This window comes from Amycolatopsis sp. NPDC049868, from assembly GCF_044461365.1.
Classification (GTDB): Bacteria; Actinomycetota; Actinomycetes; order Mycobacteriales; family Pseudonocardiaceae; genus Amycolatopsis.
Genome location: NZ_JBITKV010000024.1, coordinates 1 through 57,671 on the forward strand (window position 1 = coordinate 1; position 57,671 = coordinate 57,671).

26 protein-coding genes and 2 pseudogenes (1 of these 28 running past the window's edge) are annotated in these 57,671 nt (G+C 65.7%); 16 read left to right on the forward strand and 12 right to left on the reverse strand.

Annotated features, from left to right (window positions below):
* Positions 1-158: 158 nt before the first annotated feature.
* Positions 159-341, reverse strand: coding sequence for a hypothetical protein (locus ACIBTM_RS45435; protein WP_395883315.1), 183 nt, complete (start codon positions 339-341; stop codon positions 159-161).
* 333 nt (positions 342-674) lie between these two features.
* Here ACIBTM_RS45435 and ACIBTM_RS45440 point away from each other — a divergent pair, with 333 nt between their 5' ends.
* Positions 675-26,654: a hypothetical protein gene (locus ACIBTM_RS45440; RefSeq protein ID WP_395883316.1), complete on the forward strand. Its 25,980-nt coding sequence runs from the start codon at positions 675-677 to the stop codon at positions 26,652-26,654.
* Positions 26,655-27,975: 1,321 nt separating this feature from the next.
* On the opposite strand, the gene ACIBTM_RS45445 is transcribed toward ACIBTM_RS45440, so the two are convergent.
* Positions 27,976-28,137: a hypothetical protein gene (locus ACIBTM_RS45445; protein ID WP_395883317.1), complete on the reverse strand. Its 162-nt coding sequence runs from the start codon at positions 28,135-28,137 to the stop codon at positions 27,976-27,978.
* 167 nt (positions 28,138-28,304) lie between these two features.
* Between ACIBTM_RS45445 and ACIBTM_RS45450 the strand changes: the two genes are divergently transcribed.
* The 4 genes from ACIBTM_RS45450 (at position 28,305) to ACIBTM_RS45465 (ending at position 31,193) form a co-directional block, all read left to right on the forward strand.
* The gene (locus ACIBTM_RS45450; protein ID WP_395883318.1) at positions 28,305-28,793 is read left to right on the forward strand and encodes an SsgA family sporulation/cell division regulator; all 489 of its coding nucleotides are present in this window, start codon (positions 28,305-28,307) and stop codon (positions 28,791-28,793) included.
* A gap of 2 nt (positions 28,794-28,795) precedes the next feature.
* A complete protein-coding gene (locus ACIBTM_RS45455) occupies positions 28,796-29,311 on the forward strand; it encodes a hypothetical protein (RefSeq protein WP_395883319.1) in 516 nt (171 codons plus the stop codon).
* 99 nt (positions 29,312-29,410) lie between these two features.
* Complete coding sequence (locus tag ACIBTM_RS45460) at positions 29,411-30,496, forward strand: Gfo/Idh/MocA family oxidoreductase (RefSeq protein WP_395883320.1); 1,086 nt, start codon at positions 29,411-29,413, stop codon at positions 30,494-30,496.
* 100 nt (positions 30,497-30,596) lie between these two features.
* Complete coding sequence (locus ACIBTM_RS45465) at positions 30,597-31,193, forward strand: hypothetical protein (RefSeq protein ID WP_395883321.1); 597 nt, start codon at positions 30,597-30,599, stop codon at positions 31,191-31,193.
* On the opposite strand, the gene ACIBTM_RS45470 is transcribed toward ACIBTM_RS45465, so the two are convergent.
* Complete coding sequence (locus ACIBTM_RS45470; RefSeq protein ID WP_395883322.1) at positions 31,138-32,727, reverse strand: MFS transporter; 1,590 nt, start codon at positions 32,725-32,727, stop codon at positions 31,138-31,140. The two genes, ACIBTM_RS45465 and ACIBTM_RS45470, sit on opposite strands and share 56 nt — an antisense overlap.
* Positions 32,728-32,746: 19 nt before the next feature.
* Entirely contained in the window at positions 32,747-34,378 is a 1,632-nt protein-coding gene (locus ACIBTM_RS45475; RefSeq protein WP_395883323.1) for a CocE/NonD family hydrolase, read from the reverse strand.
* Between the two features lie 824 nt (positions 34,379-35,202).
* On the opposite strand from ACIBTM_RS45475, the gene hutH reads away from it, so the two are divergent.
* From hutH to ACIBTM_RS45505, 6 genes are all read left to right on the forward strand, one after another.
* Positions 35,203-36,666 carry a histidine ammonia-lyase gene (gene hutH / locus ACIBTM_RS45480; RefSeq protein WP_395883343.1) on the forward strand — a complete coding sequence of 488 codons (1,464 nt, stop codon included), beginning with the start codon at positions 35,203-35,205 and terminating at the stop codon, positions 36,664-36,666.
* Between the two features lie 447 nt (positions 36,667-37,113).
* The gene (locus tag ACIBTM_RS45485) at positions 37,114-38,127 is read left to right on the forward strand and encodes an alcohol dehydrogenase catalytic domain-containing protein (protein ID WP_395883344.1); all 1,014 of its coding nucleotides are present in this window, start codon (positions 37,114-37,116) and stop codon (positions 38,125-38,127) included.
* A gap of 594 nt (positions 38,128-38,721) precedes the next feature.
* The gene (locus tag ACIBTM_RS45490; RefSeq protein ID WP_395883324.1) at positions 38,722-39,456 is read left to right on the forward strand and encodes a helix-turn-helix domain-containing protein; all 735 of its coding nucleotides are present in this window, start codon (positions 38,722-38,724) and stop codon (positions 39,454-39,456) included.
* A gap of 24 nt (positions 39,457-39,480) precedes the next feature.
* Complete coding sequence (locus tag ACIBTM_RS45495; protein WP_395883325.1) at positions 39,481-40,035, forward strand: hypothetical protein; 555 nt, start codon at positions 39,481-39,483, stop codon at positions 40,033-40,035.
* Positions 40,028-41,173, forward strand: coding sequence for a DUF6545 domain-containing protein (locus ACIBTM_RS45500; protein WP_395883326.1), 1,146 nt, complete (start codon positions 40,028-40,030; stop codon positions 41,171-41,173). The genes ACIBTM_RS45495 and ACIBTM_RS45500 overlap by 8 nt, the downstream gene beginning before the upstream one ends.
* 286 nt (positions 41,174-41,459) lie before the next feature.
* Positions 41,460-42,167, forward strand: a complete 708-nt coding sequence (locus ACIBTM_RS45505) for a response regulator (RefSeq protein ID WP_395883327.1) — start codon at positions 41,460-41,462, stop codon at positions 42,165-42,167.
* Between the two features lie 94 nt (positions 42,168-42,261).
* On the opposite strand, the gene ACIBTM_RS45510 is transcribed toward ACIBTM_RS45505, so the two are convergent.
* Both ACIBTM_RS45510 and ACIBTM_RS45515 read right to left on the reverse strand, forming a co-directional pair.
* Entirely contained in the window at positions 42,262-43,482 is a 1,221-nt protein-coding gene (locus ACIBTM_RS45510) for a cytochrome P450 (RefSeq protein WP_395883328.1), read from the reverse strand.
* A 485-nt stretch (positions 43,483-43,967) separates the two neighbouring features.
* Positions 43,968-45,172: pseudogene (locus tag ACIBTM_RS45515) on the reverse strand (IS110 family transposase).
* 429 nt (positions 45,173-45,601) lie between these two features.
* Between ACIBTM_RS45515 and ACIBTM_RS45520 the strand changes: the two are divergent.
* Positions 45,602-46,147, forward strand: coding sequence for an FAD-dependent monooxygenase (locus ACIBTM_RS45520; protein WP_395883329.1), 546 nt, complete (start codon positions 45,602-45,604; stop codon positions 46,145-46,147).
* On the opposite strand, the gene ACIBTM_RS45525 is transcribed toward ACIBTM_RS45520, so the two are convergent.
* A protein-coding gene (locus ACIBTM_RS45525; protein ID WP_395883345.1) for an IS5 family transposase occupies positions 46,137-46,924 on the reverse strand; the annotation gives its coding sequence in 2 pieces (ribosomal slippage) (positions 46,137-46,577 and positions 46,580-46,924; 786 coding nt in all). The genes ACIBTM_RS45520 and ACIBTM_RS45525 overlap by 11 nt on opposite strands.
* Positions 46,925-47,106: 182 nt before the next feature.
* Between ACIBTM_RS45525 and ACIBTM_RS45530 the strand changes: the two genes are divergently transcribed.
* Positions 47,107-47,232 (forward strand): hypothetical protein, encoded by a 126-nt coding sequence (locus ACIBTM_RS45530; protein ID WP_395883330.1) that lies wholly within the window; start codon positions 47,107-47,109, stop codon positions 47,230-47,232.
* Positions 47,229-48,056 carry a transposase gene (locus tag ACIBTM_RS45535; RefSeq protein WP_395883331.1) on the forward strand — a complete coding sequence of 276 codons (828 nt, stop codon included), beginning with the start codon at positions 47,229-47,231 and terminating at the stop codon, positions 48,054-48,056. Before ACIBTM_RS45530 ends, ACIBTM_RS45535 begins: the two co-directional genes overlap by 4 nt.
* 681 nt (positions 48,057-48,737) lie before the next feature.
* Here the strand turns inward: ACIBTM_RS45535 and ACIBTM_RS45540 are convergent.
* Both ACIBTM_RS45540 and ACIBTM_RS45545 read right to left on the reverse strand, forming a co-directional pair.
* Positions 48,738-49,544, reverse strand: a complete 807-nt coding sequence (locus tag ACIBTM_RS45540) for an L-tyrosine 3-hydroxylase (RefSeq protein ID WP_395883332.1) — start codon at positions 49,542-49,544, stop codon at positions 48,738-48,740.
* Positions 49,538-50,269 (reverse strand): aromatic amino acid lyase, encoded by a 732-nt coding sequence (locus tag ACIBTM_RS45545; RefSeq protein WP_395883333.1) that lies wholly within the window; start codon positions 50,267-50,269, stop codon positions 49,538-49,540. The genes ACIBTM_RS45540 and ACIBTM_RS45545 overlap by 7 nt, the downstream gene beginning before the upstream one ends.
* A gap of 483 nt (positions 50,270-50,752) precedes the next feature.
* On the opposite strand from ACIBTM_RS45545, the gene ACIBTM_RS45550 reads away from it, so the two are divergent.
* Positions 50,753-52,174, forward strand: coding sequence for a cytochrome P450 (locus ACIBTM_RS45550; RefSeq protein ID WP_395883334.1), 1,422 nt, complete (start codon positions 50,753-50,755; stop codon positions 52,172-52,174).
* A 125-nt stretch (positions 52,175-52,299) separates the two neighbouring features.
* On the opposite strand, the gene ACIBTM_RS45555 is transcribed toward ACIBTM_RS45550, so the two are convergent.
* The 3 genes and pseudogenes from ACIBTM_RS45555 to ilvB form a co-directional block, all read right to left on the reverse strand.
* The gene (locus ACIBTM_RS45555) at positions 52,300-53,304 is read right to left on the reverse strand and encodes a hypothetical protein (RefSeq protein ID WP_395883335.1); all 1,005 of its coding nucleotides are present in this window, start codon (positions 53,302-53,304) and stop codon (positions 52,300-52,302) included.
* A gap of 14 nt (positions 53,305-53,318) precedes the next feature.
* Positions 53,319-54,374, reverse strand: coding sequence for an alcohol dehydrogenase catalytic domain-containing protein (locus ACIBTM_RS45560; protein ID WP_395883336.1), 1,056 nt, complete (start codon positions 54,372-54,374; stop codon positions 53,319-53,321).
* Between the two features lie 343 nt (positions 54,375-54,717).
* Positions 54,718-56,433 (reverse strand): annotated as a pseudogene (gene ilvB / locus ACIBTM_RS45565) (biosynthetic-type acetolactate synthase large subunit); the annotation flags it as partial.
* Between the two features lie 891 nt (positions 56,434-57,324).
* Here ilvB and ACIBTM_RS45570 point away from each other — a divergent pair.
* Positions 57,325-57,671, forward strand: partial view of a DUF6069 family protein gene (locus tag ACIBTM_RS45570; protein WP_395883337.1) — the 5' portion only. Its footprint extends 97 nt past the window's final position; only the first 347 of its 444 coding nucleotides appear in the window; the start codon lies at positions 57,325-57,327; the stop codon falls past the right edge of the window.

A 57,671-nucleotide genomic window follows, 5' to 3' on the forward strand; every position in this document is an offset into this window, starting at 1 on the left:
TGGTGAGTCGGTCGCAGGGTGCGGGGCCGAATTTTGGTGGGGCTTTCAGTGGGTTGCCGGGTGTGGTGGAGAAGCTGCGGTTGAGTGTGGCGGATCTGGGGCGGTTCGGTGTGGGGGGTTCGGGCGGCGGCACCGGTGGGACTGGGGGCGGGGAGAAATCAGTCGCCGGTGAGGAAAAGTCCGGTGACCACACCGGGGACAGTAAGACCGGCGGCGGTGAGGATGCCCGCCGTGGTGACGATGCCCGCGGTGGTGGCGAGGTTCGTGGTGGAGCTTCCCATGGTGAGGATTCCCACGGTGGTGATGTCCACAATGGATCTGCCCGTGGCGGCGGAGTCCACAATGGAGTGTCCCGCGGTGGAGTCTCGTCAGGTGGTGCTGGTGTGGATGATGTGTCGTGGCCGCGGATGGTGTCGTCGGGGCAGGTTGCGGGGGATGGTGTCACCGGTGATGGCGTCTCGGGGGCTGGGACGTCGTCCTCTCGTGCTGTCGTTTCTGACACCACGGTCGCTGCAGGGCCGGGGCGGTTCGCGGTGGTCGATACTCCGCTCGGCACCGGTTTCCAGCACACTACGGCGAACGACACGTCCACGACGACATCGGCTGGGCACACCGGCGGTACTGGTTCCGCTGGGGCCAGTGGTCGGGCAGGAAGTACGAGTGGTTCCGGGGGTGTGGTCGATGGTGGTGTGCGGGTCGGTGGGTCCGGTCTGGTTACTCCTTCGCAGGGTGAGGGGACGGCAGGTCAGGGTGCTGGTGGGGGCAGGGCCTCAGACCAGGCGGGGTCGAGTACCTCTAAGCCGAACATTTCCATGTCGGATACGCGGTCGGATACCGCGGGTGCTGGTGCTACGGAGCGGTCGGTGGCGGGGTTTGTCCCGGCGGCCGAGGGCAGGCCGCAGACGGTCACGACGTCGGCTGGTGCTTCGCTGGGTGAGGATGTGGCGCGCGGTGCGGGGGAGGCGCGCCCGCAGGTCGCGGGGGGTGTTCCAGGGCACTCACGGGCGACTGAAGGGGCTGGTGAGTCGGGGCAGTGGGGTGGGCCTGTGTCGACGTCGGGGTTGCAGAACTCGGCGGAGCAGGTGACTGAGCGTCCGTCGTCGAGGTCGTCTGTGGGGACGGCTGATTCCGGGGTGGCCGGTCTGGGGGATCGGCAGAAGCCGGTGGCCAGTGGTGTGAGCCAGTCGGGTGTTCCGGTGGGGTCTGAGGTGTCGGCGGGGCAGCAGCGGCCGGTGACCAGTGTGCAGCCGACTGCGGCGGAGCAGTTCCTCAAGCCTGCCGCGTCGGTGGCGGGTGCCTCGGATGGTGCGGGTTCTGGGAAGCCGCTGGTGGCGGGTGCGCCGTTGGATTCGCCTGGGAGGCCGGGTTCGGAGTCGTCTGCCGGGCAACAGCGACCGATGCCGGCCACGCAGTCGGTGCCGGTGGAGCGTGGGTTGACGAGTTTCCTCAAGCCGGGTCCGGTGAGTGGTCTTGCCGATGCTGTGCCGTCGGGTGGTGCCGGGCAGTCGGTGGTGGCCGCTGGGGTGGAACGGCCGGTCGGCGCGCCAGTCCTGGAATCGTCGGCGGGTCAGCAGCGGCCGGTGCCCGACGCGCAGCCGGCAGCGGCTACGAGTGGGGCTCCAGAGGCGGTGAAACAGCCGGCTCCGGTGGCGGGAGGCAGCCCCGAGGCCGGGGCGTCGACATCTGTACGGCCATCTTCGGCGCCGGATGTTGCTGCGCGGCCTGAGGTCTCGGTTGCGGACGGCTCTCACCGGGGGCGGGAATCGTCGGTTGTGCCGGGGGAGGGCAAGCCCGGGGCACCGCAGCCACAGCCACAGCCGCAGCGGTCTGGGGTTGGTGACGTGGGTGGTCGTCTGGAGGGTGGTGGGCAGCGGCAGACGGCTGGTCTGGTGGCGGGGAAGCCGGAGGTTGTGCCGCCAGTGGCCGCGGGTGTGCCGGTGGAGTCCGTGAAGTCGTCGTTGCCGCCGGTGGGTGGTAGGCCCGAGGGTGTGTCGCCCGCGGCGCAGGAGGCTCCGGCACCGGGTGTTCCGGCGAAGTCGTCGCAGGCGCAGGGGCCGGCGGTTGTTGGTGGGTCTCCGGATGGTCCGCAGTCGTCGGTTGCCCGGTCGGGGGACAAGCCGGATGTTGTAGTGCCGCCGGTGGGTGGCAAGTCGGAGGGTGTTTCGTCGTCGACACAGACGCCGTCGGCTCCTCCGCCGAAGTTGCCGCAGCCACAGGGGCCGGCGGCTGTAGGTGGGTCTCCGGACGGCCCGCCGACGCCGCCGCAGTCGCGACCGTCGTTGTCGCCGGAGTTGGTGCGTGGGTCGGAGACGCGAGTGCCTGGTGCGGGTGAGTATCGGTCGGCGGGGGCGAGGTTGCCGGTGGTGCCTGCTGTGGACGTGGGGGGTGTTCTCCCGCCGACGCCGCCGTCGCGGCCTGCTGTCGTGTCGGAGAAGGACGGGGTCGAGGGGGATGGTTCGTCTCCGGTGTTGCTGTCTCCGTTGGAGGTCGGCGTGTCGGACCCGGGTTCGGTTATGGGGTCGGGTGGCAGGCCCGGGGTAGGAGGGTCTGTGTGGGCTGGCGGGACGAGTTGGGTACGGGGTGAGGATGGCTGGTTCGTGGCGGGGGGTGAGGGTGCGGTGGCTGGGGGGCGGATTGTTGTGCCTGAGGGATCGCGGGCGGTGGTGGATGGTTCTGGTGAGCTTCAGCTGGTGGTTTTGCCTGATGGGCTTAGTCATGAGCGGGGTTTGGATGGTGCTTGGTCGCGGGGGAGGACCGACGGCGGAGAGCTGATCGTGCGGAAGCTTGATCGGCCGGAGGAGTTGGTGCTGGCGGATGGGTCGGTGGTGAGGTTGGGGCGGGAGAACGAGGTGGTGTGGGATTTGGCCGGGGATCGCCCGGTGGTGTATCGCCAGGTGCGGGCGGAGGGTGGTCGGCGGTTGGCGGTGCCGCGGACGTTCGTGGCTGGTGGTGATAGTGGCTGGGCCGAGACCGGTGATCCAGTGTCGCCGGTGGTGCATGAGGCGTGGCTGGCGGGGGCGAACAGGGGGTTCGAGGCAGCACGGTCGTTGTGGGATATCGCGGCGCGGTCCGGCTCGGGTGTTCCTCAGCACGAGCGGTTGACCGCGATCAGCGCCGGGAAGCTGAAGGAGTTGTTGCGGGGCTCCCGTGATGATGCGGTGGCGGCGATTGTCGAGGCGGCGCGGCGGAAAGACGGGGTGACGTTGCGGTGGACGCAGCTGTCGGCGTCGCATGCGTTCGACGCGGGCCACGATGTGAACATGGCGGCGGGCGAGGGGAAGTCGTGGCTGTTCCTGATGGATTCCGCGAGACGGGCAGTGCGTGATGACGTGGACGCGGTGCAGGCGATCACGACCCGGGAGAATCTGGCCGATCGGGAGTTCGAGCATTACGTCGATGTGCTGAGGTGGCTGGGGATCACGGTGCATCGGACGAATTCGGATTCGTTGCCGCCGGAGCCGGTGCCGGGCCAGCCGACGATCTATGTCACCACGCTTGAGGATGTCGGTTTCACCTATTTGAAGCATGGTTTGGTGCCGGGGCAGCGGAAGAACGGCTCCACGAATATCGATGTCAACATCGATGAGGTCGACGAGGCGATCGTGTATGCGAATCCGCTGTTCGTGATCAGTGATGGTGCGCTGGGGGATGCGCCGTCGGAGGTGGTGGAGGCGGTGCGGGCGGCCGGGCGTTTCCTGCGCGGCCAGTTGGCCGGAGGGGGGCTGTCCGGGGCGGACTTCGGCCGTGTGCCGGGGCGGGAGGGTGAGCCGTCGAGGCTGACCGAGGCCGGCGCGGAGAAGGCCGCGGGGTTGCTGGGGCGGGAGCTGACGGACGGGGAGCGGCACCGCCTGGACATGGCGGCGGACGCGCACTGGGACCTGGGCGAGAATATTCACTACATGATCGACGAGGGCATGGTTTTGATCCTCGATCAGACCACCCATAAGGTGATGCGGGGGCTGGAGAAATCGACGGAGACGGAGAACTCGACGGCGAGCCGCTGGAACGGAGGGCGGGCACAGGCTGTGGAGGAAAAACATGGTCTCCCGATTCGCGATGACGCGGATACCAGTAAGAGTGTCACCGCCAAGCAGCTGTTCGCATTGGACGTGTATGGCCGTGTGGTGGGCGCGTCGGGGACCGCGCTGGGGAAGAGCGAACATTTCGCCGCGCTGGGTTCCTCCCGGGAAGGGCAGGAACGGACGATCGTGGATATCCCACGGTATTACGAGTCCCGGCTGGAAGTGGAGCCCGACCACGTCAGCCCGGACCTGGAGACGAAGCTGGACACGCTCGCCGACGGCATCGAGGCCGAGCTGGCCGCAGGGGGCGGGCAGGCACGCCCGCAATGGGTTGTGACGCACCGTAATGATCTGGTGGAGAAGCTGTCCCAGCGGCTGACGGACCGGGGAGTGCCGCATATGGCGGTGGACGCCCGGTGGCAACTGGACCAGGGAGCGCATCTGGAGGAGGCGTTCAACGCGGTGCTCGCGAAAGCAGGCGCGCTCGGGCAGGTCCTGATCGGCAACATGCAGCTCGGCCGGGGCGTCGACATCACCGTGACGGATGCGGCCAACACGCAAGGCGGCCCCTTGTTACGGCCCACCGCCCGCTCGGCCATCTCCAGCGATATCGACAAGCAGGTCGAGAACCGGGTAGCCCGCAGCGGCAACCCGGGCAGCGTCCGTTACCACATCTCACCCGATGACGACCTGTTCCGGCTCTCCCGCAACGACAAGGTCCAACTCGCGATCATCCGCTACGAACAAGCACTCACCAACCCCACCGAGCACACCGCCGCCATCAAACCCGAACACCAGGAACAGCTACACACCGCGGAAGAAGCACTACGCGACCTTGTCGGCCCCGTCCAGCACGACTCCGCCGCCCGACTCGGTATCCACACCCCCGCAGTCCCCAGCGCCGACTCTGGTGCGGAGAACTCCGGCGTCGGCCCGGGCTCGCAGAGCGATGTGTTCGGGGTGGGGTCTGGTGTGAGGTTCCCGGCTGCTGCTGTGCCTGGTGTTGATTTCGATGAGTTCGATGACGTCCCACCGGGACGTGTCAGTGCCGGCCCTGTATACCGCTACGATTCGCTGGTTCCGGAGCAGGTCTTTGATGCCGGTTTCCTTCCGCCGAGCACGACCGCCGGTGTTCCGTCGCCGGCCGGAGTAGCGGTGTTCACCACGGTGGACCGTGATTTGCCTGCGTTGCCCGAGGAAGCGGGACGGTTCCAGTATGAGGTTCATGCTCCTGGCGGGATCGTCACCGCACCGGCTGTCGGCAGTGAGGGCGCGAACGCGGCGGGGGTGGTGTTTCCTGGTGGTGTTGGGGCGCGGTTCGTTCGTGGTGCGTATGAGATTTCGGGTGGTGATCGTGTCCGGTTCATTCCTAATCCGGGTTTCGCTCCTCATCCGGTGATTCCGGTTGCCACGGTGCGTTTCGATGAGGGTGGTGTTCCTTTTGCCAGCGATGTTTCCGCTGTCACCGATATCGCCGCCCGGGTTGCTTCGATCGCGTTGTGGCGTCAGGGGCAGGGGTTGCCGTTGCCTGCTATCACTGTTACCGGTTACAGCGAGGATGCGTCGGCTGGTTCTGTGGAGGCTGGTCGTACCGATCGACCGCATATCGCTGGCGCGTCGCGTGTGTTCACTGATGCGATCGACGCCGCGTTGGGTCGGTTGGCCGGGACTCATCCGCCTGTGACCGCGAAAGATATGCCGGTCACCTCCATCTTCACTGGGCAGTCGCCGCCGGATCTCGCGACGACGCCATCCACACCGGTGTCCCGTGTTGTCACGGTTTCGGTGGATGCCAATCCTGTTCGCGGGCCGACGGTGACGTTTGCGGATCGGCGGCCGGCGGCGGCGGCGGTGTTGCCGGAGTGGCGTGGTTTGGTCGATGTGGCGAAGGCTCGGTTGGCGGTGTTGAGGGAGAGGGACGAGGCCGCCTATGTCGGGGTGATGAGGCAGGGGTTCGCTGTTGCGGGGGCGTCGGACGCGGTGAGGCCCGGTCGTACTACTGCTGTCTGGCGTGGGCTTTACGATGATTTCGCCGAGGTCGTGGCCGCCGAGCTGCTGGATTCGTGGGATCACGCCACTGGTGACCCTGCTCCGCAGAGCCTTGACGACGCCCGTGAGTTCGCCCGTGGATGGCGGGAACGGCTGGGGATCCCGGGATCGACCGGTGGATTGCCCGGCGGCGCCCCCCGCTCCGACAACAAGCCCCACACCGCTGGCGAATCTTCGCGCTCCGCGGCGGACCCACTGGCCGATCGGGAGCTGCGTGGAACAGGGCCTCCGCAGAACGCGGCCGAGGGCAGCTCGCGTCCGGCCTCGTTCGAAGACGGCCTCGCTGCCGCTCCGGGACTCCGGGAATTCCTGCAGCCGAACGCAGCTCCTGAACGGAGCATCATGGCCGACGTGGATCTCGGAGCGACCGGGAACATCGGCCCTGGATTGTCTGGAGAACCGGGCGGCCGACCGGATCCCGAAGCCGGCGATCCTGCCCTGGCTGCGGAAGAGACCACGGTGGCGCCGCATCCGCGCGGCATCGACGAAGTCCGACCTTGGCTGCGGGAGCACGCGGCATTGGCTCGGCAAAGCTTCACGAAGCTGACCAAAGCCCGCGAAACCGAACTGTCCGCCCAAGCGGCTCAGATCGTGGATCGATATCACCATTCCACCGCCGTAGGACAGCCCGTGATGGACGACGTGACGGCCATGGTCGCCCATCGCCTGCTGCGTGGTGAAAACGCCGGCGCCGACGCCCTGGCGAAGTCCCTCGCGAGGTCGCTGGGAACCGGGCCAGACATGGCCTTCCCCAGCGACGTTCCCTCAGTGGCGACCAGCCACTCGACCGAACCGCCGCCTCTCCCCGCGCGAACCATGAGGAAGCCGGCCTTGCGCGTTCCGGGTTATCTCCTGCGCAGCAAGGGACTCGGCCCCGCTGTTCAGTTCCGCCGGACGGAGGGAGCGGACAAGATCGTCGCCGCGATCCGCGAGCTGGTTCCCGGCGAAGCCGACAAGCAAGACCTGGCCACCGTCCAGCATGAGGTGGAGAACGAATTCGGCTCGTTCCTGACGGAAGGCCGGGTGCTGCGCTTGAACGGTGAGCGGCTTCTCGTCCAGGCCGAACTGGAATTCGCCGAACGTAGCGAGACGCCGGAGTCCGGCAAGGCGAAAGCAGCGCATCGCGACACGGGGCACGATTCCGGCGCCGGGACGTCGAGCGGCCGGAAACCGATGACGCGCTGGGCCTACTTCACCCCGATGGTCCCCGGTCTGTTCAGCATGGGGGTCGTCAACGTGCCGACGGCTCCGGCGTTCGTGCGCGAGCACTCCCACCGATCCGGCTGGGGCTCGCGGACCAGCGTCTCGTTGCCGGAGCACGTCACCGAAGGCACGAACGGCTACCAGGGCATGACTGCCATGCGGGTGCCGGCCAAATTGCGGATCGTGCGCCTCGACAGCGCCGGAGAGCCTACGGGGCCGACCGTCATTCTGGGTTCCCGAGGCCGTGACGCCGATCGGGTCGTGGTTCCGCTGAGTGTGCCGACCGGGCTGCTTTCGGACGGCAGCGTCGTTCCGATGCCTCGGTCGTTGCCGAACGCAGTGGTGGAGGGGGCCGCGGTGCGCACCACCACACCCGGGAGGTACCAGGGCCGGGTGATCCGCCTGCGTCCAGGCCGGTCGCGGGGGATCTTCGAGCAACTGTCCGCGCACCTGGGCAAGCTGGGTAAGGATTCCCAGGAGACGCTGCGCGAATTTGTGAGCTCACGGAACATCACTGATCGGCTCCCGGAAATGGCGGTCAGCCCACGGCAGGCGGAGGCGGGGCAGGGCTGGGTCACCTCCGCCGCGCTCCACCGGGGTGGAAATCCCATCAGGCGGCTGCTGAGCCGCCAGGTCTCGAAGTTGCAGATGCGGGCCGTGGCCAGGCAAGTCGCCTATGTCCAGACCATCGATGACGCACAGTTCCGCGAACACTCCGAGGAATCCAGCACGGTCTCCGCGGTGAACACTTCCGGCCGCGAAATAAGCACGACGATCGCCGGTGGACCGGGGATCGACGTCGGCGTGGTCACGGCGGGCGCCGGCCCCTTCGTGGGTGCCGGTATCGGCAGAAGCCGGGCCCAGGAACACAACCGCGGAACCAAGACCGCGGACGAGCGCACGTACACCGCCCCGGTGGTGCGCTACCGCACGGTTTACGAACTGCAGTTCCGGACGCCGGGACGGTCGCCCGTCACCTTCGCCGACGCGGTCGACGCCTACCACTGGGCCAAGGTCGAGGACGCCGAGCGGGCGGGTCTCAGCGGCGACCGCGGGCAAGGCCCGGTGGACTTCGGTGGTGCAGGGGCTCACGGGACCGCCGAGCCGGTGACCACCGACCGCATCCGGCAGGCCGCCGCCGGGGCGGCGCTGCAACTCGAGGAGGCGAGTGGCCTGCTCAACGACATGCTGCGCGACTCCACGAAAACCCTTCCAGGGCACCATCGCTGGGCCTGGCGCGACGCCGGATTCGTCGCTGGTTTCGACGATCCGAAGCTGGCCCGCGGCCTGTCGGCCAAGGACGAGCGCGAACTCGGCCGGGCGGAGGAGATCCGAGGCGGGATCTCGGCCGAAAATCTGGCCCGGCGCGCGCCGGAGATGCTGGAGGGCCGCCCGCTGATCCTTGACTTGACTCCGGAGCCCGGACGGGGTCACGACTACCACGTCGGCTTCCGGATCAAAGCCGATCTCGATGGTGACCTGGTCGACCTCGGTCCGGTTCCGGGCGCCGGATCCACGAAGACGACCGAATCGGAAAGCAGCGGTAAACGCAGCGTTCGCGACTGGTCACTGGGCGGCGGCATTCTCGGACGAGTGTACGCGGCACTGGCCGGTACAGCGGTTTTCACCAACTACCACAAACTGTTCTACGCCGGCTCGAAATCCACCGTCCGTGAGCGAACCGCCGAACTGGGAGTCGGCGGGGCGCACGGCGGCCAACTCGACGAGGCGGGCGGCGTGCGGCCCGAACCCCTGCATCGTTACGCGGCGAAGGTGCGGCTCGCCGTGTCCGGAACGCATTGGTCGCAGCCCAACGACCTGGTGCGTGGTCTCACCGTCGGGTCACGCGGCAGGCATGCGCCGGAGACACACGAACTCGAGATCGTGGACGAAGCGGCGGCGCGCCAGGGGCGTACTCCGGGCACTGTCACGGTGGACGTCGTCCTTGAGCTTCCCGCTTCGCACGTGGACCCGCGGAAGACCGTGGAACCGGTCAACCGCACCGAACTGCCCGATGTCTCGCTCAATCGTGGTCAAGAGCTGCGGCAGGGCGGCTTGCGGCAGTTGGACGGCATGCCGATCATCTCCCTGCGCGGTCTCGAGCACGTGCGCGAAGCAGTGCGGTCGACACTCGAACGAGCGTCCGACGATCCGATCTGGAGGTTCGAGGACGGGGACAACTCCGGGCTGATCGACGCGGCGGTCTCCGTCGGTGCACTCCGTACCGATCCGCGGGCGTTCAGCCGGCCTACAGCGGTGTCAGGGCTCCGATGGAACCGCCGGCGGGCCGACGAGGAAGCCGTCGCGGCAGTGTCCTATGCGCTGAGGGACCCGAGGGTGGTCACGACCGTCTGGCAACAGCCGGATGGGTCGATCACCGGCGGTACTGCCACGGGCAAGGAGACCGCCGGAACCTGGAAGGTGACCAACACCGGGGAGGTCGCTTTCATCGGCAAGAGCGCGGAAGCGGCGCACAGCCCGGGAACGGTGACCCAGGCGATGGGGCTGCTTCTGCAGGAGATCGCCCTGTGGGTGAGCAGCTTCGGGAAGAAGTCCGGGCAGCGCACGAGCGTGTCCACCAGCCGAGCGCTGAAGGGCGAACCACGCAGGCTGCACCTCGTCGATGCGACCGTGGAGGCCACTGTCGCGGCCGAGACGCTACGCCGGGGCAATCTGGACCGGTGGTCGCTCCGGCGACCGAAACCGGTGGGCCGGGCCGCGGAACGGTTCGAACTGCCCGACGCCGCACGGGTGCTGGTCACCGACGGGCAACTGCACGAGATCAGAGTCAAGCAGGCCGAACAGGACGCCCTCCGTGCCGAAACGGCCGACGGACCTCCCGTGTTGCCGGCGCTCCCCGCGTTCGAAGACCGGGCCGACGGCTGGGACACCGGCACGGATGCGCCGGAGGGACACGACCTCGGTCTGTCGAACTGGGCCGACGGGATCGCCGAGCCGATCGACCTCACTCATCTGATCCCTCGGCTGCACGAGCAGCTCGAGAGGCACTTCGCCCGCGAGCTCACCGACAGCCACCCCGCTATGCCCAAACAGCTGATACAGGACCGTGCCCGCGAGCGGGCCGAGCGTCTGCTCCCCTCCTCCTCGTTGGAGACCGAGCACGACAACCCCGACGAAGTACGCCGTTACCTCTCCAACCTCCAGACATCCCTCGGCGACGTGGCCAACGGCGGCACCGGCACGTCCCTGCGGCTGGAAGACCGGCTCAACGGCCGGACCTATGAGCTGCGGGTCGACGCCCAGCCGATGGGCAGGCCGCGGCCCGGCCGTGTCACGCACGGCGAGCTGGTCAAGGCCACTGCCGCCGTCGTGACGACGAGCAAATCCCGCAGCCTCAAACGAGTTCTTGTCGAAGGCTTGACGCTGCTCACCTCCGCCGTGTCCTTCCGGTCCGAGTCGGCGGTCAAGGACGTCGAAGCCAATCCGGGGACACACGGCGCGCCCTACTCCAACCACGGTTTCGCGCCTGCAGTCGTCTTCGAATGGCTCAGCCAGTTCCGGGAGACGAAACGACAAACCACGACCGAGCACGTGCACACCGAAACGGTGCGTGGCGCGTTGGCGGAACATCATGTCAAGGCCCTGTTCGACGTGCGTATCGAGCGGCATGGGGAACGCATCGCGGCCGCTCCGGAAACACTGACTCTGCGCACCCACTCGCCGATCGAGGACGGAGGGACCTCCCATGCGGACCGGGCACGAGGTCTTGCCGAAGAGCGTCCCCGTACGGAAGCCACCGAGGAGAACATCGCCCGCTGGCGTGCCGCCGATGGGGCGGAGCCACTGCCCGACGACCCGGCGCAGTACCGGGTGATCGATTTCGAAGGGGAAACCTCCGACCTGCTCAAAGCCGCGGAGCGGGCTCTCGCCCACGCCGGTGTCCGGAACCTGGACGTGACGACCCGCGGGATGCTGAGCGACGCGGTGGCACCGAGCAGGCTGAAAGCACTGGCGGGACCACACACCCGCGACGGTCAGGAGCTGGAACTGCCACCGGAACTCGGTGTGCGGATGACCCTGCATGCCATGGTGCCGGGATCCGGCGAGTTGACCGGTGCCAGTGCCCGGATCGAGCTGGGCGGCTCGACGAGTTCGTCCCGCTCCGAACACGTCGAAACCGGTTCCGGTGGCGGCTACGAGGTCGACGCCGCCCCGTATTTCGGCCCTGGGGTGCCTCACCCGCCCGAAGCCGGTTCCGGTGGAGGACAGCAACCCTTCGGCGCGTTGGCGGACTGGGTGATGCCGTTGGAGCCGCGCGGGGCTCGCATGGCCGAGCACGAGCACGCGACCGGCGCGGAATCGGGCGGCGCGGCCTTGCCTGCCGCCGGGAGCACGGACCACAGCCCGATCACCAGCACCTGGGCACACGGCACGCGGTTCCGCCTGGTCGTCGAGCCAGCGTCGACTATCACCGCCAAGCGCGGCGCCGTCGTGGATGTCGACTTCGAGCGCGGCTATGTCATCCGCCATACGGGCCGCGCCGACCGCCTGCCGGAATCTCTTGTCCAGCGCACAAAAGAACTCGCGGAGCGGGACGCCGAATGGGAGATCGCGCGAGGCAGGCTCCGCGCGGCGTATGACGGCGAGCCGGACAGCGAACTGCTCCCGGCGGCCGCGAAGTCGTCCACGTTTCAGGTTGCTCGCGAAGCGGAACGCGCTGCCGCCAACGCCTGGACGCAAGCCAAGAGCGCATACGAAGCCGAGTTGGCCGTCGCGCGGCAGGATCCGGAGCTGGGGGGTGGACGCCCGAGCGCGAGCGTTGTGGTCCACGAGGGCCAGGGGCGGCTGCCGGTTGAACAGCGTGCCCGCCTATTCAGCGTGGCAAAGGACCTGCTCCAGGCTCACGAGGCGGGCGCGCTACCTCGAGTGCGTTACCGGGTCCTCGGTGATGTCCGGGGTGCTCCCGCCCGGCAGTTCTCCGCGGTCGCGCGCGAGTTCGCCACCCTGCTGGAGCTGGCGCAGTCGGCGGTGCCCCGGCACGAGCGGCTCGGGCCGGTCGACCTCGGGCTCGACGTCGCTCCGCGCTTCGTCCGCTCGCCAGGACCGACCACCGTGGAGGTCTGGATCGACTACCGGGAACCGGCAGTCCCGGACAGCCCGGACAATGAGCCGGAGAAGCTCGCGAGCGCGTCAACGACAACGCTGGCCGGTGAGGGTGAGGCGGTAGCCGACAAACCGCAACCCAGTGTGGACCCTGTCCAGGAGCAAACGTCCGGGCGCACCACCGTCGTGCCTGAGAGTCCGAGAGACGAAGGCGACTTCGTCATCGACCTCAGCGATCACTCCGCGCCGCTGGACGCTCCCGTGACCGAACGCACCCAGCGAATCCGGGACTTGCTGCGGCACAACGTGGTCATCGCCGACAGGATCGACGGGACGGCGATTCGCCGGGACGCCCGTGAGGCGCTCGCAGAAGCACGCGTGGAACAAGCACGCATCGACCCGCTCCTGGACGGGCTAGCAGACTCCGCGCTGAAAGACGACTTCAAACTGCTGCCCCATGAAGGCCTGATCCTGCGGGACGGCCAGGGCGGCGAAGCGGTGGAACTCGTCGTCCGGGCGCTACCGGGCGACGACACTTCCGACACCGCGGACAACCAGGTCCGTCCGGGGGAAAAGGACTACGCACACCGCTCGGGCCAGGTCGCCTCCGGCGGTTTCGGCAAGAGTTCGGTCGACGAGTCCGCCGCCCCCCACCGGGAAGGCGGTTTCCAGCAGATGACGAGCCTGCCGCTCGGGACATCCCAAGCGGCGCGGACACTGGACGTCTCTGCCGGCTTCAGAGGCTTCACCGCTCATCCTTCGTGGAAATCCGGAGCAACTCGCGAGCTGGAGACCAACGTCCGATACACCCCTCCGAACGACTGGGGCGACAGCAGGCACGACCTTCGGCATCACGTAGTCGTCCGACGGGTGGCGGAAGCGGAAGTGCACCGTACAGGCAACCAGCCGGGTGGCGCGCAGCTGAGCGCGCCCGAGGTGCTGGCGGACGTGCACCCCGGCGGTGAAGTACCGCACGACGGACCGCGCGGCACCTTCGTGCGGGGTGGGTGGCGGCTGTTCGACGAATTCAAGGCGGTCGTGGACCAGCATCCGGCGTGGCGTGGCGAGGCGGACGTGATCAACTCGCCCCTGCGCGGCGCGTTGCTGGAGGCCAGCCGGAGCGACGGCTTGTCCCGCCTCGGCAACGATCTGGTCGACGGGCGGACGTTGACCACCAAGCTGGAGATCCACAACCTCGCCGGATACCGGCGCACGGCCCTGCTCGAACTCAGGGCCGAGGCGACCGGCGGCCATGATTTCCTCTCCGCGCGACCACCCGCACCAGAACCGGCCCCCGGCAGCAAGGACACCACGCTCGTCGAGCAGGGCCGCGGCTACAAGAACTCGCAGTCGGTCACGTCCGAAACCCGCCAGCCGTTCGACATCAGGGCCGGTCTCGGGGTGGGGTTCGCCTGGAGCCTGCGAGACAAGCCTGATGTCACGCCCGCGGAGCCCAGTTTCGGCTTCGGGGACCGCCTCGATTTCCGCTTGGACGGCATCGGGTTCGGCTTCAACAACAACGAGCGAACCGTCAAGCAGACCGAAGAAGTCACCGCGACCACCATGAAGAGCGCGTCCGGCAGGCTGCACGGCCACGTCCGTGACCTGTCCTACGAAATCACGGTCCGTTTCGACGACAACCGCGAGGCCACCGGCACCCTCGATGAGCCGGAAGGCGCCACGACCTGGACCATGGCGCGTGAGCCGACGACCGCCGGGCCGGAGCCCGACCCCGGCACCGCACCGTTCTCGCCGTCGAAGATCCTCGGCGCCGCCGAAACAAGGTTCCCGGCCGCCGAGCGGCTGCTGGCCGGGTTACGCGCGAAGCTGCCCGACGGTGTGCTGACCGCCGGCGACGGCACGTTCACCTCCAACGTGAAGGCCGCCGACAACGAAGTCGCGTTGCGCTACTACATGTCGGACCGCGGTCTCACCTCCCATGCGGCCGGCCTGAACGCGGAGGGGATGTCGTTCTTGCTCGTGCGCGACACCTACCCGGTGACTCAGCGGCCGGACGACCTGGTCCGCGTGGTGGTTCAGGCCGTGCCACGAACCGGACCGCGTGAGCAGAGGGACCAGCCCGGCGGAGTGGCAGCCGTTCCGCACGACGTCGAGCTGGAGGGCAAACTGGAGGCCACCGGCAAGATCGAGCACAGCGATACGTCCAGGGTCGCCGGCCGGGCAGGCGCGAGCAGTAGCGTCCGGCCGGGACTCGGTGCCGGGGAAATCGCCCGCACCGCGGAATTCACCGGCGGGTTCAACCGTTCGTTCAGCGATCGTGAGCACAAGCTGGAATCCTCTTCCAACCGGTCCAGAGGACAGGGCTGGCGGACGGACGGCGTCAGCGAGTACCGCCTTGAGATCGACTATCGCGTGACCCTGAGCGGCCGCGGGCTCAGCGAGACCTTCGTCGTCGAAGGAGGTGAGGCTGTTACGGCGAGGGCCGGGGTGACGAGGCTCACCGAACCCCCGACGGACGGCAACACCGAATACGAACCAGTGGCGCATCCCGTCCCGGAGCGGCCCGGCGATTGGTCACCCGGCGAACTACCCGACCACTTCGCCGTGCACGGGCTGGATCTGCCGCCAGGGGCAGCGCGTGTCGTCACCGACGAACTGTTCGGCGGGTTCCGCGACGACGCCCAGCTCGCCGAACAACGCGTGCACGACTCCTTGAACCCGGACGAAGTCGCAGTACGCCTCGATGAAGTCGTCACCGGCACCTACTGGCACCAGGCGCACCGCTATGGTCGTGGCGAAGGAGATTTCGTCGGCTTCGAAAACCACGTCGGCGACTACGGACTCGCGCTGGCGCTGAGCAATCCGCGGGTCTCCGGCCCGCCTACGAACGTCAAACTTCCTTTCGCCGGCAAGGCATCCGGAAAGATCGCGCATTCCGTCCGGCAGGGCAGCACCGGATACGTGTATGCGGACGGGCGTACCGCGGTGGTCCCGCTCGCCGAGACCTACCTGACCCCGCAAGGAGGGTACGGGTTCGGCTGGAAGGAATCGCGGAGCGAAGCGACCAGCCAGGAATACGAGACCGCGGTCTACGCGACCTACGACGGGCCGGCCTACCTGGTGACCTACGACGTCACGAGCCTGCTGTCGGGCAGGGACGTGACGCACACCGGAGCGGGGCCGTACGACGGTGCCACCATCGGCGCGCAGACTCGGTACCAGGCGAACCGCCGTGCCGGCTTGCAGATCTGGGTACCGGTCCAGGACATCGACCAGGTCGGCCTGCCGGTGGGCTGGGACTGGGACCAGGCCGGGCTGCCCATGGGCTGGGATGGGGCGCTGGGCATGGCCGGAACTGATCTAGCGAGCACCCCGCAGGTCCGGGTCGCGCCCCGGCAGGTCTACGACGGCCTGGTGTCGACGAAGCTGCGTCCGCAGGTGACAGCGGCCGTGCTGGCCTCGCTCAAGGAGGCGCTGGGCCTGGTACCACGGGACGTGGTTCCGCGTTCGGTGCTGGGCAGGTTCGCCGATCAGCTCACCGGTCTCGCGCAGCGCGTCGTCTTCGGCTCCGCCGAACGCCTGGCCGCCGAGAGGCTGGTCCAGCAGGTCGGCGGGGATATTTCACCGCGTGGCCTGGAGACGTCGCTGCCGATCTTGGGGGCGGCCGGAAAGGAATGGACCGCCACGGTCTCCGGTCCGTTCGGTGACATCACCTACACCCCGAGGCTCAAAGCGCGGCTGGCCCCGGGTGAGTTCCTCGACACGCAGGCGGGCTGGCTCGACTCTTTCGCATCGAAGTCTTCGCGCGTCGAGGAGACCGTCCACGAGCAAGGCCGATTCCACAATGCCCTCCCCGCGGTGCGGATGCCGGTGTACCTGCCCGACCAGGTGGCACGAGCACTCGGTTGGTCCGCGATGACGGTCCCCTCGGTCGGGACCGTCGGCAAACGCACCGAAGGGACCGAGACCGAACTGAATCGGTCCGCCTTTGTTTCCGGAGACATGGTGCGCTACAGCCATGACCTGGAGCTGTGGTGGGAAGTGAGTAAAACCGCCAACCCCGTCCGCGCGCTGCGTGGCATCACCGGCGGTCTGGCCGACCGGGTGGTACCGGGCCCGAAGGTGGACCGCTCTCCGCTGATCTCGGTGCCCGAGGCCGCGCGCACACGCGTGCCGCTCGGGGAAAGCGCACGAGGAGAACACCGGCCGGGCCCGCTGACCGGGCTGCCGAGCGTGAAGTACGCGACCGTGGGGGGCACTCGGGTGGCCGGTGTCGTCCGCGACGTCATGGACGGCGTAGCCCCCGGCGAGCATGTCGGGCCCTCGCCGCAGCCGGTTCCGGCGGAGGCGACCGCCGCGCGCCAGGCGATCAACACGGGCTCCTCCCCAGGAGCGTTGTCTGCGCATCTGCCATCAGCGATGAGTGCGACCGGGTACCGCCTCGAAGGCCTGGATCAGGACTCGTTCTACACCGTCGGTCATCGCCACGGAACGCCGCTGCGCGCCTTGACCTTCCGTGTCAACGAAATCCGGGACGCCAATGTGCTTCCCAGCGGTTTCACCCCGAAGCCGGGGCTGGACATCACGTCGACCGATGTGACGAAGAGTTCGGGCAAGACCGAGCACACCGCGGGGCCCATGTGGACCACCGCGATCGGCACTGTCCCGGTGACGATATTCCCCGACGGCGGGCCCACCGGCGGCGGCGCGGTCCGCAACATGGTGCCCGGCTCGGTGACGGTCAACATCGGCGAGGGCCGGGTGATGGGACCGACGCTGAACTGGCAGCGCACCGATTCGGTCGACGTCGCAGGCAAGACCGAGGAAGAGATCCGTCATTCAACAGGGCAGCTCTACTTCGTCCGCGCCACCGCCGACTGGACCGTCACTCCGGAATACGCCTCCGGTGCCGATCCGGCGTGGAACACCCCGCGGTCGGCGCGGGACGTCGTCTATTTCCGCACCGACGAGGACGGGCTGCGCCAAATCGGCTTGCACCCACCGGAGAGCGGGGCCGAGGGCGGCCCGCTCGTGGCGGGAATCAACCGGGAACGGTATGAGACAGGAATACCGGAGGACCCGGCGAATTGTGCCGCCGACGTGATCGCGACGTACAAGACGGAGGTCTTGGGAGAGACCTTCGTGGCCGAGCCGCGTGACGGCCCGGTGCGGACGGAGGCGTTGGAACAGTCACTCCATGCCACTTTCCGACCGGTCTCCGGCGGCGCTCGCCAGATCGAGGAGCTGCTGGGCACCGAACGTGATGCCCACGGTGTGGTACTGGTGCCGAGCGGCAGGCCTCGGGTCGGACACGCGGCGAACGTGTTCCGCAGCAGGGAAACCGGCGAGCTCGAGTTCGTGCACAAGGGGGGTGAGGTTTTCCCCCGGGAATGGCTGGACGGGCCGGCGTGGTTCCTGCGGATCCAGACACCGGCGGAGCAGGTTTTCCTTGCCGAGGAAGCAGCATCGGGTCAGGGGAGTGGTCGGTCGGACGAGGCGCCGGAGATGGTCGGCTGGCTGCCGGGCCGTGCCCGTCAGTCCACTTCGGACAGTCTTGTCGGCCGTCGCCGCGGTGGGGGTGGCACCCCGATGCAGCGACTGGTGGACCGTTTGCTGCGCCGGCGAGAGCCTGCACACCTGGAGCCGGCACCGGTACCGCTTGTGGACACGCCGCCGGTGGAGCAGTCGGCCGCGGTGTCCGAGGTCGATTCGGCGGACGCGCCCGAATCCGTAGTGGAGGATCCGGTGTCGCGGTGGCCGGTGTCCCAAGAGCTCGACAGGTTCGACTACGCGGAAACGCTGGGCACAACGGAGAGCCGGGTCCTGGATCTGGACACCTTGCGTCCGGACACCACGCCGGACGAGCTGGTCCGGCTGGCCGAAGAGTGGGGCGAGCCGGATCCTGGCCGGTTGGTCGAGGTGACTCTGCTGACCGGCGAGGCACCGAGCGCTCTTTCGCGTACGGCGGAAGAACTGGGGATGACTCCGCGGGCGCTGTTCCGGCTGGGCATCGCTGTCGGTGTGCCGCCGCGGAGCCTGGCGGTGCTGGGTGACCACCTGCCGTCCGGGACGGGCTCGGTCAGTGACCCGGAAATGGTCAGGCAGCTGCGTGAAGGGTTACGTCCGTTCGGGGTCCGCACGACCGGCGACGTGGCTTTGCTGGCAGGCCTGGCCAATCGGTCCTGGTGGCAGCCAGGGGACCTGGCGCTTCTGGAGGACTTCGCGGGGCGGCGGATGGTGTCGCTGGAGTTGCTGCACAGTCTTCCGGACGGATTCGTGGCCGCCGTGTTCGACCGCCTGCGTGCGGCTGAGCTGCATGCAAGCGATCTCGACGAGCTGGCCGGCGTGGTCGGGCTGGGTGATGGTCGTGGCGGTGTGGTGGCGGAGGTGGCGGCGACGCTGGGGGTGCGGCGTCCGGCTGATCTGGTGGCGTTGGCCGACGACTTCGCACGGCTTGCTCCGTATGTGGACGACGTGGCCAGGTTCGCTTCGGTGCGCGATTACGCGCAGAAGATCGTCGGAAGCTTGCGGCTGAACCTGAGCTCGCGAGGTATCGACCCTGATCGGTATGTGGCAGCGAGCACGCGGCTGGGGTTCCGGGTGGTGGAGCTGGCCGCACTGGCGCCGTCCCCTCATTTCGCTCGTGTGCTCGACGTCTTCGCCCATGAAGTGCCCTCGGCGCGAACGGATGATCAGCTGTCGTTCTACGCGCAAGAGATCCGGCGGCTACGGATGGCGCCACCCGAGCCGCCGCGAGGCACGGAAAGGCGGCTTGCAAGGCGGCGCGCCTGGCGGCGGAACATGAGACCGGAGTTGCGGGGACTGTCGGAACTCGGTACGACCCTGCCACGGACGCCCTTTCGGCGCGGTCACCAGGCCTTCCGTTCGTTGCTGGGACTCGAATGGGAACCGGGAGAGCCGCCCCCCTCCGTCGATTCGGCCGAGTACCGCGAGCAGGCCGATCGCGAGGCGGTCGCAGGGAATGGGCTGCCTGTCTATGGCGAGGAGACCTGGCTGGATGGTCCGCCGAACCTGTCGATTCGCGATCATCTGCGAGATTCCCGGTACTCCGACGCGGAAAAGACGCATTGGTGCCAGGTGTTCGCTCTCGATGGGCACAGGTTCGACGAGCTGGCCGGTCAGCCGTGGTTCGACCCGAAGCGGCTGGCCATGATCGCTGACGAGACCGGCCTGGCGGCTGCTGACCTGCTGCTGCTCAGCCAGGCAATCGGGCGGGTTCCGGTCGAATTCCCGTGGCGGGCGCTGCAACTGGGGATGAGTCCGCAAGTGCTGCTCACCGTCGCTGACGGTCTGGGTGGGGTCGACCCCGCACATCTGAGTTGGCTGTCTGGGGCCTTCGCGCGGCTCGGTGCCGAAATAGCCGAGCACTACGAGCACTTCAGCTCGCACTTCACGGATCACCACGCCGTCTTCCGGGTGGCCGACGACGACAGGGAACACCGCACCGATACGGACTGGTTCTTCTGGATGTTCAGCCGGGCCGAGCCCGAGCAGCCGGCGGGCGAGGCCGATTGGTGGCTCGCGAGTTGGTGGGCGGACCGTGTCGGGCTGGATCGGAGGACCGTCCTGGCCGATCTGCGACAGAGGCCGTGGCTGGACTACGGCCGCCTGTTCGACATGCTCGAGAAGGTGGGCTTGCCGTCGGATCCTGCGGGCTTCAAGGAGCTGCGCGCCTTCAGTAGGTCGTTGGAGCGCTTCCCCGACTTCCAGGACTTGGCCGAACGCTCTGGTGTGGACGACCCTGCCCGGTTCTACGCCCTTGCTCAGAAGATGAAGGCCGATCCGTACGGTCTGCTCGCCTTTCCCGAACTGCTCAAGAGCCTGAACGGCCTGAATGAAGACCAGGTGAGGAACCTCCGGCTGGAGGACCTACCCGCGTGGCAGGAGGCCGACACCCTGGTCGGGCATCTGGCGGGGGCACTCGGATGGAAGGGAAAGGCACGGACGAGCGTGTACCGGCTCCTGGCGGCTCTGTCGCCATCGCCAGCGGAGCTGGCGCCGGAGAACCGGGACGCGTTCCTGGCCGAGGCGACGCGCTGGGGGAGCACCCGTGGCCTGCCGACGGACTATTTCCGGCTGGTCGATCCGGAGCTCGCCGTCCTGCGTGGGAAGTCATGGTTCGATCAGAAGTCGTTGGCGGAAACGGTCCGTCTCGTGGGCATCGACCACGTGGCCCCCCTGCTGAAGCTGAGTGACAGGCTCGGGCAGATCCCCGATACCGAGAAGCTCAAACGGGCCGCCGAGCGGATCGGGACGAGCCCGGCTCAGCTGGTCACGGACGCCCTCGAGTCGGGGGCGGAGCCGCGGGAGCTGGAGGCGTTCGCGGCGTCGCGGAGGTCCGCGAAACCCATCGTGGACGTGGCGGCGGCTTACCGCGGCTGGGCGGCTGAGCAGCGGGCGCGGTTCGGCCTGGAGGACGATGACGCACTGGCAGGCGTTTCCTTGGCCACGGTGTTCGACGTCCTGCAGGAACAGCAGCGGACGTTCGCGTCGTTGGACGATCTGCCCGGCGCGGAGGCCGACGCGGAGATCAAGAGAGTCCGCCGGACCCTGGTCGAGCACAAGCTGCTGTCCGAGGTAGGCCTGATGAGGACGGCCGAGAACAGGGACCGCCTGCGGCGGCTGGAGACCGACGCGAGACGGCCGTTCAACGATGTTCCCGGGCTGGCGCGAGACCTCGGGATTGCGCCAGGGACTTTCTTCCAGACGGCGGAGGCCTGGCGGGCTCATCCCCGTGCGCTCCTCCCGTTCACGGACCTCCTCGACGCACTCGCCCGCCTCAACCCTGGTACCCCCGCGGCGAACGCCGACCATCACCGTGTGGTTCGCGAACGGGCCTTCGACCTCGTACAGAGGCTGGCCGTACGCGGCTCGCCGGATGCCCTGTCCCAGTTCCTGGCCGACGCGGATTCGCAGGCCGCGTCCTTGGATTTCTGGCGCGCTCATCCGGACGAGCTGGTGCAGCTCGACCACCTCGTCGACGCACTCGTTCGTCTGGGACCCGGCGACCGCCTGCCGAACGCGGATCGTTATTCGTCGGTGCCCGAGGAGCAGATTTACCGCCTCGTGCCACGGTTGGCAGCGGAAATGGCGACGTCTGCAAGGACGCTCCGGGAAAGCCGGAACGATCCGGCTCGGCAGGACCCGCCGAGGGATCTCTGGCGGGATCATCCGGATGCGCGGCGTCGGTTCACCGAGCTGCTCGACACGCTGTCCGGCGCTACCCAGCTCCACGACAACGCACGTCGGGTCGCTGGACGGGCCTACAACCTGATGTCGCGGCTGGCTGCCGGAATGGGCTGGCCGGAGGGGACGTTCCTGCGATTCTTGGCCGACCGGGGAGAGGGGAGCTCGCAGGCGCAGCTGCGCGCCGCTGATCGTTTCCTGCGGGCTTGGTGGGGACATGAGGAACCGATCGGGCGAAACCGGCTCGTCGCCGACGCGATGCGATGGGGAGCTGATCAGGGGGTGCGGCTGGATTACGTCTACGCGGGCGGCTCCAGGTTCGCGGCTCTGCGCGGCCAGTCCTGGATCGACCCGGATGAGCTGGCGAACGTGGTCGAGGCGGTGGGCCGGGACCGGCTGAGCGAGATCCTCCAGCTGACCGAGAGTATCGGCCAGGTGCCTCGCGGGCTGGGTTCCGGTGACCGCCTGCCGACGGTCACCTCGCGTGCTCTGCTGGGCATGGCCAGTGCCCTGAAAGTCGATCCTGCGGAGGTCGCGGCTTTCGTAGGGAACTCTCCGGACCAGAACGTCCGGGACGGCGGGGCCGACGCGATCAAGGCAGGCTATCCACGGTGGGCGGACGAACAGCGGAGCCTGCTCGGGCTGAGGCCGGACGAGTCGCTGGCATCCGTGCAAGCCTTCCTCCAGCGGACCGGCCGGACATTCGCCTCTTTGCGGTCGCTGAACGAGCAGGAGCCTGGGGCGGCGGCCCGGGCGATCAACGCGATCCGGCCGCAGCTGGCCTTCGAAGCGCGATCGCGCTGGGGCGGGCGTTCACCACTTCTGCGGCCTGCGGATCCGCAGTTGTCCGCGGTGAGCCGGAGTCCGGCCGTTCCAGTGCGTGACACGGGGAATGTGGCGGCGGGCGCTTCGACGCACCGGCTGTCCGCGCCCGCCCCTGGGCAGGTGGCCGGTTCATCGCGCACCGGCGCGTTCTCCGAGGAGTATCCGGAACTCATCGGGCTGAATCCCAGCGGTAATAGGTGGAACTGTCCCGACGCGGTCGTGGCGACGTACAACAGGCTGAGGTTCGGGGGAATGGCCATCGCGGAGCCGCGAGCTGGACCGGTGTGGACGGCGTTGCTGGAGCAGACTTTCGGCGGCAGGTTCGAGCCGGTCGGCGGCTATGACGACATCGTCATCAGGCTGGGGACCGGGCAGGGTGCCCAGGGGGCGGTGATCACGACGACCGGCCGACCTGGTGTCGGGCACGCGTTCAACGTGCATCGCAAGCCGGATACCGGTGGGACTCGCGATCCGGCCGACGATGGGGTCAGGCTTCCTGACGGGCAGCGTGCCGAGATTGTGCTGCGGGAGCGCCTTGATCAGGGCAGGGTGTGGTTCATGCCGTTGCCCGAGTTGTCGGGTCCGGTGTCCCTGGTAAGTGAAGTGGTCGAAACCGTCGATGATCCGCGGCCGGCCGGGGACCGTCCGCCAATGCTGATCGGGGGGCCCAAACGGCGTACCACCGAGTTTCGGTTGGGCCGGCCGAAACGTGCACACTACGAGTATCCCGAGCCCCCGGGCCCGGTGCCGGAGCCGCCTGCGCTGTCCGAAGCTCAGCGACAGCAGATCGTCGATTTCGCCGGCAGGCACAGGGATTTAGTGACGGTGCTCGGCGGTCTTGCCGGGTCGGTGGTGCCCGTTCTGGAGGGACTGGGTTTACGGGTCCAGAGCAGGCCTGCTGACGGCCGTCCGCACGGCGCCGACGTCTACAAGGGCCGTGGTCCCATGCGTTCGACACTGGGCGGCCGACAGGTCGTGGAGGGCAGGCTGGCGCTGAGCCTTGATTTCGAGCCTGACCTGCGGCTCGACTATCCCCCGGATCTGCGCCTCGAACTGTCGTCCAGCGGCTCCCTCGGCGAGGAGCAACTGCCGTTGGTGAACGGCTTTGCCGCCAAGTACCACGAGGCACGCGCGCTCGGGAACTTGTTCGATTCCGTGCCGCCGCCCGTGTGGGTGGCCGGCCCTGAAGCCGCGCCGATCGTTGATCTGTTGAAGGACTGGTACGGCATCGACAGCGCGGTCACAGGGGAGGGCGGCCCGCCCCGAGGAGGTGACATTCACGTCGGGTGGAACCCGCGGCGTCATCTGCCCTCACTCGAGCTGAAGCTGACCACCACGAGGTTGACGCCCGCTGACAAAGAGGAACTGGACGGTTTTGTCGACCGGTACCGTGCGGTCAACGAGGCACGGCAGGTGCAGGGCCCCCCTATCGAGGTGGCCGGCGGCTGGAGACACCGGGTTCTGCATTATCTGAAAGAAGTACACGGCATCTCAGCCGTCGGCAGGGTGGGGCGCAGCGGTGCCGCCGATTTGCGTAGCGACTGGAACACGGAGCAGGCCCCCACGACATCGAGGATGTTGTTCGACTTTCCACCTGGCAGCACAGGATTGTCGACGGAACAGAGGGCGCAGGTCGAGGCCCTGGCGAGGGGCCTGAACTTGGTCATGGCCAAGCGGCGAGCCCTCGGACATCATCCGCCGATCGTAGTGGGCTCCGGTGAGCGCGCGTCGTGGGTCGAAGCGGAGTTCGCGGCGTCGTATGACGCGGACTTGGTCGCGACCCAGCCGGGAGGCCGACAGAACGCGGCGGACTTCGTGATCGACTGGGCACCCCCGCACGAAGGGCCGCAGGTCATCTCCTTGGCGCACGGCGCGGCCGCCCTGACCGGTGAACAGCTGACCACCGTCCTCGGCATCGCGAGCAGGGTTGACGATGTCACGCGGACGCGTGCCAGGCTTGAGCCCCTGGAGCCCGGCATGACAGTGCAGGTCACTGGTCCCGACCCAGCCGTCGTGAACACCGTGGCCGAGATATTCCGCGGTCGGGGCATCGAACCCACTCTCGGCTCCGAAGGCGTCGTGGGCGAAATACACATCCACCTCGACTGGGAACCGAAGACCGACGTGCCACTGCGACCCGACCAGCTGACACAGCTCGAAGCCCTTGTCGAAAAGTACCGTTCGGTCAAGCAGTTCCATGAGTACAACAAGAAGCCGGCACCCGTGCTGGTCTTCTCGGGCGTTCGCGCCGAACCGATCGCCGATGCTCTCCGCCGACGTGGCATCCTCGTCACCACGACGCCGGACGGCCCGTCCACCGGCGCCCACGGCTACCTCGCCGGGATCTTTCCGTCTCCCGCCCACCCGGAGAAGTCCCCCGCCGAGAACACCGCCAGCTCAGGAGCCGACGAACCCGCCCTCGACCCGGTGCCGATACCACCTCGAGCAGCGGAATCCCCATCCGCGCCGGACCTCGGTACGCCCGGTCCGGTGTTGCCTGCCGAGGCGGACGCCCTGGCCGATCTCGACATGTCCGGCCTCGACGAGCCGATGCCGGACCTTTCGATGTACGAGTCTGTGCCTCTGCCGGACTTCGGTTTCGAGCCTCTGCCGGACTTGGGCGTTCCTGGGGAGTTCGGTGTCGATGAGCCGATGCTGGACCTTTCGATGTACGAGTCTGTGCCTCTGTCGGACTTCGGTTTCGAGCCTCTGCCGGACTTGGGTGTTCCTGGGGAGTTCGGTGCCGACGACCAGGCGTGGGATCCGGCGGTGTGGGACTCCCTCGCTGCCAGGGCCGGAGACGAGCTGGGGGTGGTCGGCGGGCCGTCTGCCGCTGAGTGGTTCGACTCGGCGGCCGAGGCTGAACGGATCAGCCGCCTGCGGGATGAACTGGCCGGAAACCAGACTCAAGGGACTGGACAACCGAGCGTGGCACCGCAGTCCGCGGCCCCTCAACGGCGCGTTCCTCCGTCGAAGCCGAAACTGGAAGATTTGCTCCCGAAGCAGGTGCTGGACGTGGTGCTGGCGTGGCGGCCTCAGCCGGGAGCAGGGCCGCAGACGGTAAAGGCGTTCCTGGAGACCGACGAACGAGTGCGTGGCGTTGTTTCGCTGGAGGTAGACGACGAGGGCCTTGCGACTTCGGCGGTGTTGCGGGAATTGGCGAAGCGTTGGGTACAGGGGTTGGTCGGGTGTTTGAACCTGTTGACCGGCACCGCATACACCGCGGTCACCGCACACGACCAGCTCGGCGGGCTGATCAGGGTGGCTACGCGGGATCGTGGCTGGGCTGCTGGAGTCAGGGAACTGCGGCGGTTGCCGCCGGATGTGATGGAGGAAATCCTGCGTTGGCGGCCTCAGCCGGGAGCAGGGCCGCAGACGGTAAGGGCGTTCCTGGAGGGCGACGAGCGAGTGCGGGGCGTTGTTTCCCTGGAGGTCGACGGCGAGGGGAAACCGCTCTCGCCAGTGCTGCGGGATTTGCTGAGGCTATGGCTGAGGAAATTGGCCGGGGAGCGCGACCCGTTGGCCGACGCCACTTACACGGCCCGGGAGGCGGCACGACAGTCCGGCTACAACTACAAGACCGACACGGTCCAGGTCATGTGGCGGTTTGACGAGGCGGCCAAACATCGAGCGCAGGACGAGGTGCCGGAGGGACTGTCGCCGGAATTCGTGGCGATGGTAGTGGCGTTCCGGCCCCGGGCGGATGGCACGGGGCCGCAAACCATCGAAGCGTTCTGGAACGAACTGGCGGATATGGGGCGTTGGCCGGACACGGTCGAGTTGGTCACCAGCACTAAGGCGCTGCGAGGCTCTCCGCAGCTGCTGTATTTGCTGAGGCGGTGGGCGCAAGGATTGAGGATGCAGCCCAACCCTCTGGCAGGAGGCATCGCCTACTCAGTAGAAGCGGTAGCCGAGCAATGCGATTTCTACAGCGCTTCCACTGTCAGAAACTTATGGACGGTTGACCGAACGGGCGACCCAGCGCCGGAGGAAGCTCTGGCGGCGCTGCCACCAGAGGTATTGGACTACCTGCTGGCGTGGCGGCCGAAGACGGATGGTGAGACGTACAAGGAGTTCATCCGGCAGCAAGTGCGCCAAGGGCTGCTGCCGGATGTCTTCTCCGTGGTCGTCGATTCCAAGAACAGGTTGGTCTCGGCGGTGACGCGCGAATTGATACGGCGGTGGGCGATCGGGTTGCGCGGTGAGAAAAACCCGCTGAAAAGGGGGGAAAGGTATGTCACCAAGGCTGCGGCGGCGCAAGCCGGTGTGGGACACAGTTCGGTGGAGGATTGGTGGAGACGCGCTGGCCGGGATGAGCGCTGACGCGCGATTCGGGTGTGGTCGTCGGCCGTGCGGGCGGAGAGAATTGCACTTTGGACGACAGTTTGGATTATCTGGACCACCTGAGTCGAGCCTCTCTCCCCGCGTCGGGAGGCATTCATGGCTAGTGACCTCTGCTCGGCGGGATTTCGGCCTCGTCGAGAGTTGGTCACTGGCCTGCAAATGATGAACGACGACGTGTCGTGCACGCGTTCTGTGTGTTCGCGGGACTATCAGGGCCCACCGCCTTTCCCGCTGCCCAAAAGCGGTCAAGTGGCCTGGATCGTCCGCGCCTGTGCCCATGCTGTCGATCTCCATAAGTGACGGGAATGTCCGAAATCGATCTTTGGCAATTCCCGTCGACCAGACTCCGCTCGGGGATGAAGTAAGGAGCAAAAGTTCATGGCGGTGGGGCGTCGTGGTGGACGAAAGTCGCGACGTCGCCCTTCGCAGCGGGTTGGTCGCAGGGGCGTTATGCGAGCACGACCGGCAGCGTCCGCGCCATGTGGTGGACGACCCCGGGCGCCCACGTCGTCTCAGCTGCCCCCGGAGGGGTGGCGAACCTGGCATGGAGCCGAACCGTGCCGGGTCCGGGAAGGCCGCCGGACCGCGGTTCGCGGCACCCAAGAGCAGCCGGACGTCCGAACCCCCGGTGACGGTGCCGCCTTCGAACTCGACGTCGCGGGTCGGATGCGGACGAACGGCGTGAGGATCGTGGACGGGTTGTGCCGGAGGACTTCGTTCGCGAACGCGGTTGCAGAAGGCGTGGACTAGCTTGAGTTTTATTGAGGGGTAAGGCAAAGGTGGCGTGATGGTCTGGGCGGCAGGAGCGAGCTTGCCGAAGAGGGCAGCGCGGTCCTGAGCATCCACAAAGGACACTTCCTCGACTTGAAGGGACCGATTTGGGAACTTTGCGTATCTTCTCGCGGAGGTCGTGAGTGGCAAGTGGGGTTCTAACGACACTTGCCACTCACGACCCCACGGAAAACCGGTCATGCGAGCATCAAACGGGCAATCGGGCGCGAGCAATGGTCCTGTGTGGACACTCAAGGTGCGGCAGGGCGCCGTCGGTGCCCGTGCCTCGCGCCGAAGGTCTCCTTGCTCGCGGTCTCACCACGACACGTTTGACTTTCGGCTCAATAACCTGTCCAGCAGGCCACCTCGCCCGTGGTGAGTCAGGTGCTCCCCCTGCGATTGCTCGTTTGACGACGCCTCAGCCACCAGCGTTCCCCGCCTCGGGGAGAGGCTGCGGCGGTTGGTCAAGGCTGAGCAGGTGGAGGTTGTAGCTGTCCAAGGTAGGTGGCACCTTGCGTCGCCGCGCGGCTCAGTAATCGGCGAGGTTCGGATCGTCGGGCGATGCCGAGCTCGTGACCGGCTGGTGCCGGACAATGGCGGTCCAGGAGGTGAACCGGCCGAAGTAGCGGTGCACGATCCGCTTCTTCGGCTTGTTGGGATGTGTGCGGCAGGGCCACCGGTAGCGAGCCACCACATGTAGTTATCCAGCGCCGTGAACTGCGCTGAGATGTAGCGGGACGCGGTGTGGTCGAAAGGGCAGTTCGGGACCGCATCGTGCTCAAGTCGCGCGCTGTCGCTGGTCTCCGTGTCGGTCTGGTTGCTACTTGTGGTTGGTGCCGGCCCACACAGATTCGTCCGGTGCCGAAGAAAGATCACCAGAGAGTGATTAGGGACATGGATGATGACCTGGATGTGCCCGTGGTCGCCGACGCGACACCGGGCGTTGCTGCGCATTTTCGCAACGCTGTCTTCGGTCTCGTGACCAACTACGAGTCGACCGTTCCGGTGAGAGTGGTACTCGGCTTCACCACGCGAGACCCACACGCGGTCGAGTTTTCCTTCGGTCACGAAGGGAGCCCTTGGGTCTTCGCGCGCCAGCTTCTCGCTGCCGGCCTGGTCGCCGACGCGGGCGAAGGTGACGTTCGGGTGTGGCCGTCGCCCTGCGGTGGCGACATCACGCTTGTCGAGCTGAAAGCACCGGGCGGCCACGCCTTGTTCCAGGCCGCCACGGAGGAACTTGAGGATTTCCTCGCGGGCTCCTATGACATCGTCCCACGCGGCGACGAACACTTGTTTCCTCGACCTCGGCTTGGACCATCTCTCGTCGAGCTGACCAGAGGAGAGTAATCGTGAACGGGTACAACGAAATAGGTTCGACGTCCTGTCGGCACCGGGTCCTGATCGAGGCCAGGTCGCCCTACTTTCAGCTCGTCGAGCCGGGTGTCAGGAACGTCGAAGACATCGAGCCGTGGCAGGGTGGTCTGCTGAAGATCCGGCCCGGCCGTATTCGCTGCCTGACCGGCAGCCGGGTGACCGATGCGAGCGTGTCGGTCGCCAGCGTTTCGGTCGAGATCTTCGTCGAATCACCCGAGGGCGCACTTGACGACTGCGACGATGTCATCGAGGAGAGCTACCAGTCACCGCGCGGTCATCTGAGCGTCGTCGACTGCCGCAATAGGCTGGTCCACGAGTTGCCCGCGCTCCCGGCCGGTCCGGCGTCCTATCGGCTGCGGTATCACCTCCGGAACCAGGCGCCCAACAGGGTAGGGGAGTACCTGCTGCAGATATGGGCGGCGGAAGTGGCACCCTCGGCCGCGCTGAAGATCACCTCTTCCCTGGGGAACCTCTGGCATTCCGCCGCGTGATCAGGTTGCCGCGCCTGAGCATCGGGCTGTGCGAACGAAGGCGGACGACGCCCGTCAGAGTCGCCAGGATGGTTGTCCCACTCTGAACGGAGCGACGACATGAAGCCGGTGAAAGTGGTCGTGGCAGGTGATGCCATAAACCCCATTCACCTCGATGCGGTGCTGTCGGCGCAGGATTCCTTCAGGCTGGCGGGAATCGTCGCTACCGGCACCGATTTCTCGCATGACCTTTCCCGCCGGTACCAGGTGCCGTTGTACCCCGATGCCGACCTCGCGCCTGACGTCGACATCGCCTGTGTCGTCGTCCGGGCGGATTTCGCCGGCGGCGTCCGATCGGAGCTGGCGCGCGCGTTCCTCCGGCGTGGAATCCATGTGCTGCAAGAGCACCCGGTGCACGGGAACGAGGTCGCGAGGAACCTGCGCATGGCTCGTAAGAGCCGGGCGGTGTACGCGGTCAATACCCGCTATCTCGACGTCGCGCCGGTCCGGCGGTTTCTCGCTGCCGTGGAAGTGCTCCGGCGTACTCAGCGGTTGCGGTTCATCGACGCGGCGTGCAGTGCGAGTGTCGCTTATCCGCTGATCGATACCCTCGCCAGGGCCGCGGGATCGGTGCGCCCGTACTCATTTGAGGCACTTCCCGCCGACGCCTCCGGACAGCAGCCTTTCCGCTCGCTGCACGCCGTGATAGGAGGGGTGCCGGTTACTCTGCGCATCCAAAATCAACTGGATCCTGAAGACTCGGACAGCCATGCTTTCCTGCTGCATCGCATAGCCGTCGGATGCGATGCCGGGGTGCTGGCGCTCGCTGACACCCACGGGCCGGTGCTGTGGAATCCTCGATTGCATGCCGACCGGGACTCGATCGGGCGTATGGTGCTGGCAGGACCGGGCGCCGAGCGGCTCACAGCGCCGAGCACGATACTGCTGGGGCCGGAACCGGGCAGCCACCGCGACGTGTTCGCTCGACTTTGGCCGGACGCGCTGGTCACCGCGCTGCACCGCGTGCGCGCCGAGATCGCCGACCCGGCTGGACGTATCCGAAGCGGACAGTGGACGCAGGGCATCGCGGACGCCTGGACGGAACTGACCGCCCGGCTTGGTATTCCGGACCACATCAGGCCCGAGGCTCCGCCTGTGGTGCCGGTCGCCGATCTCGTCGAAGCGGTGGAACGAACCGCGCCATGACGGGGAGCCGAAGAGTACGAAGGGCAGAAACTCCGCACGAAATCCCCTGCGTCACTATGTGGCATTGCAGGTTCACATTCGATCACCTAGCGTAACCTAAATGTGCGCATCGGAAACCATGCACCATTCACCATGGCATTACAAGAAGCGGTTCGAGATCCAGTTCGCTCAGTTTCATCTCCGCGAGCCTTTCAGTAGTCCGGTGCCGTTCAATTCTTCGCGGGAAGACGGCTTGCTGTACGTGACGCCGGGCAGGATCAGGTGCAGGACCGGTGCGCGGGTCGAGGCCGTCGACCTGACCGTCGAGATTCGCCGTGAAGCGCCTGAAGAAGTTCGCGACGACTACGAGGACATTGTCGAGGTCAGCTACGAATCAACCCGAGGCGAGCTCAGTATTTTCAGTCCGTCTGAGCGGCTGATTCGCGAATTGCCCACACTTCCGAAAAGGGCCGGCACTTACCGTCTTCGCTATCATATGCGGGAGATGACCCGCGGATCGCGCTCAGGTGGCTCGAATGACGATACTCTGTGCGAATGTCTTCTTCAGATCTGGCCCGCGCCGCAAGGCGGCATCCGCGAGCTCAAGATCACCAGCGCAGCGGGAAAGTTCTGGCATCCCACGGAAATGTTGCTAGCCCCGCTCATCGAGGCGGGGCTGATTTCCCGCGAAGGGACACCGGGACCCGAAGAGCGGTGAGGGGGAGCGGCCGGAGCGGCGTCCTTCCCCTGGGGCGGCGTGAGCGGGTCCGGCTCAAGGCCATGATGGTCAGGAACGTGGCGAGGGAGGCGCCCGCCAGGAACAGCATCACGGCTTGGTGCCCGGCGGTAATGGAAGACTTCAGGAGTTCGGCGGCCTCCGGACGGCCGAGACCTCCGTAACGTTCGAGCAGCTCTTCTCCGCTCTGTGGTGTGTTCACGACGAGGGTGGTCCAAGGGCCTGGCGCTACTCCGCGCGCGTGCAGGCCCTCTTCCAGGTGCCTGTTGGAGACTTCCTGCAACAGGACCATGCTCGCCTCGAGACCGATTGAGCCGCCCATGGTGTGGAAAGTCCAGGTGGTGCCGATGGCCACACCGGATCGGTCCTGCGAAACCGCTGACACCGCGATGATCGCTGAGGGGCCGAGCAGACAGGCCCAGCCCGCGCCCATCAGCGCGGCCAGGATTACCACCTGTCCGATGCCGGCGTCGCGGAACAGGGACTGGAGTAGGGCTGACAGGGCGAACAAAGCAAGACCCGTCATGAGGACGTTTTGGGGGCCCACACGGTCTGTCAACCTGCCGACCACCAGCGAGCACATTGCGACACTCACGGTGATCGGTAGTACCAGAAGGCCGATGAGAAAGTCATCGAGGTGATGCGCGATGCTCAAGTACAGAGGAACCAGGAACAACGTCGTGGTGATGAACATCCCCGCGGAGAACTCCGTGCCGACGGCCTTGAGGAAGTTCCGGTCGACAAACAGCCGGTAAGGAACGAGCGGATGTTCGGACCGCCGATCGACCACCAGAAAACCGGTCACGCTCAGTGCACCCAAGGTGATCACGCCGAGTGCCTGCCACGAACCCCAACCGAAGGTATCGGCAAGACCGAATCCGAGAATGAGTCCTGCCGACCCCGGTATGAACAACCCGATGCTCGGCCAGCCGAGAATGCCATGCTTGTTTCCGTCGTATGACGATCCTGGTTGGAAAAGACAGATCGCCAAGGCGAGGCACGCCAACGGAACGCCGGCCAAGAAGATCCAGCGCCAGCTCAGTGCGCTGACGAGCAGCCCGCCGAGAAGCGGCCCCATCGCTTGGCCGATGCTGTTGATCGCGAACAGTGCGCCCATCGCCTTCCCCCGCAGCCCCTCGGGAAAGGCGCTGAGCACGATGGTGCTGGAGCAGACGCAGATCACCGCACAGCCGATGCCTTGGAAGAATCTGCAGGCGATCAGAAAGTGTATGTCCGGTGCGTATCCTGCGCCGAGTGAGAACAGTCCGAACAGGATGATCCCGGAACAGAGAGTGCGGCGCCTGCCGAAGAAGTCACAAATTCTGCCTATCGGTAGCACTGAGATCGCCGCGGCTACGAAGAAGACATTGACGACGAGTTGTGTCTGGAGCACGCTTGCGTCGAGATCGCGGCCGATCGCCGGTGTGGCCGTGTTGACGATGGTGAGGTCGACACAAGCGAGGAAGCTGGCGACGCCCACACCGGTCAGCACCCACCATTTTCCGGCGGTTCGCATGATCGCAGCCTCCTCCCGGTCAGCGAGGCTGCCGGACAGGCAGGATCACAGCCGAGGGGTGTGCGGGGTCGTGGTAGACCGCCTGGTCGGCTGCGCGGAGCGTAGTGGCCGTGGCGCAGGGCGCCCCGGTTCCGGGGTTGCGGGCGTAGCGGGGAAAAGCGCCGCTGGAGACCTGGACGCGAATTCGATGGCCGCGTTCGAACAGGTAGGCGGTAGGCCACAGCCGCACCTTTGCGCAGGAAAGTTCCCGCGCTTCGGACAAGCCGGTTAGCCCGTCGCAAACGTTGTACGAACGGCCATCGGGGTTGACGTCGCAAACCCGGACGAAGACGTCGGCGTGGGAAAGACTGGAGCGAAACCAGATCTCGGCGTTTACCTCGCCGATGACCTCGACGTCGTAGTCAAGGGCGGCCGTGGTGTAGGTGAGCACGTCTGGCCGGGTCTCCAACGCGGTGTTGTCGACCCTGCCGCTGTCGGCTGTCATCCGGACCCCGCCGACGGCAGGTGTCGGATCGGCAGGGTCGTAGTGGTACCTGTCCGGCGCGGATTGGTACGGTGTCCGGCGAGAAAGGCCTCCATCGGCCTGAAGATGGAACCGTTGCGCGAGATGGCCGGGCGGTGGCCATGAACTGAAATCCTGCCAGGTTTCCCTGCCCATGACGAACAGCCGTACCGGCGCGCGTTGTTCTTGCGGTTGCTCATCCCTGGCATGGGCGAGTCCGAAGTCGACGGCTTCGCGGACGGCGATACTGGTTCTGGCCGGCATGTCGGCGCGGGCCGCGTGCGTCCACGGCCCTATCGTCAGCCGCGCGGGTCGGCCTGCGGATTGCAGGGTAAGGAAGTCGCGGAGCTGACCGGGTAAGAATATGTCGTACCAGCCACCGATCGAGCTGACCGGCACGGTCACGTCGGCGACTCGCTTCCGATGGTCGGCGTCGGTCCAGCGCGGATGATGGGCATCGTGGTCGAGGATGTCTTGGAGATAGTCCGAGCGATGGCCGGTGGCGACGAGGTCGGCCCGGTTGAGCGGAAGTGTCGAGAGTGCACGGGTTGTTCGCCTCGCCTGGGCTCGTTGCCGGAACATCATCCAACGGCGTTCCTGGACTGCGATCTGGACGCCCCATCCGAACGGCGTTTCCAGCGACATCCCATCCTCACGCAGGAACTCCAGGGTCAACGCGGATTCGGTCGCTTGCGGGATCATCGCTTTGACCTGTGGTGGCAGACTGTCGGCCACCGCCCATTGCGTGTATCCGAGGTAGCTGGCGCCGACCAGCACGATGGAGTCGCCGAACCAGGGCTGTTCCACCACCCACGCCAACGTGGCCATTCCGTCCTCGCGCTCCTGACACAGGGGGTCGAAGACCCCGCCGGAGCCGAACCCACCACGAGTGCTCTGGAGCAGTACCTGGTATCCGCGCTCCGCCAACGGCCTGGCCAACATCGTGCCAAGTGGCCCCTTTCGACCGTACGGACTGCGGAGCAGGGCGGTCGGTAGTCCCGCTCCGCCATGCCGCGGCCGCCACCGATCCGCCAGCAGTTCGACCCCATCCGCCATCGGCACCCGAAGATCCCGTTGGACGACAAGGTCCCGCGTTGCCGGTGGCGGCAGTGCCAGCATGCGCTGCAGGAGGTGACTGCCCAGTTTCACGGTCTGGCTCCTTGTCGTCGCGTGTTCACGGCACCGCAGGAGATCAGGACCGCCCAAGCCACGTACCCGGCGGATGAACGTGTTCGGCCGTTAGCAAGGGCGTACCGCTGGTACCGGTTGAACAGGGCGTTCAGACCGACAATGGCGACCGTCGTGGCCAAGCGCGCCGACGCAGCGGTGGGTGCCGTGACCGAAGGCCAGATGGCCGACGACGCGTTGGCTGACATCCAACTTCTCGGGGGCGAAGTAGTTCCTACACGAAGTCAGCGATCTCAATGAGGATCATCTCGTTCAGTTCGTCGGACAGATTTCCCGTTTCGGTACCTGTCATGAAATTTGTCCTTGGGCGGGGTTATCCACCCAGGGGAGTTCGCATAGACGCTGTCGTCGACATCGAGGTCGGCTGCGTCTCGTACGCACGAGATGCAGCCGAGGAACAGCCCGCTGGGGGCACCGTCGCGGCGACCGTCCCTTCTGGTCGTCGCCGTTATTGTAGTGTTGTCACAAAACTTCTTCGGAGTAGCGAAAAGTAGCCGATGGGATACGTCTGCTGTCGTGTCGTGCTGGCCTTTCGTGCCACTGAACACATTGTGCGTCGCCTGAGGGTCGGCGTCGATGCCGATCGGCGCAAGGAATGACAGACCACTATGGACGAACGGCTAGCCGACCCGGCGTCAAACATGGCTGCCTGCTCATCGAGCGGATCGGTCGCCCGATGGAGAATCAGTCGTCGTCCCGAAGGATGGACAAGAAACACACCCAGGGCACCACATTGGAGAGCCATGACCAGCACCGCCTCCGCCCTGTTGCTCGAGTCCGGATGCATGCCGCGCCTGGACGACTTGGTACTGGCGGCAGAGCCGATCGGCGTGGTCCTGTCGGATAGGGCTTTCGAGGCTGTCGAGCGCGGTCGCGCTTTCGTCGAAGCGAGTCTGCGTGATGGTCGGCCGATCTACGGTTCCACAACCGGCTTCGGCCCCTTGGTGGTCTTCGAGGGACGAGACACGGCCGAGGAGCAGTGTGAAAACATTTTGCAACACCTTACGGTGGGTCAAGGGCCGGATCTGCCCTGCGAGGTAGTGCGGGCCGCGGTGCTGGTGCGCATGTGGTCGTTGTCGCGGGGGCTTTCCGGGGTCTCGGTGAGTGTGATCGAGGCGCTGGCGAAGATGCTCTCGACTTCGTTCACGCCGGCGGTGCCGACGTTCGGTTCGGTCGGGGCGAGTGGGGATCTCGTACCGCTGGCGCATATCGTGCGGAGCTTGCGCGGATATGGGCACGCGTATGTCGATGGTGTCCGGTTGCCTGCTGGTGAGGCGCTGGTTCGTGCGGGTCTTGCACCGCTCGTTTTGGCCGGTCGTGACGCGCTGGCGCTGGTCAACGGCACCTCGGTGACGGCGGCTGCCGCCGGCCTGGCCGCTGCCTCGGTGCGGACGTCACATGTCGTCGCGCTCGGGCTGACCGCACTCCTCGCCGATCTGCTCGGTGCGGCTCCCGCGTTCCTTGCGTCGTCTCTGCTCGCGGCGTTCGGGCATCCGGATGTGGCTGATGTCGGGAAAGAGCTGTCCTCGTGGCTGGCGGGCAGTGTTCCCTCGACCGATCGGCCGCTGCAGGAGCCGTACAGCGTTCGCTGTACCCCACAGCTGCTGGGATCGGCGCGGTCGGCGATCCGCTGGTCTTCCGAAGTCGTGATGCACGACCTGAGCGGCGTCAGTGACAACCCGCTGTTCTTCCCCGACGAGAACCTGGTGGCGCACGGCGGTAACTTCTTCGGGCAGCCCGCCGCGTTCGGCGCCGATCTGCTGTCCATCGTCGCGACACAGCTGGGGAACCTCGCGGAACGGCAGATCGCCCTCCTGGTCGACCCGCACCGCAACGGCGGTCGTCCACCCATGCTCGCGGTAGACCCCGGTCACAACCACGCAGTGCAAGGGGTGCAACTGCTCGCCACGTCGATGGTGGTCGCGATGCGGCGCGCATGCACACCGGCGGCCATGCAAAGCGTGCCGACCAACCTGCACAACCAGGACATCGTCCCCTTCGGTACACAGGGTGCTCTCACGGCCTTCGAACAGGCTCGGACGTTGCGACTGCTGCACGGTTGCCTCGGTGTGGCCCTGCGCCAGGCGGCATACGTCGGGTTGCGCAAACCCGTAGCTCCCCGATGCGCCGACCTGATCGCCGCGCTCGCCGAGCGGATTCCTCCGATCGAGCACGACCGCGCGCTGGACGAGGACATCCGCGTGGCCGCGGTCGTGCTCGACTCTTTCGTCGCGACGGAGCTGGAGTGATGACGGCCGAGGCGCAGGTGTGGCCGGTCTGGGATTCCGGCCTCACCAGGCTGAGGCTGTCGATACCGGAAGTGCAATTCCTGGACTGCCTCGGACCGCTTCCTGGCGCTGTTCCAGCAGCGCGCTCGGTTGATCGTGGAGGATTTGACGACTTGTCCACCGCACGTCCGATACGACCAGGACACGCTCAACCGGTTTCAGCCCCACATCGAGGAGCGCATCGGCGGGGTCACGACGATCGCCGAGGCCATCTTCGCCGAAAGGACAGCCTGGCAGGTCCTAGTCGCTCGCGACGACGCCGTGACGGACAAGGCTGGAGGCCATCGCTGAGATTCAAGCCCGTCGGCAGGTGGACGACACGCGACGGAATCCGACCTTGGACGTGCCGTCTGCCTCGACACGAGTCCCATCCAAGATCAAACCTAGGAGAGAACGATGAGGGCAGCGATGTTGCGTGTACCTGGGCGGCTGACGGTGGAGCAAGTTCCCGACCCCAGGATCGAGCATCCCTCGGATGCCGTTGTGCGAGTAGTGGCCGCCGGGATCTGCGGGACCGATCTACGGTGTTATGCGGGCAGACCCGGCCCGATTCCAGGGCCGCGGTGCGGGCATGAGTTCGTGGGGGTCGTCGCTCATGTCGGTGCGGACGTCCACACTGTGCGTCCCGGGCAACTGGTTGTGGCACCGTTCCGGTTTTCCGATGGAGACTGTGCCCAGTGTGTGCGTGGTTTGCAGAGTTCCTGTGTTCGGGGTGGGATGTGGGGTATCGCGGCAGGTGGTGCGCACGCGGAGGGGGTGTGTGTGCCGTTCGCCGATGGCACTTTGGTGCCGGTTCCGCTGGATGAGTCCGATGAGCGGATTCCGGCGATGCTGGCGCTTTCGGATGTGATGGCTACCGGGCATCACGCCATCCACGCGACTGGAAGGCCCACGCCGGAGACAGTCGCTGTCGTCGGCGACGGCCCAGTGGGACTGTGCGCGGTGCTGGCCGCACAGCGGGCAGGCTCCGAGCGGGTGTTCCTGATCGGGCACCACCAGGACCGGCTGGGTGTGGGGCAGCGGTTCGGTGCCACCGACATCGTCAGTGCCCGTGGCGCGGAAGGACATGCCCAGGTGGTCGAGGCCACCGGTGGAGCCGGCGTCGATCTGGTGGTCGAGGCGGTCGGTGCGCAGGATGCGCTGGACACCGCGATGGCGGCGTGCGCGGACGGCGGAGCCATCAGCAGGGTCGGCGGGCCGTACGGCGTTGTCGATTCGATGGCTTGCTTCCTGCGAAATATCACTATCACCAGTGGGCTCGCGCCCGCGCGTGCGTATTTGCCGACCTTATCGGAGGAAGTCGTGGCGGGACGTCTGGATCCGAGTCCGGTTTTCGACCATACCGTCAGGCTTTCCGGTATCGGTGGCGGGTACCAGGCGATGGCGGAACGCCGCGCCACCAAAGTCCTGATCACGTTGTGAGTGGTGGAATGGGCCTTCCGCATACTCCTGCTGATTACTCAGCGTGACGCAATGGCGGGGGATACCTGCGCGTGTCGCGGTGTGGTCCAGACTGGATGCTTCGAACGGTCAAAATGGTGCTGCTCATCCGATTATCGTGCGGTGGCGCCGATTCGATGCGAAAACCGGAGATGCATGTGCATGTTTGTAGTGAAACTGAGTCTCGAGGAGAGGTGGGCGGGTAATTACCTGGATCTTCGTCTTCGCCCTCGCGAACGCGCCGGTACTGGACGGTACGACCGGCAAGTTCCACTGGAAACGCGAAGTGAACTTCTGATGCACCCGGTGTAGCCGACGCGTCCAATAGGGTGACGCAATCGGGTGGTCGTTCTGAGACGTGAAACCTCCCCGGGCGGCTCTTTTGCCTGGTAGGGGAAATTTTCGAGCTTGCAGAGGGCTGCAATCGGGTCAACTCTCAGTGGGTTTGATCTCGTGGCGCAACGCTGAACGAGTGAAGGTCAGGGGCCTTGGTGGAATCCGTGACGTCAGGCCATTACAGTGGTCAACCATTGATACGACACGTGAGTGGAAGTTATGGTCGTTAGGAGGGTGCTCGTGACGGACAGTGAGTCAGCGAGTATTTCCAGCCTCCTGGACGGGTTGTGTCACCGGCCGGTCAACCGTGAGGGCCGGTACACAAATGTCGAACTGGCAGCGCTCGTTCGCGCGAACGGTGGGGAAATCACCCACACCTACATTTCCCAGTTGAGGAAGGGTGACAAAGACAATCCCACGAGCCGGACCATCGAGGACCTGGCCGCGGCACTGGGAGTGCACCCGGCTTATTTCCTTGGCGGTCGCTGCGACCGCCTGCCCGGTGAGCCTGCTCAATGGCGTCGGGACGGCCTCAGGCACCTCTTCGCAACAGTGCATCCTTCCGGTCGGGGTCCGTACACTCCGGAGGAGGTCGCTTTGGCTATCGGTCGAGACGGTCGGTACGGGGCAATATCGGCGAGTTACATCCGTGAACTGCTCGCTGGTACGAGCGAGAAGCCGAGGCTGAAGCACATTCTTGGTCTGGCGCGGCATTTCGGCGCTCCGGCTGCGTACTTCTTCGATGTCGTGCTCGCGGCGCGGATCGATGCCCAACTCGAAACTCACCGGGTGATGGAAAACCTGGGCGTCAACCAGGTGATCATGCGAGCGGCCGAGGAATTGCCATCGCTCGAAGTTCGCCGAAAGGTTTTGGTGGCGCTTGCCCGCGCGCTGCGCCCGGAGGTCAGTTCGGACGAAGCCGTTGAGCAGGCGCTGCGGTCAGGAGCAGCTGAGCCGGGTGGCCATCGGACATAATGATCGTATCAAGAGGGTGCCGGGATGCAGGAGAAACGCGTTCGTGAGCTAAGCGCCGAACTGATCCGTGATCTCGACCTGGACAAGTCCGCGACGACTGAGGCTGTCTGTATTCGGCTGTGTGAGGTGATGTCCCAGCGAACCCGGCAGCCGGTCATTCTGCGATTCGACGATCTTGGCGACTCCGGAGTGAGCGGGCTGTGGGCGGTGACCGAGGAAGGTGTCAATGTCGTTCTCGTGGCAACGGTCCGAAGCTGGATGCACCGGCTTCTGATCCTGTTGCACGAGGTCGCGCACATGTTGTGCGGGCACAAGCCCACCCAGTTGGACACCGCTGAAGGCAAACATCGCATGTTTCCCGATTTGCCTTCGGAGATGCTCACGGTTCTCGCCGCCCGGACCGTTATGAGGGAAGCCGAGGAGTGCGAGGCAGACAGGGTGGCCGGGGCACTCGCGAGGGAACTGATCGAGTGGGCGAACCAGCAACGAGTGTCGTTGGTCTGTCAAGAGGGGGGCCAGGCGGCCGTGCGGCTTGGGTACACGTTGGGATTCTCGGTCGAGGGAGGCAGGGATGAGTAGCCTCCTGATCAGCGTTTCGATCTGCCTTTTCTTGGTCGCCGCGGGCAAGCTGCTGAGGCTGCGCCGCGTTCCTTCCGAACAGCGCCCGACGCTCCGACGGGTCTGCGGAATGTTGCTCTCCCGTGGCGCTGCCCTGCTGGTGTTCGCGCCGGCCGTCGCCGACCTGGTCGATCGCGCCGCGGGTGTTCCCGGCCTCGCGGTGCTTCTGGGGCTTCTCCTTCTCGCCGTGGCGGCGACATGCGCACAAAGCGTAGTCCGGCTCGTGCAAGGGGGAAGAGCGCGGACGCGTCGTTTTGCTGAAATGGCCGTCCCGGTGTACTTCTTTTTCGTTCTCGTCGCGCTCGTGTATCTTGTGCCGGCGAAAACGGCCATCGAGGTTGGGGTGGTGGATTTTGCGGAATCCTCTGCGCGGACTTCCCCTCTCGCGCAGGCTCTGGCGAGCTACTTCGCGGGTTACCTCGTTGTGACGCTGCACTTTTCTCGTCGCTGGTTGCGTTGGATCCAGGAAAGTGTTCCTGATCAGGTGCTGTTGCGGAAAGGGGTGCAGGCAACGGTGGCAGGGAACGTCGTTTCGCTCGGTGGATTTTCCGGAAGTTCGCTGATCGTCATCGTCGCTCAGTGGTTCGGCATCGACGTCGGCGCCTTGTCGGCTATCGGGTTCATCCTGTTCGGGTTGGGAACCGTTCCCGTGGTCGTCGGGATGAACTGGGCGGTATGGGGACCATGGCTGAGTGTGGCGCGGAAGCGAGTTCGCCAAGGCAAGGGAGACCTCGTCGACTACATACGGTTGCGCCAGTTGTGGCGCACTCTGCGGCCGGTGGCGCCGGAGATGGTACATGGCTTTTCCTCGTGGCGAGAGCGATTCAGCCTCCGATCCAGACTGTTCTGGCGAGTGATCGAGATCGATGACTGGCTGCATCGGCTACGCGACGGAGACAGGCAGGGGTCAGACCAAGGTGGCCTGATCTCCGCGGTAGAAGAGGCCGCGGAAATGAGGTTCGCTTTCGTTGACGAACGGGACAGGTTGGTGAAAGTCGCCTATTCGTTGAAGAGTGAAGGCATGAAGCGGGGCGGCGCCGCGCGACGTGGTAGTAGTTGCATTGAATCGACCCGTGGTGGTAGTACAGGGTTTACCTAGTTGTCACGTGATCGTGTTGCTGGCATTGAATTTCGCCGAGTACTTCAAGGGTGCACCTGTTTGGTGCAGTATTCTCAGATGTGGCGTCGTGGCAAAGTTGCCTGGGCTGTGCAACATTTGACTATCTGAATGGTTGATTTTTGGGCCGAAAAACTAAGCTTTTGTCGAGTGGTTGTATCTCCTGTCGGGCATATGGGCTACTGTCGGCTTGCCGAATAGCAGGTTGTGGCTCCGGCCTTGAGTATTGGACGAAATCGGCTACGCGACCTCGCGGGAAGTGAGTCAAATGATCAAGGTTGTGGTTGCCGACAACGAAGAGCTGGTTCGCGCTGGTATTTGCAGCATCCTGCGGGCGTCCGGGAGGATCGAGGTCGTTGCCGAGACAGGAAATGGCCAGCGAGTGGTGGAGCTGACGCGGCGTCATCGCCCGGATGTCGTGGTCATGGATGTCCCGATCGCAGGCCTGGACGGTATTCGTGCCACACGGATCGTCCAACGCGAAACCCCGTCCTCTCGGGTGATCATCTTCACCTCCATTGCCGTCGAGGAGTGCATCTACCGGTCGTTCAGTGCCGGCGCTTCGGGTTTTCTGAAGAAGGACGTTGCACCACAGGAACTGGTTGAAGCCGTTACCTCGGTCGCGTCCGGGAATTCCATCCTCTCGCCGTCGATCACCCGATGCGTGATCGACAAGTTCTTGCAGTTCGACCGCGACCTGGCGCGGCTGGCGCAGAACAGGATCGAGATGCTGACCGCGCGGGAGCATGAGGTTCTGGCCTACCTGGTTCAAGGACTGGGCAATGCCGAGATCGCTCGTCTTTTGTTCGTGAGCGAAGGGGCGGTCAAGGCTCACGTAAGTCATATGCTCACGAAGCTCGGCTGCGCCAACCGGGTGCAAGCGGCCATCGTCGCTCATGACTCCGGGCTGTTTCCGTCACGACCGGTAGATGCCACCCCCGATCCGGCGCGGCCGGGCTTGGGTGTGGCTTCGTAGGCTCAGGGATCCGCATCTTGGGCCAGAAGGAGAGGGGGTGAACCGTCGAGAGCCGGTTCACCCCCTCTCCTTGATGGCTGTCAGAACAGGGAGCTCAAGGTAGTACGACTGGTAACGTCCGCGTCAGGTAATGGAAGACGCCAGGCGACCAGGTGGGTTCCGCAGCCTTGACGAGCCCGGGAAACCTGGCCTGCAGACGTGGCAGCGTGGTCTCGATCTCCAGACGGGCGAGCGCTGCGCCAACGCAGGCGTGAATGCCGTCGCCGAACGCGAGGCTAGCCGTGGTGTCACGGGACGGGTCGAACAGGTCCGGGGCGGGGAAGACCGACGGATCACGGTTCGCTGCGCCGATCAACAGCCTGACGTCGGCTCCTTCGGTCACCGTGCCGCCTTCGAATTCGACATCGCGCGTCGCGATCCGCACGAAGGGCGCCATGATCGTCGGCGGGCTGTGCCGCAGGGCCTCGTTGGTGAACGCGGCCACACGGTCTTGGATCCAGTGGTGCTGGTCCGGATGATCGAGCAGGGCCAGTAAGCTGCTGCTGATTCCCGCGGACGAGGTCTTGAAGCCGGCACACCACAGGGCCCACAGCAGCGGAAACAGTTCGCGCGGCTCGAGCCTCGAGTGGCGACCGGTCAGCGCAGAGATGAGATCGTCCGCTGGTTCCCGCCGCCGATGCTCGATCAGTTCGCTGAAATAGTCTTCCAGGACGGCGGTCAGTTCGTCGGCTTGGGTGACCACCTCCGCCGGGGCACCGGGGAACGCGCTCAGGACTCCTTCGACCAATGAAGCCATCCAGGCGCGGTCCGCTTCCGGTATGCCGATCAAGTCTGATTGCGTTCCCATCGCCAACGGCTCCGCCAGGTCGCGGTGGAGGTCGACTTCCTCACCGTCGCGAAGTGGCTCCGTGATGCGGTCAATGAGCCGGTCACAGGTGTTCGTGATCCGCAGGCGTCGATCGGCTACCCGCTGAGCGGTGAACTCGCGACCGATCGCATCGCGGAGCCGGGTGTGCGCGGGCGGGTTCGAGACCGCGATACTGTCCGCGAACAACATCATCGACGGGTGGCGCAGCGCTTCGGGGTTCCGGCGCCGTACTTGCTCGCGGTCCGGACTGCGGAATACTGTGCCGGTTTCCCGTAGGACCCTTGCGACGTCGGAATGCCTGCTCAGCAGGTATGTACCGCGCGGGGTTCGGTGTACGGGGGCGTTGGCACGTAGCCAAGCCAGAAAGGGAAAGGGGTTCTTCCGATTCTCCGGTTCCATCAGCCGCATCATCGCGTCGAGGCTGTTTGTCATGTTCTTTGCCTTCATGATGGTCCCTCCTCCGAGGTCGGGATAGCCCACGCGTGGGACGCCTTCCGGGTCATCGCCCGGGCAAGAGCGATACTCAGGCGGGCTGTTCAATCCTGATCTCCCGGCCAGTCTGTCGTTTGACCACTACGAAAGAGTGGTCGACCGTCCTGCCGTCCTGCCTTTCGCTCGCTCCGACAGAAACATAAAATTCATTGTCCCGTACTCGCGTCATCAAGTCACAATCCGATGCCAACGATACATCTGACGAAGCCTCGACCTGGCCGTTGGGCAAGGGATCGGGCGAACCGATCACCCTTTAGTGTGCGCGGTGCGGGTTGATGAATATCTGTCGAAAACCTCGGCTCGGCCGGTCAAGATCTGCCGGATCACGGGCGCGGGTCCAGTGGATGAGTTCCGCTCAGCCCATGGTGGCGATTCATGGGGTTGCCAGGACGTGGATCGCAGCGAGCGCGGGGGCGACCCGGGGTGTCCCTATGTTGTTGTCAAGCCGCAGCGGGGGCGATGGTCGGTTCGGGGTGCTGGTAGTAGGTGCGGTTGCTGAGCATGGCGAACAGGACGTCGCAGCGTCGTCGGGCGAGGCAGATCAGCGCGGCGTTGTGTTTCTTGCCTTCGGCCCTCTTCCGGTCGTAGTAGGTCCGGCTGGTGGGGTCGGACAGGGCTGCGAAGGCGGCGAGGAAGAAGGCGCGTTTGAGTCTGCGGTTGCCGGTTCTGGCGGGGTGTTCGCCTTTGATCGAGGTTCCGGAGCGGTGTGTGACCGGGGCGATGCCGGCGTAGGCGGCGAGGTGGCCGGAGGACTTGAAGCCCGACGCGTCGCCGATTTCGAGGAGGATGCGGGCGGCGGTCCTGACGCCGATGCCGGGCATCGAGGTCAGGACCTGGGCGAGAGGGTGCGCATCAAGGATCTCCTCGACCTCGCTGGCGACGGTTTTCCGTTGCTGCAGCACGGTTTTCAAGTTGTCGGCGAGCCGGGGCAGGATCTTGTCCGCGGCGGCGGTTCCCGCGACGGTGACGGTTTGCTCGTCCAGTGCGGCGAGGATGTCCTCGGCCAGTTTCGCGCCCATGCGCGGGGCGTGTGTGGTCGCGATCGCCGCGAGTTTCCGGCGCCCGGCCTTGCGGATCCCGATAGGGCCGCCGCAGCGGGACAGGATTTCCAGCACCGCGAGGTGGCTGACTTTGGCCCCAGAACGCGTTCGAGAGCGGGGTGGATGCCGGTGAGCAGGCCGCGGATGCGGTTGCTGACCCGGGTCGCCTCGGCGGCCAGGTCGTCGTCGAACCCGACGAGCACATCCAGCTCGGCCAGGGCTTCGTCGCCGACGTTGAGCTGGCGCATGGTGTGCGGCAGGGTGCGGGCGGCGTCGGCGATGACGTAGGCGTCGCGGGCGTCGGTTTTGGCGTTGCCCGGGTAAAGATCGGCGATGCGGCGCATCGCCAGCCCGGGCAGATAGGCCACGTCATGTCCGCAAGCGCGGGCGACGGCGACCGGCAGCGCGCCGATCGTGGCCGGCTGATCCACGACCACCAGAACCCGACCGTGAGCGGCGAGTTTGTCGAACATCGCCCGCAGCTTGGGCTCGGTGTTGGGCAACGGCGCGTCGTGCAGCCGCTTTCCAACCGGATCCAGGCCGACCGCGTGATGTTCGCCCTTGCCGACGTCCAAGCCAAGGAACACGGCGTATTCGCTGGTCATCGAAGGTATCTTCCGTCTTGTCGTGCATGGTCACCAGTCGAGCATCAAAGGCCGGCAGCCACGTTACGACGAGACCTACCTTGCGGCGGCCGTGTCCCTATCAGCGGTCCCTCGATGCCACCAAACCCGGTGACACCACCCCCCGGATCATGAGTACGACTGGGGGACTAAATCATGCCGGGCCTGGCGACCACGAACTCCTTGATCAGGAGCCACGAAGACGGTAATGGGGGCGAACATTTCATGCATATTGTCCGCGGGTGTCCGACTGGACATCGCCGCGCGTAGGAGGGTGAGAAAGTGCTGTCGTGGTCCCACGCGCAGAGGAACCGAGGCAGCATCGCCGCGCCTAGCTCATCCGGGGCGACTCCGGTGAGATCGGGGAGGCCTGGGTGAAGTCGGCGGCAGCCGCGGAGAGATCGTCAGGGCATGATCAACTTGTCGTGGAAGCTGGCCATGGTGCTCAACGGGCAAGCCCAGCCGGCGTTGCTCGAGACCTACGGGAGCGACCCGCTTCCGGTGATCTCGAAGCTGGTCCGTACGACCGAGCGAACTAGGCGAGCGGTGAACTCCGCCAGAACCGAGCGCCGGGATCATCGACCCAAAGAGCGTCAAGGGCGCCGACACTGTCGCGCAGGACTCGCACGGCTACGTCGCGGGGAAGGAATCAACGGGCGGAAGCGATTCATTCGTCACCGACACCCTGGGCCTGCTCTTGACGACGATGGTGTGCTCGACATCGGTGCAGGACCGCGAGGGCGTCAAGTCGATCCTGCCCGGGCTCTACCTGCGTACCTGTGCGGTTCGCCTTCGCCGACGCAGGGTTCGCCGGCCGCCTGCTCGACTGGGCGGACACGATTGTGCGGACCACCGTCGAGGTCGTGCGCAAGCCCGCCGATCAGCGGGCTTCTCCGTCCTGCCCTGTCTCAGACGAACAGTGTGCTGTACGCATTAAGAGCGTGTCTCAGTAGGTGATCTTCTTGAAGCAGGTGAGGGTGGCGGCGAGGGTGAGGAAGGCGCAGAAGTGGTTGGCGTATCGGGTGGTGAGCCGGTGGTAGCCGAAGAGCCAGGCGATGGATCGTTCGATGACCCAGCGGTGTTTACCGAGTTTCTTGCTCGACTCGATGCCTTTGCGGGCGATCCGGACCTTGATGCCGCGTCCGCTGACCCACTTTCGCAATTCGACCTGGTCGTAGGCTTTGTCGGCGTGCAGCTTCCCTGGTTTGCGCCGGTGAGGGCCGCGTCGGGATCTGATCGCCGGGACGGCCATCACCAGCGGCTTGAGCGCGTAGGAGTCGTTGGTGTTGGCCGCGGACACCGCCACCGACAGGGGCAGCCCGGCCCGGTCGGACAGAACATGGACCTTCGAGCCACTCTTGCCGCGATCGACCGGGGTCGGGCCGGTCATAGATCCCCTTTCTTGGCTCTGACAGAGGCACCGTCACAGACCGCCCGAGACCAGTCGATCACGCCCTGGCCACCGAGTTCATCCAGGACCACACGATGCAGCCGGGGCCACAGGCCCGCCTTGGTCCATTCGGTGAACCGCCGATGCGCGGTCGGCACGGTGACACCGAACGACGGCGGCAGATACCGCCACGCGCAACCGCTGGTCAGCACGAACACGATCGCGGTGAACACCGCCCGGTCGTCCGCTCGCGCCGGTCCACCGCCCTGCGGGCGAACCCCATGCTCCGGAATCAGCGGCTCCGCCAGCGCCCATAACTCATCCGGCACCAGCCGCCGAGACAGATCGTCCACGGCTCAAGATCATGCACTATGACCAGGCAACCCCCTACTGAGACACGCTCTAAGAGCGTGTTTGAGAAGCATCGGCGTGTCTGCGTGATCTTCAGGCAGGGCTTGTCCATGGCAGCCGGATGGGTCGGCGTAGGCGGCGATACCCCTCGGATTCCGGTGATGAGCAGTGAGCGTTGATCGAGCTGCTGCTGCCCGCTGCCGGGTCGGGTGGTCGACCGGAGAAGCATCCGCGCCGGAACGTGGTCGACGCGATCCTCTACGTCGTACGGGCCGCTGCGCGTGGCGGGCCCTGCCTGTGAACTTCCCGCACGGGCAGACGGTGTACTGGTACTTCAACCGGTGGGAGCAGCAGAAGGTCACCGAGAAGACCCTCCCCATCATCCGTGGACAGTTGCGCGCCGCCGAGGGGCGTGACGCCGAGCCGAGTGCGGGGATCATCGACTCCCAGAGCTTCAAGCGTGCCGACACAGTCGAGCAGGTGACGCGTGGCTACGACGCGGGGAAGAAGGTCAACGGCCGCAAGCGGTTCATCGCGACCGACACCCTCGGGTTGCTGTTGACGGTGATGGTGTGCTCGGCCTCGGTACAGGACCGCGACGGCGCCAAGTCGATCCTGCTCGACCTCTACCTGCGCACCCCGCGTGCGGTTCGCCTTCGCCGACGCCGGGTTCGCCGGCCGACTGCTCGAGTAGACGCAGACGATCCTGCGGACCATAGTCGAAGTCGTCCGCAAACCTGCCGACCAGCGCGGCTTCTCCGTCCTCCCACGGTGGTAGGCGGTCGAACGGACCCTCGCCTGGATCACCGCACACGGCCGCCTGGCCCGAGACTACGAACGCCACCCCGTCACCTCCGAGGCTATGATCCGCTGGGTCGCGATCAACACCATTACCCGCCGCATCGCCCGAGGTCAACCCTCCACCCGACAGCAGAAGCGCGTATTCACACCCGTCACTTGTTCTTCTCAAACACGCTCTCAGATCCAGGTAGACGGCGGAGGACGCGGCTGTACGACGTGCTCGACCTGGCGAAACTCACCGTCCTCGTCACTGATCACGACGTTGAGACGGCCGAACTGCTGCGGCCATGGTGGCACGATCCACCATCTCTCGGTTCCGGCTGAACAGCCGGGGTTGCCCCGTCGCGATGCGGCCATCACCCGAGAGTTCGCTGCCCGGCCCGGTGTGCTGGTGCTCAGGCCTGACGCGCATGTCGCCGCTGCGGCCGCCGACGATCTGAGGTCATTAGCCCCGCTGGCTCGGCACGTGGTTTGAAGCTGAGGCCGTCCAGTGAGTCTTACCGCGTTACGTTCTGTGGCTTGGGGTGATCGTCAGCGCCACCGATGAGATGTCGAGCGCTGGTATCCATTGACTCGAGGTTGCTCGTCTATTTCGCGTAAACGTGGAGGTGGTCGATGAGAATCGCGGTAGGAAAGGTCGAATCGCTGGGCGGACCGGGACAGGTCCACCGTGTCCCGGATTCGACGTGATCCGTCACTACGGTGAAGTAGAAGGCACCGTCAAGCGACCAGCCGATACGGGTTAGGTGTCCACTCGACCGCGCATCGTCCGATGAACGGTTCCGCTCTCGCCTCCGACGACTCCGTCACGTCGGCCCCGCCGTTGGCAGGCCAAGGCCGGTATCAACGTCGGTGCCCATCGTTCAATAGGCCGACCGCGGCCCGGCAGGGCCGGGGATCTTGGCGTTCGCTTCGAAGCAACTCGACAGCGCCGCCCCGCGCCGGACACGTCGCTCAATAGATCGTTGAACGGCAACTTGGCCCCGGTGCCATGGCAGCTCGTCGCTATCTGAGAATCGCCTCGGCGATCGCCGTCGCCCTGTCGAGATGTTCCTCAACGCGCGACTGGAACTGGTTCAGCGGCTCGCGGTCGTACTGGACGTCCAACGGCCTCCCCCTGATGTCCTCGACAACCAATCGAGACCGCTGCTGGAGCTGAGCCAGGAAACCGCGTCGGCACATTGCTCCCCGAGCCGTCAAGAAGAACGAATCGAGCACGTCGCGTTCCTCGTCCGTCGGCGTCTGATTCTTGGTGCGGCCCGCCTCCCGCAACAGCGAGCGGCCAGAAGGCACCATTCTCACCGCTATGGTGGCGTGTACGACGCGGTTGAACCTCAATGCCTCCTTGAGGCTGGCTGAGTCACTCGACCGCTCCAGTTGTCGCAGCCGTGCCGAGATGTGTTCGTAGTCCCTGGCCCACGTACCGCTGAACGCCGGGTTCATGGCGATCATCGCGGTGCGGAGGACGGTGCCGTAGACATGCGGCGAGCAGCTCCCGGCGTACAGCAACAGTGCGGAGTAGGTATCGACCAGTGCGGCCACCGTGTTCAGCGCTCCGCGCTGACCGTGCTCCCCCGCCGAAATGACCTCGGACGTCAAGCGCCACACACAGAATGCACCGTGGTGGCCAAGCAACCAGCGGTATAGCGCCCCGGCGTTCACGTCGGCTACCGGCGGAGCCGCCTGAACTTCCTTCAGCGCTGGGCCACCGCACCCGCAACAGTCGCCGAATGGCGCCTCCGGCATCGGCAACAGCAGAGTGGTGAGCCCAAGGTTCCGAACCGGCGTCACCGGTGCCGCGGCCGTCACCACTCCATCTCCTTTGCGGTGAAACGGTCGAGCACATCGGCCGCCGTTCGGATGTCCTCGTTCAGCAGCCGATCGTGATCGAACGGGAAGATCTGCTCGGCGTGTGCGTCGACCGGAGCGGCGCAGCGAGGAGCTGTCATTTCGCCCAAGTCGATGTACGTCACTTGACGCAGAGTGACGTCGAGACGAACGTGCGGTAGCCGCAACGTTCGAGTATGTGTCGACGCTGTGAGGGCTCCTTGTGTGCCGAACGGGACGAGGTCCTGGTTGCGGAGGTCGATCGAGGCGCTTTGCATCCCCGCAGGGGCGCGGGCGCGCGACATCGTGACCACCGGAGAAGGCACCGGCAGTTGCATGCCTGGCACTGTGTGGTCAAACCCGGGGCGGGCCGTCGGCGTCGGGGGGAGACCACCGTTTCGGTTTGGACCGATCGAGAGGTCGATCTGCCGGCTGGCTGCGTTGCCCGGCTGTGTCACGACGTTGGACACGAACTCAATGGACGATTGGTCCTCGGTCGTGGCACGGCCGAGGACAGTTGAAGGACCGAATCCGACCCTCGATCCGTAGACGGTCCGGCCATCACGGAGACTCGCATCGACGAACACACGACCGCCATCGACGACGCTGTCCGGCAGGTCGCCGTCGATGGGGGCGGCGGCCGACTGCCGGTTTTCCCGGCGCGACGTTCGGCTGGACTCGGTCAAGAAGCACGAGGCGATACTGCTCATGATTCTCCCATTGCCCTGTCACGCCTGAATTTCCGTCATACGGTGAGGTATGTCGCGGCGGATGTGCGAACGACATCCTGGGGTAGAACCCGACGTGTTCGTATTATCCAGCGAGCAGCGGGATATATCGATGAGCTAAGGAGGCCGGATGGATTCCGATCGAGCTGGACTTTCGTCCAGATGGTGGACAGGCGTGACCGGAATCGTTCAGTTCTCGGCGCGAACGGCCAGTTCGACGCCACGGTAGCCCATGACTATCGGCTACTTTTCCGCCCATCGAAGAGATCTCGGGATGACACTGTGCTTTGTGTGGCCGGCGGTGAGTGGATCAGGTATAGCGGGACCTCGGCAACGCGAAAGCAGTCGGCTTGACCACGGTTTTCGTGTACGCGAAACCGGGTGATCGAGCGTATCCTTGTGCTCCATCACTGCTAATGACTTCGGCGCCACCCGCGATTACTTCCGTACTAGGAGAGAATTTCCATGACTGGTCTCGAATCCGCCGGATTGACAGACGAACTGGGCGAAATGATCATTATTGAGATGGGTGATTTCGTGCAGTTGTTCGCGGAGAGCTTTGAGATCGCGAGCAATGCCGATGGCACTGATCGCGCGCCGGAGGTGAAGCCGACTTGTCCTCGGTGGCATGAGCTGCGCAAGTTGCCGTTCGTCGCGGAGCCGTACCCGACGCTCGCGGCCGCGCGTGAAAGTGGGCCAGCCAGGGTGATCGGTGAGTTGGGAGGCGCGCCGGTGTGGCTGGTCACCCGTTACGACGATGCCCGCGCGGTGCTGGCGCACCCAGCTGTGAGTAACGACTTCTACGATGCGCCGTGGTGGGTAAAGCGTGCGCGTGAGCTCGGTATCGCGCCACCGGCAGATGATCATCACTCTCGCAATCTTCCGCTCGCGATGGAGGACGAACGGCATGTCCGCGCGCGGACCGTGTTGGTGAAGGCGGTCAACGCGCGCCGGGTCGATGCCGTACGCCCAGTTGTAGAGCGCACGGCCAACGAATTGCTCGATGCGCTACCCGCGGGCGAGCCCATCGATGTGAACGCCCGGTTCGCAGTGCCGCTCGCAAACACGGCGCTGGCCGCTGTGCTGGGGATTCCCAAGGACATGGCGTTGACGTACCCGGGCTGGAGCGATCAGATCAACTCTCACATGCTCGATCCCCAGACCGCGCGTGTCGCCGCGGGCAAGTTCTACGGCTTCGTCGCGGCGCTGATGCAGGAGAAACGAAACGCGCTCGCCGACGACGTGCTGTCGGATCTGTGGCGTGCCTGCGACGACGGGATCTTGAGCGACTTCGAGATGCACGGGCTGGTAGCACTGCTCCTGCACGCGGGTCAGGAGGCACCAGCCGCGGTCGCGAACGGCCTGCTGAGCCTGCTACGTCACCCTGCGCAGTTGGCCAAGATCCTCTCGAACCCCTCGTTGCTACCCAGCGGCATCGAAGAGTTGCTCCGCTACGAAAGCTCGCTCGCCCAAGCCCTGCCCCGCCACACCAACGGACCGGTCGAACTCGAAGGAGTGACCATTCCCCCGCGGGAATACATCATTGTGTCGGTTGTGGGAGCCAACCACGACCCCGCCCGATTCGACCACCCCGACGAAGTCGACGTCACCCGCCAAGCCAGGAGTCACCTCGCCTTCGGCTACGGCACTCGCCGCTGCGTCGGCGCCCGCTTGGGCACCATGGTGGCCACCATCGGCCTTGACGCCCTGCTGACCAGGTACCCGGCCGTGCACCTGGCCCACCCCGACCAATCAACTCCGTGGCGCCCCAGCACCTTCAGCCGTCGCGTGGAATCCCTGTCGGTAGTCCTGGCGGAGAGTCTGCTCGACGTCGGTCCGCGATCGCCACTGACGAGTTCGCCACGACACAACGTGTCATCGCACTGACCGGGGCTGTTCCAAAATCGGTGTTTCCGGCCCGGCGCCTGGGCCGGAAACACCGATTTTGGAACAGCTCGTCGCGGACGCTTATACAAAAAGGTTCGGCGCTTCGACGATGCAGGCGCCGTGGCTCAGTTGCGTAGCAGCAACGCCATCACGTGGAGGCCGCAAGCGACCGCGACGATCAGCGTGTAGTCCGAAACGATGTCGTCGAAGTAGTAGGCGAGGTTGACAGGATAGGTCGCCAGGGTCATGTTCCCGTGCTCGGCCAAGGTATCGAGGTACTTCTGCGGCTTGATCCGCTCCTGCCAGTGGTCCATCAGAATCCGTGAACCCTGGTGCGTCATCAACGTCACCTGGCCGGGATCGACATTGTTACGTGCGAGGAGCTTCAGCGCGACCGTTGGTACGGCGTCCTTGACCGGTCCTGCCAAGTCCTCGATGCCGGTTTGAGTCATATCGTAAGTCGGAACCGGCAGCTTCGTGCGCGGGTCGACCGGCAGGAGCTCGAGGCCGTTGAACTTGACGGTGCGGTTGCGCATCGTGAGCCCGTGGTACTGGCTGCTCAACGTGTAGGTGGCATGGTCGACGACCACGAAGCGGTCGCTCGGTCCCACGACGGCCGCTCCCGCAGCGTCACCGATGCTGACGGCGTGCCCCTTCGTGAAGTTCATGTGCCCGCTCCAGTTGGCGCCGCAGGCGACCAGTGAATGGCGGGCGCGGCCGGCCTGAACTGCCTCCGCGGCATGGACCACACCGAGCAGGAAGTTGCTGTATTCGCTGTTTATGGGTACCACGATCGACTCTGCTGATAGGCCGAGTTCGTGGTGTACCTCGTACAGGCTGTTGGGAGTCAGGTACTCGGAGACCGTGATGTAGCCGTAGAGCCGGTCGATGTCGCGTGGGTCGAGCCCGGCGTGCTTCAGCGCGGTTGCTGACGCTCTGACCACGTGGTCTTCGATTCGTTCACCGTGCGTGAGACAGTGTCTCCGGTCAAGCCCGCGAAACACCGCTGCCTCGATGACGCCCTGGGCATTGCGTTCCCGGTTGAGCGCGGCGAAGACCGGATCGTTGTTGCGCCGTACACCGTTCGGAATTGAATAGCCGCAGCTGAGGATGCCCGCGGTGGAGGTCATGTGTACCCCTTTGGTCAGAATGTGAGGAGCGGCTTGATAATTCCGTCGGACTTACTGGCCAGCATGCCGAACGCCTTGGCCGCGTCATCGAAGCCGAATCGGTGCGTGGTCATCATGGTGGGGTCGATCCTCTTGTTCAGCATGAGGGTGAACAGCCGGCTCAGCCGTTCACTGCCGCCCGGGCACAAGACGGATCGGATCTGTTTGCCCCCCATTCCGTACCCGAACGACACCATCGGAATGGGCAGCGCCGCGGTGGACTGCCAGCCGTGGTAGCCGGCGTTGACTACGGTGCCATGTGCCTTCGTCGCCCGTACGCATTGCTCGAAGGTCTCGTGCGTACCCAGGGCTTCTATCGCGGAGTCGGCGCCGTGTTCGCCGAGGATTTCGCGAATCCTCTCGACTGCGTCCTCTCGATGCGGGTTGAGCACAAGGTCGCTTCCGTAGTGCCTGGAAAGCTTGCAGTTGTAGGGTCGTGTGGCCGTGGTGACGATCATTCCCGCTCCGAGCAGCCTGGCGCCCATGGTCGCCGCCAGACCGACCGCGCCTTGGGCGAAGATCGCGACTGTACCGCCGAGGGGGATGCTCGCCTGTTCCGCGGCCGCAAGGCCGGTGCTGAGCGAGTCGGTGGCGTACAACGCCTCCTCATCGCTGAGATCTTCGGGGATCACTGCCAGATTCAGGTCGGCGTCGGGAACCAGAAAGTACTCCGCGAGTGTGCCTTCCATCTGCGCCGTGTACTTGTAGCCGCCGACCGAACCGTGACACTGCTGGGACCCCTTCTGGCAGAACTCGCACCGCCCGCATGGAGTGATGGCGCTGGATGCCACGCGTTGACCTTCCTGGACCAGGCTCACCGCGTCGCCGACCCGGTGGACCACTCCGACGCTTTCGTGGCCGAGAATCCGGCCTACCGGGACCGCCATGGCGCCACCGAGCGTATGCACATCGGAGGAGCACATCATCGACGCTGTGGTGCGCACGACAGCGTCACGCGGACCTGGTTCGGGGATACGGTGCTTCGCCAACGCGACCTCGTTGTGAGCTACCAGCGTCAGGGCCGTCATCATTGCTGACATGTCAAGCCTCTCCGGTGTTGGTTTCGAATTCCGGTTCGACCGGGGGCGGCGGGGCATCGAGGACGCGGCATGTGATGACATCGACGAGAGCCCGCAGGTAGTCTGCGACGGATGTCCGGTTCCTGGTGACGCGATTGATAGCGAGGGTGACGCTGACGATCCCGGGATTCCGATCGCTCTGTGCCAGGAGTTTCGTTATGCGGAATCCACACCGTCGGACGGCCTTGGTGATCTGTTCGGTGACGTGCGGCATGTCGCGGGCCACCACATGAATCGTGTACGAAGCCTCAGGCGAATCCGCGATCGCCTCGACGTCCGCGGGCTTTCGTACGATCTGTTCCCAAACCGGGGTCCTGTTCCGGGCGATTTCGATTTCGTCGTTGCTCGCGCCCGGCGGGACCATCGGCCACACCATCTCATCGGGAGACACCACGAAGTCGATCAGTACAGGAACGCCGGTTGTCTGATTGGCCTTGCCGATCACGCGGTCGAGGTCGTCCGCGTGAGCACAGCGGAGGCCGACACAGCCGTATGCCTCAGCCAGTCGAACGAAGTCCGGCGCGTAGCCCGTCGGGTCCAGAGTCGTATGCGAGTAGCGCTCGCCGTAGAACAACGTCTGCCACTGGCGAACCATGCCCAGGCTGCCGTTGTTGATCACGGCGATCTTGATGGGCACCTGCTCCGCCACACAGGTGGCGAGTTCGTACTGCGTCATCAGGAAGCACCCGTCACCGTCGATCGCCCATACGTCGCTTCCGGGCCGGCCGACGCCGGCGCCCAAGGCAGCAGGAACGGCGAAACCCATCGTTCCCAGCCCACCGGACGTGATCAACGACCCCGGACGCTGATAGTCGAGAATCTGGGCGGCCCACATCTGGTGTTGTCCGACTCCGGTGGTGAAGAGGCTGTCGGGCGAGGAGAGCTCACTCAACCTCCGGAGCACGTGCGCCGCGGACGGGCGTTCACTGCCGGGTGGCTCGGATGAGCCGACGCGATATTCCCGTCGGTAACCTTCGAGCACTCCCCGCCACACCTCGAAGTCGTAGTCGCCAGATCGGCGGGCGACGGCACGGCCCAGTTCGGCGAGTACCTTCTTGCAGTCGCCGACGATTGCCACGTCGGCACGCCGAACCTTCGAGATCTCGGTAGCGTCGATGTCGATGTGGACGACTTTGGCGCCCGGGGCGAAGCCGGATACGGCGCCGGTCACCCGATCGTCGAATCGTGCCCCGACGGCGATCAGCAGGTCGGATTGCTGCAAGGCGCCGACCGCCGACACGTGCCCGTGCATTCCGGGCATACCCATGTGCAACCGGTGGCCGTCCGGGAACGCACCCAGGCCCATGAGCGTGGTCACCACCGGGATACCGGTCTGCTCGGCGAGGTATTTGAGTTCTCCGGACGCCCCGCCGCGAATTATGCCGCCTCCGACGTACAACACGGGGCGCGAGGCTTGTCCGAGAAGTTCCAGGATGTCGGCGACAGTATCGTTCTCGGTCATCAGGCCCGCAAACGGCGGGCGGCTTCGCGGAGCCGGCGCCCGATACCGGGCCCGCTGTTGCAGTGCGTCCTTGCAGATATCGATGACGACCGGCCCAGGGCGTCCGGACGCCGCCAGGTGAAACGCTTCCGCGACGACTTCGGGGATCTGCTCGGCGGCAGTGACCGAGAATCCGTGTTTCGTGATCGGCAGCGTGATACCCAGGATGTCGATCTCCTGGAACGCGTCAGTCCCGAGTGCTGCGCTGGGTACCTGTCCAGTGATGGCTACCAGTGGTATGGAATCCCGATAGGCGTCTGCCAGCGGAGTGACCAGATTCGTCGCCCCCGGCCCACTGGTCACCACGCAAACGCCGACCCGTTCTGTCGCTTGTGCGTAGCCGCGTGCGGCGTGCCCGGCTGCTTGCTCGTGTCGCATGAGGACATGACGTATTCCGTTGTATTCGAACAATGCGTCGTATGCCGGGAGAATCGCGCCACCGGGGAGTCCGAAAAGGACCTCCACTTCGACTGCTGCCAGGCTTTTCACCAGCGCCACGGCGCCGGTCAGATGTTCGGCACTGGCGCCTTCATGCGTTGCAGCGACGTCTCGTTGGCTCCCTCGCGCATTCATCATAAATCTCCACGACGCAGACGGAAGCTCCGGGCCGGAATGACGATGGGCTGCTGCGGCGATCCATGGAGCAGTGGCACGGCCGTCACGCGGTCAACGTTCCACCGGGAGTCGTCTGTTGTCGGTGGAACGTTGACGGGAACGCACTTTGTGCGTCGTTGTACGAGCCACGTAGCTCTCTCCGGCATCGAATGGCCACAACCCATCGTCCCTGTTGGATACCTCAGCGGATCCGAGTATTGCGCAAAATGCGTAGCCCTGGTCGGTGTCGCGCGTTTCGCTGGCCGATAGTCACGCCAGTCGGTCGGTCAGTGGATGACATTGGTTTAACCTGGTTCGAAGCAGGCGGATACCAAGTGCAGGTGAGTGCTGGCCAACGGGAGTGGCGCTGTGTTCGGTCGGCGCTCGCTGCGGATCAGTAGGCAGACGGTGTCGAGGCCCTGCAGCGTCTAGGGCGGGCGTGTCGGTGGGATAGGGCCTCTGTCGGCTTCCGAACCCTTACGTCTCTCGTAATGAATTTCCGACAGTTTGAGAGAGAGTTCTTGGCCTTGCGGCGCGTGTCTTCACACACCGAGCACGACCGCGCCACGTGAACGCCCACGGCTGCAAAACGTAGTCCGGAACGGCTGGGTAGTCGAAATCTTGCCTACGTCAATCGGCCCTTCTGAGCGAGGAGCGTCCTCAGGACGCCCCAGGTCGCCGTCTGGCTCCTTTGCCCGTTTGTCCTCGACATACGGGGAAACGTCTCCAAGCGGAGAGAGCTGTCTCGATGCATGGCTACGATCGAGACCATGGCTGGGTAAGGATTTCTTGAAAGGTGTTGTCTGAATGGCGAATTTCACCGATGTCGACCCCAAGACGGCCCGTCCGGCTCCCACGTTCTCCCGAGTCGCGTTCGGCGTGACGATCGCCGCTGGCGCGTCAGTTCTGCTCAACGCGGCCGTGGCTGCCCTGGCCGGTCTGTCTCATGGTTCCACTGGCCCTCGCATCGGCTTGGAGCCGGCTGAGTACGCACCCCTGACTGTGCTCGGTGTCCTGCTTGGTGCGGCATGCTGGGATGTCGTGCGCCGCAAGGCGCGTAAGCCTCGCGCGCGCCTCAGGATGCTCGTCCCTGTGGCAGTACTCGTCTCGTTCGTGCCCGACTTCGGGATCCTCGCCGTCGGTGCCAGCCTGCT

Excerpts from the sequence above, each read along its gene's own strand:
- ACIBTM_RS45520 (WP_395883329.1), top strand. The coding sequence starts at position 45,602 with ATGATCAACTTGTCGTGGAAGCTGGCCATGGTGCTCAACGGGCAAGCC.
- ACIBTM_RS45505 (WP_395883327.1), top strand. The coding sequence starts at position 41,460 with ATGATCAAGGTTGTGGTTGCCGACAACGAAGAGCTGGTTCGCGCTGGT.
- ACIBTM_RS45510 (WP_395883328.1), bottom strand. The coding sequence starts at position 43,482 with ATGAAGGCAAAGAACATGACAAACAGCCTCGACGCGATGATGCGGCTG.
- ACIBTM_RS45500 (WP_395883326.1), top strand. The coding sequence starts at position 40,028 with ATGAGTAGCCTCCTGATCAGCGTTTCGATCTGCCTTTTCTTGGTCGCC.
- ACIBTM_RS45550 (WP_395883334.1), top strand. The coding sequence starts at position 50,753 with ATGACTGGTCTCGAATCCGCCGGATTGACAGACGAACTGGGCGAAATG.
- ACIBTM_RS45460 (WP_395883320.1), top strand. The coding sequence starts at position 29,411 with ATGAAGCCGGTGAAAGTGGTCGTGGCAGGTGATGCCATAAACCCCATT.
- ACIBTM_RS45545 (WP_395883333.1), bottom strand. The coding sequence starts at position 50,269 with ATGAGCAGTATCGCCTCGTGCTTCTTGACCGAGTCCAGCCGAACGTCG.
- ACIBTM_RS45555 (WP_395883335.1), bottom strand. The coding sequence starts at position 53,304 with ATGACCTCCACCGCGGGCATCCTCAGCTGCGGCTATTCAATTCCGAAC.
- hutH (WP_395883343.1), top strand. The coding sequence starts at position 35,203 with ATGCCGCGCCTGGACGACTTGGTACTGGCGGCAGAGCCGATCGGCGTG.
- ACIBTM_RS45470 (WP_395883322.1), bottom strand. The coding sequence starts at position 32,727 with ATGCGAACCGCCGGAAAATGGTGGGTGCTGACCGGTGTGGGCGTCGCC.
- ACIBTM_RS45560 (WP_395883336.1), bottom strand. The coding sequence starts at position 54,374 with ATGATGACGGCCCTGACGCTGGTAGCTCACAACGAGGTCGCGTTGGCG.
- ACIBTM_RS45495 (WP_395883325.1), top strand. The coding sequence starts at position 39,481 with ATGCAGGAGAAACGCGTTCGTGAGCTAAGCGCCGAACTGATCCGTGAT.
- ACIBTM_RS45465 (WP_395883321.1), top strand. The coding sequence starts at position 30,597 with ATGTGCGCATCGGAAACCATGCACCATTCACCATGGCATTACAAGAAG.
- ACIBTM_RS45485 (WP_395883344.1), top strand. The coding sequence starts at position 37,114 with ATGTTGCGTGTACCTGGGCGGCTGACGGTGGAGCAAGTTCCCGACCCC.